The sequence below is a fragment of the Streptomyces sp. NPDC006624 genome, from assembly GCF_040611555.1.
GTDB lineage: Bacteria > Actinomycetota > Actinomycetes > Streptomycetales > Streptomycetaceae > Streptomyces.
This window is the reverse complement of the sequence record NZ_JBEXOM010000030.1, coordinates 1-57,338: the sequence shown is the minus strand read 5'-3', so window position 1 is coordinate 57,338 and position 57,338 is coordinate 1. Positions and strand designations below refer to the sequence as shown.

Below are 57,338 nucleotides of genomic sequence, written 5' to 3'. Positions count from 1 at the left end.
CACCCCGTCGGCGACGACCTTCATCAGGCCGACGTCGGAGCCGCCCCACACCAGGGTGTGACCGCCCTTGCCCAGCAGCGTCGCGAACTCCCGGGCGGGGCGGGTGTAGCGCTCGTCGAGTTCGGCGGCGGAGAGGAAGACGCAGATGTTCATGAGCCCACCGTACGGGCCCGGTCCGGGGCCGCGGTCAGGCGCATCTTGGACTGCCGGTGCGGCAGTTCCTCCCAGTCGTCCATGAACCGGGCGTGCAGGCCGTGCCGGGCGGCGAGTTCGGTCAGGGTCCGGGTCCGGTAGTAGAAGTCCTCGTGCAGGACCTGGTGCTCCTCGCCCTCGGTGCGGTCGAAGGTGAAGTCGAAGAAACCGCCGGGTGCGAGGATCCGGCCGACGTGCGCGAAGCACTCCTCGATGACGGGCAGCGGCGAGTGCGAGAAGACGCTGTGCGCGTGCACCACGTCGAAGTGCGCCTCGGGCAGGAAGGCGAAGGTGAGGTCGTCGGCGAGGGTCAGGTGCGGCAGCTTGGCCTGGAGCTTCTCGGCGACGAGGGTGTCCTGCGCGGCGAGCAGGATGTGCGGCGAGATGTCGATGCCGTAGTAGTGGCCGGTGTCGAGGTGGTCGATGAACAGCCGGCCGGCGCGCAGGTTGCCGCAGCCGATGTCCAGCATGCGGTGGTGCGGCCGCAGTCCGTGTCCCACCAGGTAGTCGAACTGCATGCGGCCGATGCGCGTCCACGACTCGCGCGAGGGGTTGTGCCCCACCGCCGCCCGGGCGCTGCGCGCCGTGTCGGAGGCCATCACGGCGCGGTAGTAGGCGATGTGGTCGCGGTAGCGCAGCCGCAGCAGGGCGTCCCGGGCCGCGCGCCGGGCGTGCGCGGGTATGCGTCCCGGGTTGCGCACGGCGTAGCGGACCTGGTGGAGCAGGCTGCTTCGGTTCCCGGTCGGTTCCGTGGCGCGCATGGGGCCTCCTGCGGCGGGGGAAGAACTCGGCTTCAGCCTGCGCTGTAACCGTGGAGTCGGCTACCCGAGGAGGGGCGATCGTGACGAGAGGGCATCGCATCACCGTCGAGCGGAGCGGGCGGCGCGTGCGCGTCGTGCGCGGCGAGCAGGTCCTGGCGGACAGCGACCGCTCGCTGCTGCTGCGCGAGACGGGCTGCCCGGAGCGGTACTACATCCCGCCCGAGGACGTGCGCCTGGACCTGCTGACACCGTCCGGCACACAGACGTACTGCCCCTTCAAGGGCACCGCGTCCTACTGGTCGCTGCCGGACGCGGCGGACCTCGTCTGGGCGTATCCGGACCCGAAGCCGGACGTCGCCGGGATCAAGGACCACCTGTGCTTCTACGAGGTGGAAGTGATGTGATCGGCTGACGCGCGGCCCGCCTCTTCGATGAATTCCGCCCGGTGCGGCAGTCTCCGTGAACATGGACAAGAAGACTCTTTCGCGCGACGGCACCCGCATCGCCTACGAGAGCACCGGCCGGGGCCCCGCGGTCGTCCTGGTGAGCGGCGCGATGTCGACGGGCGGCACGCTGGCGCCGCTGGCGGTGTCGCTGGCGGAGCGTTTCCAGGCCGTCGTGTACGACCGGCGGGGCCGCGGCGCCAGCGGGGACACGGCACCGTACGCCGTGGAGCGCGAGGTCGAGGACCTGGCCGCGGTGATCGAGGCGGTGGGCGGCGAGGCGTTCCTGTACGGCACCTCCTCGGGCGGCGCGCTCGCGCTGGAGGCGGCGGCCGGCGGGCTGCCGGTGCGGCGGGTCGCCGTGTACGAGACGCCGTTCGCGATGTCCGAGGAGGGCGCGAAGGAGCGCGCCGAGTACACCGAGCGGCTGACGGAGGCGCTCGGCGAGGGCCGGCGCGGGGACGCGGTCGAGCTGTTCCTGCGGCTGACCGGTCTGGGCGAGGGGGTGATCCAGGGCGCCCGCCAGTCCCCCATGTGGGCCGGCATGGAGGCGATCGCCCCGAGCCTCGCCTACGACGACGCCGTCATGCGCGACGGCCGGGTGCCCCGCGCCCGGCTGGGCTCGATCGGCGTGCCCGTCCTGGCGGTCGCGGGCGACGCGAGTCCGGCGTGGCTGCGCGAGGCGGCCCGGGCGATCGCGGACTGCGTCCCGCAGGGCGCGTACCGCACGCTCCAGGGGCAGACGCACATGGTCGAGCCGAACGTGCTGGCGCCGGTGCTGGCGGAGTTCTTCGGACGGGAGTGAGCGAGCGGCCGCCCCGCCCGGCGCGTGCCCCACTCGGCGGCCGCCCCCGCCCGGCGGCAGCGCCGGGCGCGGCGGGGCCGGGCGCGGCGGGGCCGGGCGCGGTCAGGCCACGCCCGCCGTCGCCCTCCTGGTCGACGCGATCGTCGCCGAGCCGACCACACGCGTGCCGTCGTACAGCACGATCGCCTGGCCGGGGGCGACGCCGCGGACCGGCTCGGTGAAGGTGACCCGCAGTTCGCCGTCGACGAGTTCGGCGGTGACCTCGGTCTCGCCGCCGTGGGCGCGCAGTTGGGCCGTGTAGGTGCCGGGGCCGGTGGGGGCGGCGCCGCACCAGCGCGGCTTGACCGCGGTGAGGGCGCTGACGTCCAGGGCGGAGGCCGGGCCGACGGTGACCGTGTTGTCCACCGGCGAGATGTCGAGGACGTAGCGCGGCTTGCCGTCGGGCGCCGGGGTGCCGATCCTGAGCCCCTTGCGCTGGCCGATGGTGAAGCCGTACGCGCCCTCGTGCGTGCCCAGCTTGGCGCCGGACTCGTCGACGATGTCGCCCTCGGAGCGGCCGAGCCGCTTGGCGAGGAAGCCCTGGGTGTCGCCGTCGGCGATGAAGCAGATGTCGTGCGAGTCGGGCTTCTTGGCGACGGCCAGGCCCCGGCGCTCGGCCTCCGCGCGGATCTCGTCCTTGGTGGTGACGGTGTCGCCGAGCGGGAACATCGCGTGGGCGAGCTGCCGGTCGTCCAGCACGCCGAGGACGTAGGACTGGTCCTTGGCCATGTCGGAGGCGCGGTGCAGCTCGCGCGTGCCGTCCTCGCGGACGATCACCTGGGCGTAGTGGCCGGTGCAGACCGCGTCGAAGCCCAGCGCGAGCGCCTTGTCCAGCAGCGCGGCGAACTTGATCTTCTCGTTGCAGCGCAGGCAGGGGTTGGGGGTGCGGCCGGCCTCGTACTCGGCGACGAAGTCCTCGACGACGTCCTCGCGGAAGCGGTCGGCGAGGTCCCACACGTAGAAGGGGATGCCGATGACGTCGGCGGCGCGGCGGGCGTCGCGCGAGTCCTCGATGGTGCAGCAGCCCCGCGCGCCCGTCCGGAAGGACTGGGGGTTGGCGGAGAGCGCGAGGTGGACACCGGTCACGTCGTGGCCCGCCTCGGCCGCGCGGGCGGCGGCCACGGCGGAGTCGACTCCGCCGGACATGGCGGCCAGGACGCGGAGGGGACGGGGGCGCTGCGGGGTTTCAGTCATAACCCCTCCAGGGTACGGGGGCGCGGGAACCAGGGCCCGTGGGTATCCGTTGACGATCACATGGGACAGCGGAAGGCTTCGAAGGACGGCGACCGGAAGGTCGGCCGACGCGCGCTGCTGATCGGCGGTGCGGCGGCAGCGGCGGGCACGGCCGTGCTGGCCCGGGACGAGCTGGCGCGGCTGTGGTGGCGTACGCCCGGCGTGGAGAAGCCGCGCAAGGAGGGCGAGGTGGACGACGCGGGGGCACGCTGGGTGGCGGCCTCGGAGGCGAACTGGCGCCGCGCGGACCGCCCCGACGACTACGGCATAGACATGGTGATCGTCCACGTCACCCAGGGCAGCTTCGACAGCGCGGTGAAGGCCTTCCAGGACCCGGGGCACAAGGCGGCCACGCACTACATCGTCCGCCAGGACGGGCACGTGACGCAGATGATCCGCGAGCTGGACGTGGCGTACCACGCGGGCAACCGCGACTACAACGAGCGCAGTGTCGGCATCGAGCACGAGGGCTTCGTGGACCGCCCCGAGGACCTGACGGACGAGATGTACGAGGCCTCGGCCCGCCTCACGGCCCGGATCTGCGCGCGCTACGGCATACCCGTGGACCGGGAGCACATCATCGGCCACGTGGAGGTGCCGGGCACGGACCACACGGACCCGGGGCCGCACTGGGACTGGGACCGCTACATGAGGCTGGTGCGCCGGGCGCCCGCGGCGCGGGCCTGACCTCCCCGGGTCAGGTCAGCCCGGCGGCCCTGGCCCGTTCCACCGCCGGGCCGATGGCCTTGGCCAGGGCTTCGACGTCGGCCTGGGTGGAGGTGTGGCCGAGGGAGAAGCGCAGGGTGCCGCGGGCCAGGTCGGGGTCGGTGCCGGTGGCGAGGAGGACGTGGCTGGGCTGGGCGACGCCGGCGGTGCAGGCGGAGCCGGTGGAGCACTCGATGCCCTGGGCGTCGAGCAGGAGCAGCAGGGAGTCGCCCTCGCAGCCGGGGAAGGTGAAGTGCGCGTTGGCCGGGAGCCGGCCCGCCGGGTCGGGGTCGCCGCCGAGGATCGCGTCGGGCACGGCCGAGCGGACGGCCTCGATCAGGGCGTCGCGCAGGGCGCCGATCTCGCGGGCGAACCAGCCGCGCTGCTCGGCGGCCAGCCGCCCGGCGACGGCGAAGGAGGCGATGGCGGGCACGTCGAGGGTGCCGGAGCGTACGTGCCGCTCCTGCCCGCCGCCGTGCAGGACGGGCACGGGGGTGTGTTCACGGCCGAGGAGGAGCGCGCCGATGCCGTAGGGGCCGCCGATCTTGTGGCCCGACACCGTCATCGCGGCGAGGCCGGAGGCGTCGAAGTCGACCGGGATCTGGCCGACGGCCTGGACGGCGTCCGAGTGCAGCGGGACGTCGAACTCGGCTGCCGCTTCGGCGAGTTCACGGATCGGCAGGATCGTGCCGATCTCGTTGTTCGCCCACATGACGGTGGCGAGGGCGACGTCGCCGGGGTCGCGGGCGATGGCCTCGCGCAGGGCGTCGGGGTGGACGCGGCCGTAGGTGTCGACCGGCAGGTACTCGACGGTGGCGCCCTCGTGTTCGCCGAGCCAGTGCACGGCGTCGAGGACCGCGTGGTGCTCGACGGGGCTGGCGAGGACGCGGGTGCGGGCCGGGTCGGCGTCCCGGCGTGACCAGTAAAGGCCCTTGACGGCGAGGTTGTCGGCCTCCGTGCCGCCCGAGGTGAAGACCACCTCGCTGGGGCGGGCGCCGAGGGCTTCGGCGAGGGTCTCGCGGGCCTCCTCGACGGTGCGGCGGGCCTGCCGGCCTGATGCGTGGAGGGAGGACGCGTTGCCGGTGACACCCAGCTGGGCGGTGAGTGCCTCCGCCGCCTCCGGGAGCATGGGGGTGGTCGCGGCGTGGTCGAGGTAAGCCATGGTGAGCCCGATTCTACGGCTCCCCTGGCACGGACCTCAGATCAAGCCCGGCCGAAGGCGCACCCCTCGGGCCGCGCGGCGGCGGCCCGTGCTCAGAAGCTCCAGGAGACGGTGCTGTCGGCCCCCATGAACGCCGCCAGGACGACCAGGTCGGCGATGCCCAGGCCCAGGCCGAGCAGGGCGCGGCCGCGGCGCTGGGTGCCGCGCCACAGGGCGACGCTCGCCAGCACGATGGCGGTCGGGCCGAGGAAGACGTTGAGGACGAGCAGGCCGATCAGGCCGAGGACGAAGGACGCGACGGCCATGCCGTCGGTGTCGCGGATGCCGGTGCGGCGCGAGGCCGGGGCGGTGAGCTGCATGGTGTTCGACTCCCGAGGTCGTTCCGTGGGCGGTTGCGGCCGGTGTCAGTGCGCCTGCGGGTGGCGCCGGCGGCTGCGCTCGCGCAGGGCGAAGATGCCGAGCCAGACGGCGATGACCGCGCCGGCGGCTACGGAGAAGCCGAGCGGCGCGTGGGCGACGGTGCCCAGGACGACGCCCAGCAGCAGGAGCGCGGCGACGATGAACAGCATGGGAAACAGCCCCCAGGTTTCGGTGAACGATTGTGGTTACAGTTGTTCACTGACTTCCCAGTCTAGCGGCTCTCATGACTTTTCAATTCCAGAGAACAGTTGTTAACTGCATGGTATGAGTCACACCCTCGGCATCCGGCAGGCCCAGAAGCAGAAGACCCGGCAGGCGCTCCTGGACGCGGCCCTCGCGCTGCTCGAGGGGCAGAGCCTGAGCAGCCTGGGGCTGCGCGAGGTCACCCGCGCCGTCGGTGTCGCCCCGACCGCCTTCTACCGCCACTTCCGCTCCACGGCGGACCTGGGCGTGGCCCTGGTCGAGGAGGCGCTGGGCAGCCTGCACCCGATGATCCGGACGACGGTGTCCGCGACGGGCGACGGCGAGGAACGCGTCGTGCGCACCATCGAGTTGATCGCCCGTCACGTCGACGGGTACCCCGCTCATGTCCGTTTCATCGCCCGAGAGCGACATGGCGGGGTTCAGCCGGTACGGGAGGCGATACGGGAGCAACTGACCCGGTTCGCGGGCGAGGTGAAGGACGAGCTGGCCAAGGACCCGGTCTCCACGGGCTGGAGCGACGACGACCTGCTGATGCTCGCCCAGCTCTACGTGGACCAGATGCTGATCACGGCGTCGCTCTTCCTGGAGGCGCTGGAGGGTCCCGAAGAGGGGCGCGAGGAGCGGAAGCGGCAGGTCGCGCAGGTGGCGGTCCGTCAGATGCGGCTGATCGGGCTGGGCCGCCACCACTGGCTGGATTGAACCGGCGGGCCGCCGCCCCCGCCGGTCGAGGACGAGGCCGGGTCACCCGCGCCGCAGGCCACCAGCGCCGAACGAGGGAGGCCTGAGGCAGGCACTGAACCGCAGGCACTGAACCAGCCCTGCTCAGGGCTCTCCTCGGACCGCCCTGTCAACGGCCCGTCGGCGCGGCCGGGTTCAGCCGAGCCGGACCCGCGCCAGCTGCCGGGACTGTGCCACCAGACGGTCCGCGCTGTCCCACACCTCGGCGTCCTCCTCCAGGAAGCCGCCGGCGAGGTTGCGCGTGGTGATCGACACGCGCAGCGGGCCCGGTGCCGGGCGGCAGCGCACGTGCACGGTCAGCTCGACCGTCGGGACCCAGCCCTTCAGCCCGATCTCGAAGGCCGTGGGCGGCAGGGCGTCGACCGCGAGCAGCAGGGAGAGCGGGTCGGGGTCGCGGCCGTCCTTGAGGCCGAACCAGGCCCGCATCTCGCCCTTGCCGGACGGCCGGCCGAGGGCCCAGCCCAGGGTCGAGGGGTCCAGCTTGAGCATCAGCCGGTCGGCGATCGCGGAGCTGCCGTCGACCGGGGCGGGGCCGTCCTCCGGGCCGAAACAGTGCTCCATCGGCGGGATCGCGGGCGGCTCGGCCGTCGTGCGGACGTCGTCGGGCAGGGCGTCCAGGTCGCCGTAGGAGGCGAGCACGCGGATGCGCTCGACCTCGCGTCCCTGGTCGTCGTACTGGAACAGCGAGGCCTGGCCGGTGGACAGGGTGCGGCCGGTGCGGACGACGTCCGTGCGGACGACCGCCGGGCCGGGCTGGGACGCGGTCAGGTAGTGCGCCGAGACGGTGAAGGGGTCGGCGTGCGGCAGGGCGTCCGCGAGCGCGCGGCCGAGGACGGCCAGCAGATAGCCGCCGTTGACGGCGCTGATGATCGTCCAGCCGGCGGAGAGGTCGATGTCGTAGACGCCGGGTGCGCGGCGGGTGAGCGCGGTGTCGCGGTCGAACTCGCTGTCGCCGATCGTGGCCCGCACGGCCGGGGCGGAGGCTGCTTCTGGCATGGCTGAACAGTACAAGAAGTTACTACTAAGCGGTAGCTTTTCCGGTGCACCGCACAGGCCCCTCACGGCAGCAGGGGCTGTTCCTCCTCGCTCACCGTCGAGCGCCGGTGCCACGCGCGCGGAGCCCGCCAGTGGTAGCGCATCGCCAGCAGGCGCAGCACGAACGCCGTGATCACCGCGAGGGCGCTGGTGAACGGGTTGAGCGCGTCGTAGCGGATGCACAGGGCGACCAGGGTGGCGCCGACGATCGCCGGGACCGCGTAGAGGTCGCGGTCCCAGCGCAGCAGGGAGGGCACCTCGTTGGCGAGGACGTCGCGCAGCACGCCGCCGCCCACGGCGGTGGTCAGGCCCAGGCCCGCCGAGGCGGTCAGGCCGAGCCCGTACTCGTAGGCCTTGGTCGTGCCGGCGACGCAGAACAGGCCCAGGCCCGCCGCGTCGAAGACGTTCACGGCGACCTGGATGCGCTCCACCTGCGGGTGCAGGAAGAAGACGAGGAGCGTGGCGAGCAGCGGGGTGAGGAAGTACCCGAGATCCGTGAACGCGGCGGGCGGCACGGCCCCGATGACCAGGTCCCGGAACAGCCCGCCGCCCAGCGCGGTGACCTCGGCGAGGACGGCCATGCCGAAGACGTCGAAGTTCTTGCGCACGGCCAGCAGGGCGCCGGAGATCGCGAAGACGAAGATGCCGATCAGGTCGAGCGTGTGCTGGACGGAAGGACTGAAGAGTTGCTGGAGCACCCTTACATTCTTACGCAGCGGCCGACCCTTGCCTTCCGTTGAAAGGCAAGGAATCGGCCCTGCTTACTTGCCCTCGCTCTTGTCCTCGCCCTTGGCGGTGTCCACGCCCTTGGCGGTGTCCACGGCCGTGGCGGTGTCCACGGCCGTGGCGGTGTCCTCGCCCTTGCCGGTGCCGGCGTCCTTGGCGACGCCGGCGCCGGCCCCGGGCTCCTCCGCCGCCGGCTCGGGCGTCCGCCCCGCCCCGGCGAGCACCTCGTCGGCCACCAGCTCGGCGGCCTCCTTGGCGGCGGTCAGCAGCACGGTGTCCTGCGGCTGCTGGTCGGCGAAGTTCTCCGGGTGGTGGCAGGCGGCCCGCTGGCCGGGGCGCAGTTCCAGCAGCGGCGGCTCGGTCGTCCTGCAGATCTCCGTCGCCTTCCAGCACCGGGTGTGGAAGCGGCAGCCGCTCGGCGGGGAGATCGGCGAGGGCACGTCGCCCTTGAGCAGGATGCGCTCGCTCTTGGCCGACTTGCGCCGCGGGTCCGGGATCGGCACCGCCGACAGCAGGGCCTTGGTGTACGGGTGCATCGGCGACTTGTAGAGCTGCTCGCGGTCGGCCAGCTCGACGATCTTGCCGAGGTACATCACCGCGATCCGGTCCGAGACGTGCCGGACGACCGACAGGTCGTGCGCGATGATCACGTACGTCAGGCCCAGCTCCTGCTGGAGGTCGTCCAGCAGGTTCACCACCTGCGCCTGGATCGACACGTCCAGCGCGGAGACCGGCTCGTCCGCCACCACCAGCTTGGGGTTGAGCGCGAGCGCGCGGGCGATGCCGATGCGCTGGCGCTGGCCGCCGGAGAACTCGTGCGGATACCGGTTGTAGTGCTCGGGGTTGAGGCCCACGACCTCCAGCAGCCGCTGCACCTCCTTCTTCACGCCGCCCTCGGGCGTGACGCCCTGGAGCCGGAAGGGGGCGCCGACGATCGTGCCGATGGTGTGGCGCGGGTTCAGCGACGAGTACGGGTCCTGGAAGATCATCTGCACATCGCGGCGCAGCGGGCGCATGCCGCCGACGCCGAGGTGCGTGATGTCGCGTCCCTCGAACTCGACCGTGCCCGCGGTGGGCTCCAGCAGCCGGGTGATCAGCCGGCCCATCGTCGACTTGCCGCAGCCGGACTCGCCCACGACACCGAGGGTCTCACCGGCCCTGACCTCGAAGTCGATGCCGTCGACCGCCCGTACGGCGCCGACCTGCCGCTGCAGCAGGCCCTTGCGGATCGGGAAGTGCTTCTGCAGGCCGGTCACCTTCAGCAGGATCTCGCCCTGGGCGGCGTCCTCGGTGAGGGTGGCCGCGCCCGCGGCGCTCGCCTCGGTGCCGTCGCTCTCGGCGGAAGTGGTCACGGCCGTGTCCTTGGAATTCTCGCTCACAGCTTCGGCGCAATCTCTTCGGTCCAGATACGCTCCCGCTGCTCCGCGGTCATGTGGCAGGCGGCCCAGTGCGAGCTGCCGACCTCGGTCAGCTCGGGGCGGACCGTGCGGGTGACGTCGCCCTTGGGCAGGTCGGCATACGGGCAGCGCGGGTTGAAGGCACAGCCGGACGGGACGTTGATCAGGGAGGGCGGGGACCCCTTGACCGGGATCAGGCGGTCCTGCTGCTCGCGGTCGAGGCGCGGCATCGAGCCGAGCAGGCCCCAGGTGTAGGGGTGCCGGGGCTCGTAGAACACCTTCTCGGCCGGGCCTCGTTCGACGCACCGGCCTCCGTACATCACCAGCAGGTCGTCGGCCAGCTCGGCGACGACGCCCAGGTCGTGGGTGATGACGATGACCGCGGACCCGAACTCCTTCTGCAGGTCCCGGATCAGGTCGAGGATCTGCGCCTGGACGGTCACGTCCAGGGCGGTCGTCGGCTCGTCCGCGATGAGCAGTTCGGGGTTGTTGACCAGCGACATCGCGATCATGGCGCGCTGGCGCATACCGCCCGAGAACTCGTGCGGGTAGCTGTCGACCCGCTTGTCGGGCTGCGGGATGCCCACCCGGTCGAGCATCTCGACCGCCCGGCGCCGGGCGGTCTTCTTGTCGACGTCGTGGTGGATCCGGTACGCCTCCACGATCTGCTGGCCGATCGTGTAGTACGGGTGCAGCGCGGACAGCGGGTCCTGGAAGATCATCGCCATCTCGCGGCCGCGCAGCCTGCGCACGTAGTCCGGGTCGGCGGACAGCAACTCGGTGCCGTCGAGCCAGATCTCGCCGGAGATCCGGGCCTTGCGCTTGCCGTACTGCCCGGCGGTGTGCAGGCCCATGATGCCGAGCGAGGTCACCGACTTGCCGGAGCCGGACTCGCCCACGATGCCGAGGGTCTTGCCCTTCTCCAGCTGGAAGCTCAGCCCGTCGACGGACTTGACCAGGCCGTCGTCGGTGGGGAAGTGCACCTTCAGGTCGCGCACTTCGAGGAAGGCGGTGGGCGCCGGGGAGTCGCCGGTGGGCTCGCCCACGGCTGCACCGGTCTTGCTGAGTTCGGTCATGCGAGCCTCACTCGGGGGTCGATCACGGCATACAGGACGTCCACCACGAGGTTGGCGACGAGCACGGCGAGAGAGGTGATCAGGGTGACGCCCAGGATGATGGGCAGGTCCTGGTTCTTGATCGCGTTGAGGACGGCCTGGCCCAGACCGGGCAGGCTGAACGTGGTCTCGGTCAGGATGGCACCGCCGATGAGGGCGCCGAGGTCCATGCCGAGCATGGTGAGGATGGGCGTCATCGTCGAGCGCATGGCGTGCTTGCGGATGACGACCTGTTCGCGCAGGCCCTTGGCGCGGGCCGTGCGGATGTAGTCCTCGCCGAGGATCTCCAGCATGGTGGCGCGGGTGATGCGGGCGTACATCGCGGCGTACAGGAACGCCAGGGTGACCCACGGCAGGATCATGCCGCCGAGCCAGCCGGTGACGCTCTCCTCCAGGGGCACGTACTCCGCGTTGATCCAGCCCAGCCCGTACGAGAAGATCGCGAGGCTCAGCAGGCCCGTGAAGTAGATGGGCAGGGAGACACCGGCGAGGGCGACGACCATCGCGCCGCGGTCCCACAGGCTGCCCCGCTTGAGCGCCGACAGGACACCCGCAGCGATACCGAACAGCAGCCACAGCACGGCGGCGCCGAGCGCGAGACCCAGGGTCACCGGGAAGCGGTCGGTCAGCACCGGCCAGATGGCCTGCTCACTGCGGAACGAATAGCCGAAGCACGGCGCGGCGCAGTCGGTGACGTCACCGCCGGCCGCGTACGTGCGGCCCACGAAGATGCCCTTGAAGAACTCCCAGACCTGGACGTAGATCGGTTCGCCCAGGCCCAGCTTCTGCCGCACGGCCTCGACGGCCGCCGGGTCGGCCTGCTTGCCCACGAAGCTGCTGGCGATGTCGACGCCCGCCCATTGGGGGACGAGGAAGAAGATGCCGAAGACCACCATGATGATGACCGCGAGCATCACTACGGCGGCGAACAGCCGCCTGATCAGGTAAGCGAGCACAGATCTCGGCCCACCGCGGACCGCGGGCCACCGGAGGTCTTCCGGTGGCCCGCGGTCACGCCGCGCCGGCCTTCACCTGCCTTTCGTGCCGTACGGCGGGTGTGCCGGTTACTTCGCGGACTTCAGACCGAGGTTGACGAAGTCGTACATGCCGCTGTAGGCGTCCGTCGTGTAGACGTTGGCCAGGCGGCTGGAGCGCCAGTTGATGAACTTCTCGAAGACGAAGGGCAGGTAGTAGCCGCCCTCCATGACCTTGTGGTTGATCTCCGTGGCGATCTTGGTCTTGCCGGCGTCGTCCAGGGTGGTGGTGTACTGGTCGAACAGGCCGTCGATCTTCTTGTCCTTGATCAGGGCGTAGTTGTTGTTGCCGCTCTCGAGGATGTAGCTGCTGCCCCACAGCGGCAGGCCGTAGCCCTGCACGGACGGGAAGTCAGGACCCCAGCCCATGATGATGATGCCGTAGCCCTTCTTCTTCACGTTCGAAGGGCTGCCGATGATGCCGGCCGTCTGCGAGCCGTCGTACTGGTCGATGTCGGCGGTGATGCCGACCTTCTTCAGCGACGCCTGGAGGGACTCGGCGGTGGCGACCTCGGCCGGCTTGTTGTTGCGGACCGCGATGGTGGTCTTGAAGCCGTTCGGCTGACCGCAGGCCTTCAGCGCCTCCTTGGCCTTCTCGACGTTGCCCTTCTTGTTGGCACCGGCGAGCTCGTACGGGTCGTACTTCTGGCCCTCGGCACCCGGGACGGCCGGCGGCAGCATGTTGGTGCCGATGTCGCCACCGGCGATGGGGCCGCCGCGGGCGGTCTGCAGCGACTCGTGGTCGGCGCCGTAGATGACGGCCTTGCGGCAGTCGATGTTGTCGAACGGCTTCACGCTCTGCGGGAAGACCGCGTAACGGATGTAGCCGGAGACCGGGTTGTCCAGGTTGCCCTTGTGCTGCTTCAGGGCGGTGGTGCGGCCCTGCGGCGACATGCCGGTCTGGTTGATGTCCAGGTCGTAGTCGCCCGCGATCAGGCGCGCGTCCATGTCGTTGGCGTTGGAGAAGAACTTGACCGTGATCTTGTCCGGGTACGCCTTGCGGATCGGGTCCGAGGCCTGCTTCCACTCGGTGTTGCGGACGAGCGTCAGGTCCTTGCCCGGGTTGTACGACTGGAACTTGTACGGGCCGGAGGAGAACGGGCGCAGGCCGTACTTGGACTTGGTGTCCTTGTCCTGGCGGACCGGGGACGCCGAGGTCAGGGCCAGCATCTCCTCGAAGTCCGAGTTGGGCTTCGGCAGCTTGAAGACGATGGTCTTGTCGTCCGGGGTCTCGATGGCCTTCAGACCCAGCTTGTCCGCGGACTTGTCCTTGTACGGACCGGGGTACTCGCCCTTGGGGTCGAGCACGTCCTTGAGGTAGACCGGGCCGCCGGACAGCACGTCCTGCGCCCAGACGCGCTGGATGCCGTACTTGATGTCCTTGGAGGTGACCGGCTTGCCGTCCTCCCAGGTGACGCCGTCACGCAGGGTGTACGTGTAGGTCTTGCCGTCGTCCGAGATCTTGGCCAGGCCGGTGGCGAGGTCCGGGGTCAGCTTGGTGCCGGCGCTGCCCGGTTCCGTCTTGCTCGTGACCAGCTGGCGGCTGTAGTAGCGGGAGAAGTTCCACATGAAGCCGTAGTAGCCGCGCGTGGTGTCCCACGAGTCGGCGTCCTGGGCACCGGCGAACTTCAGGGTGCCGCCCTTCTTGGCGAGCGAGGCCTGGGCGACCTTGTTGTTCGCGGCGTTGAAGCCGGCCGCGCCGTTCTTCGACCCCTCGTCGTCGTTGCCGCCGCCGCACGCCGCCGTGGTCAGCAGTGCGGCGACCACGGCCGCAGCGGCCATGGCCTGCTTGCGCCGCCCTGAGGTGCGTTGGGTAGTCACGATCTCGGATCCTCCGGATTTGGATGAGAGCCCCGGTGCCAAATGCCACGGGTCGCTGTAGTACGGCAGTTCAGCGGGAGCCCTTCGGGTCGAGCGCGTCACGCACGCCGTCACCGAAGAGATTGAAGGCAAGGACGGTGATGAAGATCGCCACGCCCGGGACCACCATGTACATGGGGTCCGAGTCGTAGTAGTCGATCGCGCTCGAGAGCATCTGCCCCCAGGAGGCCGTGGGCGGTTTGACGCCCACGCCCAGGAAGCTGAGCGCCGCCTCGGTGAGGATGTTGGTGGGGATCATCATCGTCGTGTACACGATGATGGGCGCGACCAGGTTGGGCAGCAGTTCCTTGAAGAGGATGTAGAACCGGCCGGCGCCGAGCGACCTGGCCGCCTCGACGTACTCCCGCTCGCGCAGCGAGAGCGTCTGGCCGCGCACCACGCGCCCGATGTAGGGCCAACCGAAGAAGCCGATGACCAGGATCATCACGAACAGGCGCACGCCGGTGCCGGTCAGCCCCAGCATCTCGCCCGGCATGACGGAGACCAGGGCGATGATGAACAGCAGCTGCGGGAAGGCCAGCAGACCGTCCATCACACGGCTGATGACGGCGTCGACCCAGCCGCCGAAGAAGCCGGCCAGGACGCCCAGGACGGTGCCGATCACGACGGCGACGATCGCGGAGAGGAAGCCCACGAGGAGCGAGATCTGGGCGCCGTAGATGATGCGGGCGAAGATGTCGCGGCCGCTCACCGGCTCGACGCCGAGCAGGTGCTCGCCGCTGATGCCGCCCAACGCCCCCGTGGGAGTGCCGAACAGCGGGTCGATCAGCTCCTCGTGGCGGGACTCGGGGTCCTGGCCCACCAGGCCCGTGATGACCGGCGCGAGGAGTGCTATCGCTATGAGCGCGAGGACCATGACGCCACCCGCCAGTGCGAGTTTGTCCCGTTTCAGGCGCTCCCAGGCGATCCGGCCCAGAGAACGACCCTGTACGGCTTTCGCACCGACGCCGGCAACTGCCGCTTCCTCGGCCGCACTCGGAGCCGCTTCCGCGGTCGGCTCGTGCAATGGTGCCGTCATCAGGCAGGGACCCCTCTTCTCAACCGGCGGTGGCCGGTCCGCGCATTCCGCTGTGGCGGCATGTCTGTCCGTCGTACACAGGGGCGAACAACCCCCGGTGCCGGGAGTCTTCAACGCTTCGGCGTTTTGCTGCCAGACTTGACGGTGAAAGGATGCGTAAACGTGATGCTGTCTGGGGGATTCCGTTATCCGGACAGCGGGTAACGACGACCGGTAACAGGCAAGTTGGGGCATCCCGGTCAGGGCAGGGCGTTCCACCCTCGTCTACGCGCGAAGAGGAGGCCCCGGGTCCCGTACGGCCGCGCGGGCGGGGGCGGTGGGGAGGCGCTCAGTACCTGCCCTGGGCGGGCGGGTAACCGTAGCCGGACGCGGGGGCCTGGACGGGGGCCGTGGCGTGGGCCTCGCGGTCGTAGAAGGGGCGGGCGGCGGCGCGCAGCCACATGGCGACCGGGTCGTGCTCGTCGGACATCGCGACGGTGGAGACGGGCAGTCCGTCCGGCACGGCGCCGAGGGACTGCTGCATCATCGCGCGCACGGAGTCCACGGCCTGCGGCGAGGTGTCGTACACGTCCAGGCCGATGGCGAGGTACGGAGCGCCGAGGGCGGGCTGCACCCAGGCGCGGCGCAGCGAGCGGACGGCCGGGGTGCGGTGGGCGTTCTGTGCGAGCAGGGCGTAGAACTGGGGGACCTCGATGGCCGGTTCGGACAGCCGGAGCGGTCCGGCGGGCTGGCGGTCCAGGCCCGTGGCGATTCTGCGCAGGTCGAGCCAGGGGATGCCGACGCCGCCGCCGGGGGCGTGCGGGTTGAGCCAGAGGCCGTAGTGGTCGGGGTAGAGGGCGCGGGCGACGTCGATGCCGTCGATCACCTCGTACGAGCGGTTCCAGCCGCTGGCGGAGAGCTCCTGAGCGGAGGTCACGCACGGGGCGTAGCCGTGGCCGTCGACGTCCATGTTTCCGTACTGGGCGTCCGGGGAGCCGGCCTGACCGTGCCACAGGAGCATCCAGATCTGCCCGGTGTGGGGGGTCGCGAGCGCGCGCAGGAGTGCCTCGTAGGCGTCGTAACGCCCGGGCGTGACCTGGCGCAGCATGTGCTCGACCTGTCCGGCCGCGGCCGTGCCGCTCGCGCTCACCTTTACCGCCCCTTCGTACAACGCCTCGACCGTGACCTAGCTTAAGCCCGCCCACCGACTCCGGACTCGTTCCCGTCCGGCGGGTGCGGGTCCGTCGGTGGCTCGCCGCGCGGTTCCCGCGCCCCCCGGGGGCCCGCTGCCCTACCGCTGGTAGAAGGGCCGGACCGTGGTGCGCATCCATTCCCCGACCGGGTCCTCCGCCACGTCCAGCAGGACCAGGTTGACCGGCCAGGGCGCCGGGGAGCTGGTGACAGCCCGGGTGAGGGCCTCCAGGGGCAGGGCCCGCAGGTCGCCCTCCCACTGGGACAACTCGACGCCCACGAACATCACGGGGTCGGCCGTCTCGATGGCGGCGAGGCAGCGGCGGGCGGTGAGGACGACGCCGGTCGCCTCGAACTCGGCGGAGGCGGCGGCGAGGAAGTCGACCGGGTCGTCCTTCCAGTCCGGCTCGAAGAGACGGACGCGGCCGCCGCTCGCGGGGCCGTCCAGCGGGGTGCGGCCGGCCCTGCACAGCTCGGCGACGGCGGGCGGCGGCAGGGGTATGCCGACCACGCCTCCGGGGTTGACGACGATGCCCGCGTGCGGGGGAAGCCCGCGGGCGAACTCCACGGCGGGGGCGATGGTGTACGACATGTGCGAGCCGACGACCTGCCGGAACTGCTCCTCGGAGCTGAACACCGGCACGAACGCCTGCCCCTCGATCTCGATGCCGGGGAGGTCGAGGGGGCCGCTGTGCGGGCCGCCGCCGCTGGGCAGCGGCACCCAGACGAAGCTCCGCCCGAGCACCTCGACGATCCGCCCTCCGGCCGCCGGACCGGCACCGAGCGAGGCCGAGAGCACCTCCTCCAGCTCGTTGCCTGGCCACCCGCCGTGCGGGTGGGTCTGCGTCTGCGCCGGGAAGTCCGCGGAGAAGTCCGCCGGGAAGTCCATCTGCCTACCTACCGCCTGCCTGAAACCACTGCTGAGGCTAAGAGGCTAACGGCTTGGGGGCGTGGGGGGATCGTTCGTGGGTGGGGGGTGGTGGTCGGGGGTGGTGGTTGCGGTCGGGGACCCCACGCCAGGACCCACACCCACGCGGCCCGGGCCCCAGAGGCGACCAGCCCGGACACCGGAAGGAGGAGCCGGCCGACCGCCCGCGTGGGCCCCGGCCCTGCCCCACCCCCGGAATGGGGCGCCACAGCCACTGCCCCGGCTGGATCGCCCCGTTCCGCCGCCGCCCGTCCGTCGGTCAGGCCGTGAAGACGATGTTGCGCAGCGCGTCCGCCGCCGCGCGGTCGGTCAGGATGGCCGAGGTGCAGCCGGTGGGGAGCTCGCCGTCCTCCACCGCGCGGAGCAGGCGCGTGGTGGCCGCGCGGTGGCGGCGGAACGCGTAGCTGGAGACGCCGCGGCCGCGGTCCCGCTGGCCGGCCAGGGCCTCCTCGGGGGTGACGTCCAGAAGGAGCAGGTGCAGGGTGCCGCCCCGGCGGCGGGCCTCGCGGGACAGCCAGCGGCGGACCCAGGCCTGGGCGCCGCAGTCGTGCACGACGACGCCCTCGCCGGTGCGCAGGGCGCGGCGCAGCCCGGCGTAGTGGGCGAGGCGGACCAGCGGCCGGTAGACGGCGTACGGCAGGAAGCCCGGCATACGGCGCTCCCAGCGGTCGCGGGTGTCCTGGGAGTCGATGCGCCGGCCCGGCACCGTGCGCCGCATCAGCGTGGACTTGCCGCTGCCGGGCAGGCCCGTGACCACGACGAGGTCGCGGGGGCCGAACAGCAGCGCGTGCGGGCCGCGCCCGGCGCGCTCGCGCAGATCGCGGACGACGGGCGCCGGCACCGGGCCGCACGCGGCCCGGGCCGGGGCCGCCGGCTGCTCGGGCAGCGCGATGCCCGTGGTCGTGGCGTACGCCGTGGTCCTGTTCACCGTGAACGTCCTCCCCTGAGGCCAGGTACGGAGTCCCATCCCCGCCGAGTGTAAAAAGAAGGTAATGCCCTAGGCCTCTCATTTCCGTACTCGTCCTGCAACAGGGCTGCTACAGATCGCTGTGTCCGGCGGGCGGGACGCTGTGCTCTCCCTGGGAAAGGTCCCCCTGCCGCGTGGGAAGGATGCGTGCAATGATGTGCGCGCCAACTGCATACCGGCCGTTTGAATCCGCGCGGGAGAGTCCCCAGCACCGCTGACGCTGGGGCGCCGAAGGAGCAAGTCCCTCCCTTGAATCTCTCAGGCCCCGTTACCGCGCGGGCGAGGCACATCTGAAAAGCGGGCCCTCCCCTGCCCCCGGCAGGCCGGCTCCACCCAAGGTGCAAGCCATGGACCAGCGCGGTCATGGCGAACCTCTCAGGTTCCGATGACAGATGGGGAGGAACGACCTCGCCCGTCATTGCCTTGGGAGACAACCGACCGTGAGCAGTACAGGAGAACTCCGTCACACCGCGCTCGATGCCCTGCATCGCTCGCTCGGCGCGACGATGACCGACTTCGCCGGCTGGGACATGCCCCTGCGCTACGGCTCCGAGCGCGACGAGCACCTGGCCGTGCGCACGAGGGCCGGCCTCTTCGACCTCTCCCACATGGGCGAGATCACCGTCACCGGCCCGCAGGCCGCCGCGCTCCTCGACCACGCCCTGGTGGGCAACATCGGCGGTGTGAAGCCCGGCCGCGCCCGCTACACCATGATCTGCCGCGCCGACGGCGGCATCCTCGACGACCTGATCGTCTACCGGCTGGGCGAGACCGAGTACATGGTCGTCGCCAACGCCTCCAACGCCCAGGTCGTGCTGGACGCGCTGACCGAGCGCGCCGCCGGTTTCGACGCCGAGGTGCGCGACGACCGGGACGCCTACGCGCTGATCGCCGTCCAGGGCCCTGAGTCCCCCGGCATCCTGAAGTCCCTCACGGACGCCGACCTCGACGGGCTGAAGTACTACGCCGGACTGCCCGGCACGGTCGCGGGCGTCCCGGCCCTGATCGCCCGCACCGGCTACACCGGTGAGGACGGCTTCGAGCTGTTCGTGAAGCCGGAGCACGCGGTCGAGCTGTGGCAGGCCCTGACCAAGGCGGGCGAGGGCGCCGGCCTGGTCCCGTGCGGGCTGTCCTGCCGCGACACGCTGCGCCTGGAGGCGGGCATGCCGCTGTACGGGCACGAGCTGACCACCTCGCTGACGCCCTTCGACGCCGGTCTCGGCCGGGTGGTGAAGTTCGAGAAGGAGGGCGACTTCGTGGGGCGCGAGGCGCTGCGCGAGGCCGCCGCCCGGGCCGAGCAGAACCCGCCGCGGGTGCTGGTCGGCCTGGTCGCCGAGGGCCGCCGGGTCCCGCGCGCCGGGTACGCGGTCGTCGCCGGCGGCAAGGTGATCGGCGAGGTCACCTCCGGCGCCCCCTCCCCCACGCTGGGCAAGCCCATCGCCATGGCCTACGTCGACGCCGCGCACGCCGCCCCCGGCACGAGCGGTGTGGGCGTGGACATCCGGGGCAGCCACGAGCCGTACGAGGTCGTGGCGCTGCCGTTCTACAAGCGCCAGAAGTAGACACTGGCCGGGAGGCCGCGGCACCGGCCTCGCGACCCGTCGTCCCAGCTCACCAGCAGTCCCCCCGTTCACAGCACTCCCGCGCGTACAGGAGAATCCAGGCCATGAGCAACCCCCAGCAGCTGCGTTACAGCAAGGAGCACGAGTGGCTGTCGGCCGCCGAGGACGGCGTCGCGACGGTCGGTATCACGGAGCACGCGGCCAACGCGCTCGGCGACGTGGTCTTCGTCCAGCTCCCCGAGGTGGGCGACACCGTCGCCGCGGGCGAGACCTGCGGCGAACTGGAGTCGACCAAGTCGGTGTCCGACCTGTACTCCCCGGTCTCCGGTGAGGTCACCGAGGTCAACGAGGACGTCGTCAACGACCCGTCGCTGGTCAACTCGGCCCCCTTCGAGGGCGGCTGGCTGTTCAAGGTGCGGGTCACCGACGAGCCGGGCGACCTGCTCTCCGCCGACGAGTACACCGCGTTCGCCGCCGGCTGAGGAGTCGTAGCCGTATGTCCGTCCTGAACACACCCCTGCACGAGCTCGACCCGGCCGTCGCCGCCGCGGTCGACGCCGAGCTGCACCGCCAGCAGTCCACGCTGGAGATGATCGCCTCGGAGAACTTCGCCCCGGTCGCCGTCATGGAGGCGCAGGGCTCGGTCCTCACCAACAAGTACGCCGAGGGCTACCCGGGCCGCCGCTACTACGGCGGCTGCGAGCACGTCGACGTGGTCGAGCAGATCGCGATCGACCGCATCAAGGAGCTGTTCGGCGCCGAGCACGCCAACGTGCAGCCGCACTCGGGCGCCCAGGCCAACGCGGCGGCGATGTTCGCGCTGCTCAAGCCGGGCGACACCATCATGGGCCTGAACCTCGCCCACGGCGGGCACCTGACCCACGGCATGAAGATCAACTTCTCCGGCAAGCTCTACGACGTCGTCGCCTACCACGTGGGCGAGGACGGCCGGGTCGACATGGCCGAGGTCGAGCGGCTGGCCAAGGAGTCCAAGCCGAAGCTGATCGTCGCCGGCTGGTCGGCGTACCCGCGGCAGCTGGACTTCGCGGAGTTCCGCCGGATCGCGGACGAGGTCGGCGCGTACCTGATGGTCGACATGGCCCACTTCGCCGGTCTCGTGGCCGCCGGGCTGCACCCCAACCCGGTGCCGCACGCGCACGTGGTCACCACCACGACCCACAAGACCCTCGGCGGCCCGCGCGGCGGTGTGATCCTCTCCACGGCCGAACTGGCCAAGAAGATCAACTCCGCCGTCTTCCCCGGTCAGCAGGGCGGTCCGCTGGAGCACGTGATCGCCGCCAAGGCCGTCGCCTTCAAGGTCGCCGCCTCGGAGGACTTCAAGGAGCGCCAGCGCCGTACGCTGGAGGGCGCCCGCATCCTGGCCGAGCGCCTGGTGAAGGACGACGTGCGGGCCGTGGGCGTGGACGTCCTGTCCGGCGGCACGGACGTGCACCTGGTCCTGGTCGACCTGCGCCACTCCGAACTGGACGGGCAGCAGGCCGAGGACCGCCTCCACGAGGTGGGCATCACCGTCAACCGGAACGCGATCCCGAACGACCCGCGCCCGCCGATGGTGACGTCCGGTCTGCGGATCGGCACGCCGGCCCTGGCCACCCGCGGGTTCCAGGCGGAGGACTTCGCGGAGGTCGCGGACGTCATCGCCGAGGCGCTGAAGCCGTCGTACGACGTGGAAGCCCTCAAGGCCCGGGTGAAGGCCCTGGCCGACAAGCACCCGCTGTACGCGGGTCTGAACAAGTAAAGACACCTCCCGGGTGCCGCGCCCGCCACAAGCGGGCGCGGCACCCACCCCCCTCGGCACCACCCTGTGCACCACCCCCGTAGTCAGGAGTCCCCCGTGGCCATCTCGGTCTTCGACCTGTTCTCGATCGGCATCGGCCCGTCCAGCTCCCACACCGTCGGCCCGATGCGCGCGGCCGGCCTGTTCGTCCGGCGGCTGCGCAACGAGGAGCTCCTGGGATCCGTCGCCTCGGTGCGCGCGGAGCTGTACGGCTCGCTCGGCGCGACCGGCCACGGCCACGGCACGCCCAAGGCGGTGCTGCTCGGGCTGGAGGGCGACTCGCCGCGCACGGTGGACGTGGAGACCGCCGACGAGCGGGTGGAGACGATCAAGGCCGGCGGCCGGCTGAACCTGCTCGGCGAGCACGAGATCGCGTTCTCCTTCGATGACGACATGGTCCTGCACCGCCGCAAGGCCCTCCCGTACCACGCCAACGGCATGACCCTGTGGGCGTACGACGCCTCGGGCGCGGAGCTGCTGACGAAGACGTACTACTCGGTCGGCGGCGGGTTCGTCGTCGACGAGGACGCGGTCGGCGCCGACCGCATCAAGCTCGACGACACCGTGCTGAAGTACCCCTTCCGCACCGGCGACGAGCTGCTGCGCCTCACCGAGGAGACCGGCCTGTCCATCTCCGCGCTGATGCTGGAGAACGAGCGGGCCTGGCGCACCGAGGAGGAGATCCGCGCGGGCCTGCTGGAGATCTGGCGGGTCATGCAGGCGTGCGTGGCGCGCGGCATGTCCCGCGAGGGCATCCTGCCGGGCGGCCTGAAGGTGCGCCGCCGGGCCGCCAACACCGCCCGCAAGCTCCGCTCCGAGGGCGACCCGCAGGCCCTCGCCATGGAGTGGATCACCCTCTACGCCATGGCCGTGAACGAGGAGAACGCGGCCGGCGGACGGGTGGTCACCGCCCCGACGAACGGCGCCGCCGGCATCATCCCGGCGGTCCTGCACTACTACATGAACTTCGTGCCCGGCGCCGACGAGGAGGGCGTGGTCCGCTTCCTGCTCGCCGCGGGCGCGATCGGCATGCTCTTCAAGGAGAACGCCTCCATCTCCGGCGCCGAGGTCGGCTGCCAGGGCGAGGTCGGCTCCGCCTGCTCCATGGCCGCGGGCGCGCTGGCCGAGGTCCTCGGCGGCTCCCCTGAGCAGGTCGAGAACGCCGCCGAGATCGGCATGGAGCACAACCTCGGCCTGACCTGCGACCCGGTCGGCGGCCTGGTCCAGATCCCCTGCATCGAGCGCAACGGCATGGCCGCGGTCAAGGCGGTCACCGCCGCCCGCATGGCGATGCGCGGCGACGGCTCCCACAAGGTGTCCCTGGACAAGGTCATCAAGACGATGAAGGAGACGGGGGCGGACATGTCGGTCAAGTACAAGGAGACGGCGCGGGGCGGACTGGCCGTCAACATCATCGAGTGCTGACCCCACTCCCGGCCGACCGCCTGACGACGGTGCCCGCCCTCTCCTAAGCTGGGCCCTTCCAGCACCCGGGGGTGGGCACAGTGGCGAGGCGGGCGGAGAGCGCCGAAGTCGTGGCGGCCGTACGGCGGGTCTTCCACGACGGGCTGACGAGCGGGAGGTCGGCGTTCGCGCCGGAGCTGCCGGCCTGGAGCGCGGCCACCGCCTCCGATCTGCGCGCCCGGTTCGTGGACCGGCCCGACGAGTCCTCCGACACCTTCCTGGTCAAGCTGCGCCGCCAGCTCGACGGCGCCCCCGACGCGACGATCGTGCTCGCGGCGGAGCTGCTGTTCGTCAACATGGCCCCGCTCGTGCCCGAGCAGATCGGAATGGCCAAGAAGCGGCAGATCCTGGGCGAGGTGCTGTCCTGGGCCGACCGCCCGGTGACCGTGCCGGCGGAGCTGGAGCCGGGCCTGAAGGGCTTCCTCCACGGCGGCCAAGGGTTCCTGAACTACCGGTGGGCGCAGTTCCAGATCCTGGTGCTGCTGGTGGAGCGGCTGGCCCGGACCGCGAGGGCGGAACGGGAGGCGACGCTCGAGGACCCCTTCGGCTTCAAGAGGCTGTGCCTGGACGTCCAGGAGTCGGTCGGGCACAAGAAGGGGCGTGCGCAGATCCACGTCCTGCTGTTCCTGCTCTTTCCCGAGACCTACCAGCCGATCGCGAGCGCGCAGCACAAGCAGGAGATCGTCAAGGCGTTCGCCGACGAGCTCCTCGAACCCAGCGGCGACGCCGACCGCGACCTGCTGGAGCTGTGCCGGACGCTCCAGCCGCGGACCGGGGAACCGGTCGACTTCTACGACGAGCCCTGGGTGGGCCGGTGGCGCAAGGGCGCCGTCGAGCACGAGCAGCGCGGCTGGCTGGTACGCGGGTACAACGTGGACGGCCACAACGTCATCCCGGACTGGCTCCGGCGCGGCTACTGCTCGCTGGCCTGGCGGGAGATACCCGGACTCCCCCCGGACCTGGCCAAGCAGGACGTGCAGCGGGCCGTCGCCGAGGCCATGCCGGAAGCGTCCGCGCAGCTGCGCGGACAGGCCGCGTACCAGCTGCACGCCTTCCTCACCCTCATGCGGCCGGGCGACCTGGTCGTCGCCGTCACACCGGACGAGGTGCACGTCGGCACGGTCCAGGGCCCGGCATGGTACGACGCCTCGGACGGCCTCGACACCGCCCGCCGCCGGCCGGTGAGCTGGGCCACCGCCGAGCGGCCGCTCGTCCGCGCGGAGCTGCCCGAGCGGGTGCAGGCCCGCCTGCCCCTGCCGCCGGCGCTCTACGACGTCAGCAGCGTCGCTGCCGAACTCGCCGAGCGGGCGGGCCTCGAGGACGCGGTCGCCGAGGAACTCGTCGACGTCGACGTCACCAAGCCGCTCGAACTGCCGCCCGTGACCGCGGAACTGGCCGCACGGCTGCTGATGCCGCAGGACTGGCTCCGGGAGACCGCCGAACAACTCCAGGAGCAGGGGCAGCTGGTCTTCCACGGCCCGCCCGGCACCGGCAAGACCTACCTGGCCCGTGCCCTGGCCCGGCACCTCGCCGGACCCGACCGGGTGGAGCTCGTGCAGTTCCACCCCTCGTACACCTACGAGGACTTCTTCGAGGGGTTCCGGCCGGTGCGGGGCGCGGACGGCTCGGTGGTGTTCGACGTCGTGCCCGGGCCGCTGAAGCTGCTCGCCGAGCGCGCCGCGAAGGACCCGTCCAACCCGTACGTGCTGATCGTCGACGAGATCAACCGGGCCAACCTGGCGAAGGTCTTCGGCGAGCTGTACTTCCTGCTGGAGTACCGCGAGGAGCCCGTCACCACCCAGTACAGCCCGCACGCCCCGTTCACCCTGCCGGGCAACCTCTTCCTCGTCGGCACGATGAACACCGCCGACCGCTCGATCGCCCTGGTCGACGCGGCGATGCGCCGCCGCTTCGCCTTCCGCCGCCTCTCCCCCGACAAACCGCCGGTGCGGGGCCTGCTGGACCGCTGGCTCGCCGGGCGCGGTCTGCCGGACACCGCGGCCCGGCTGCTCGACGCGCTCAACGACCGGCTCGGCGACGCGGACCGGGCGATCGGGCCGTCGTACCTGATGAAACCGGCCGCGGCCCGGCCGGAGGGGCTCGGCCTGATCTGGCGCACCCAGATCCTGCCCCTGCTGGAGGACCAGCTCTACGGCACCGGGATCGACGTGGAGGAGGAGTACGGCCTGCCCGCGCTGCGTGCGGCGACCGGGCACGGCTCGGGGGCGGAGTGACCGGCCCCGACCTCACCGTGCCGGAGACCGGCCCGGGCATCGTGCGGGAGCTGACCGGCGACCAGGTCGCCGCGCTGCTCGCCGTGCCCGACCTGGTCCGGCTGACCCCGGCGCCGGGCGGGCGCTGGCGCCTGAGAGGGAACCAGAAGGCCGGAACGGTCCGGTTGCGCACGCCCTCCGGCGCGGCCGTCCTGCTGCGGCTGCGCCCCAAACTCCCCGTCCGCGACCTGCTGTTCCTGCTCTCCTACGCCCCCGGCGACCCCTGGCGGCCCGACCCGGTCACGGCCGCCGAGTCGGACGAACTGCTCCCCGCCGTCGCGAGCCTCCTGGCCCGTACCGCGCGCCGCACCCTCGACGCCGGGGTGCTGCACGGCTACCGCACGGTCGAGGAGGACCTGCCCCTGGTCCGCGGGCGGATCCGCACGGCGGACCAACTGCGCCGCGTCGGACTGCCGCTGCCGGTGGCCGTGCGCTACGACGACCACACGCCGGACATCGCGGAGAACCGCGTCCTGCTCACCGCCCTGCGGCTGGCCGCCCGGCTGCCGGACGTCCCCGCGGGCACCCGCCGGAGCCTGCGCCACCTCTGCGACCACCTCACCGGAGTCCGGCCGCTGCGCGCCGGGGCACCCCTGCCCCGCTGGACACCGAGCCGCCTCAACGCCCGCTACGGCCCGGTGCTGCGGCTCGCCGAACTGGTGCTGTCCGCCCGCTCGGTCCAGCCGGACGGCGGCGCGCCCGCCACCGCGGACGGCTTCGTGCTCGACCTTCCGGAGGTGTTCGAGCGCTTCCTCACGGTGGCGCTCGGCGAGGTCCTCGCCCGCCGGGGGATCCGGTGCGCCGGGCAGGAGGCGCACCACCGCCTGGACGAGGCCCGTCTGGTGCGGCTGCGGCCGGACCTCGTGCTGTACCGGGCCGGCCGCCCCGTTTCCGTCGTCGACGCGAAGTACGTCCTCCTCGCACGCCCCGCCCCCTCCACCGGCCATCTCGGCCAGTTGCTGGGCTACTGCACCGCGCTCGGCCTGCCGCACGGCCACCTGGTCTACGCCTCCGGAGTGCAGGAGGGCCCCACGCACCACATCATCCGCCGCACCGGCATCACGGTCACCGCGCACACCCTCGGCCTCGCGCGCCCGCCGGCCGAACTCCTCGCCGCCGTCGCGGACCTGGCGGACCGGATCACCGCCACGGCGTCCGGCCCCGTCTCCGCGCCCGCAAGCGGAAGTTGACGTTTCCACATCCGCCCGCAGCAACCGCGTGCCATGGTGGTGGCCACCAACTCCCCTCCCCCACCAGCACTTCAGGGAGACCCCCATGCTGCGCGGAATCGATGTGAGCGCCTACCAGAGCTCCTCCTACGACACCGACGGCCTCTCCTTCGTCTTCGTCAAGGCGACCGAGGGCCGCTCCTACGTCAACCCCAAGCTGGCCGCCCAGACCAAGCGGGCGCGCGACGCCGGGCTGGTCGTCGGCTTCTACCACTTCCTGTGGCCGGGCAACCTCACCGCCCAGGCCGAGTACTTCGTCGGCAAGGCCCCGGACCGGGCGGGCGACATCCTCGCGGTCGACTGGGAGACGACGAGCAGCGGAACACGCGCGAGCAACGCGGAGAAGGACCTGTTCATCCGCAAGGTGAAGGACCTGCGGCCGGACAACCAGGTGGTGCTCTACTGCAACCGGCACTTCTGGCTGAACGTCGATACGACGTCCTACGCGGGCGACGGCCTGTGGATCGCCGACTACGTCTCCGCCGGCAAGCCCCGGATCAAGGCGAAGTGGCGGTTCCACCAGTACACCGACGACCCGGTGGACAAGAACGTGGCCGCGTTCGAGAGCAGGGCCGCCCTGCGCAGATGGGCCGAGAGCGCGTGAGCGCCGGGCGGCTCAGCCGCTGAAGTCCGCCGTACGCTCGGGAGAAGCCTCCGCCAGGGCCTTCCTGACCTCCTCGACACCGCCGCGCAGGCCGTACACCGGGGTGCCGGGCTGCTGGCGCCAGGAGTCGTCGAGGCCGCCCGCGTCCACCGTGTCGAAGCCGAGTTCACCGATCAGGTCCCGTACCTTCCGCTTGGCCGCCTCGTCGTCGCCGGCCACCGGGAGGGCCAGGCGGTCGGGGGCGCCGGCCGGGCGCGGGCGGTCCAGGATGTCCTGGGCGAAGGTGCCGTTGAAGGCCTTGATCACGGGATGGCCGAGCTGCCGTTCCGTCCAGCGGCTCTCGGTGAGGCCCTCGTCCTCGATCCCGGCGATCCTGCCGTCGCGCTGGCGGGGGTAGTAGTTGCCGGTGTCGATGACCGCGACGCCGTCCGCGGCGCCGTCGAGCACGCCGGACGGCAGGTCAGGGACCGCCTTCAGGGGGATGGTCACCACGACCACGTCCGCGTCCCGCGCGGCCTCCTCGACCCGGACGGGCGTCGCGCCGGTCTCCTCCGCCAGGGCCGTCAGCGTGTGCGGGCCCCTGGAGTTGGCGACGGACACGTCGTGGCCGAGGGCGGTGAGCCGCCGGGTCAGGTTGCCGCCGATGTTGCCCGCGCCGATGATGCCGATCTTCATGTCCTCGCCTCGCCCTTCGGGAGATGAACAGGCCGCGTGCGGCCCTCGTGGCCCAGGTCAACCTCGGGGGCGGGCGGGCTATTCCGGTTCGTTCCGGTATGTGGACGGGCAGTCCGGGCATGGCGAGGGGCCCGGTCCGTCGTGGGACGGGCCGGGCCCCTTCGTCCGGGCACCGCGGGTGGGCGGCTACTTGTTCAGGAAGGCCCAGAACTCGTCGAAGCTCAGCTGCTTGTCGCCGTCCAGGTCACGGGCCTTGATGACGACCTCGGCGACCGACTCGGTGACGTTCCAGTCGCCCGACCCCGCCAGGGCGCTCTTGAACTCGGCAGCGGTGATGTATCCGTCACCGTCCGTATCGATCCGCTCGAACTGCTTGCGCGCTTCCTCGATGTCCGCCACCGATCCGCCCCTCATCTCGTGCTGTGCGTCCCTTTGACGCAGGTCTGACGGAGGTCAGATTATCCGCCCGCCCGGGACCGCAGTGCGGCGACCACCCAGGCGCACTCCTCGCGCTGGACCGCCCTGGCCCGGTGCCCTTCACGACGGCGGGCCGTTCGCGGTGACGGACGCCCCGGGTGCCCCGGCGGGGGTGCCGGCGCCGTGGTCCGCGGCGTTGAACTCGGCGGCTTTGGGCGCCTCTCGGCCGGGGCCGGATGCGGGCGCCGGGCCGGCAGGCGCGGTGCGGGACCTCCGCGACCCGCCGCTGCGGGACCGTGACCGGCGGGCGGGCAGGACGGCCCCTGATCGCCGGCTTCTGTCAGGTCCTCCACGGCGGCGGGGCACCGATCCGCAGCGGCCGGGCGCCACTGACGATGCAGCCGGCGCAGCGTGCGCAGTCCCCGCCGTGACGGGTGATGAGTTCGCGAAGGATGCTCTGCACGTGCGGGTCCGTACGCACCGTGGGCGGAGCGACGCAGACCCGGTCCCCGGAGGTGGTGCGGGCCGTCCAGCCGTGGAAGGCGGGACCGTGGTCGGCGATGATCAGGGTGCCGCGCATGCCTTCCCCCCTGTCTCTGGGATGCCTGGGAGCATAGCGGGTCAATCGGTCGAACCCGTGCCGCAAGAGGCGATGCGACTCAGATCAGCTTCTTGTCACGCAGATCCTCGATGACGCGTTCGTTCATGCGTCGGATATCGCTGGCATGAAGGTCGGTGACGGCGATGGCCGCGCTCTCCAGGGCTTGGCGGATCGCGGTCTCGAGCGCCTGCCTGGGGAGGGAGACGAGCGTGACGCCGCTTACGGTCTCCGCCTCCTGGGCCACGACGGGCTCGTTTCCCTCGAGCACCTGGAGGCAGCTTCCCGGAGCCCAGCCCAGCGCTTGATCGATCTTGACGTAACTCGCCTCCCGTACCGACTGGCCGCGTTCGGTCCGTTTCCAGGTGTCCTTGCTGATTCCCGCTCTGCGCGCCGCCGGTTCGATACCCAGGCCCAGCTCCTGTCGGCGTCGGCGTACGCATGCGGACAGACGATCAAGGTCGAGGGTCATTCGTTCATCTTGGCAGAGCGGGAGGCCACCTTCCAGGACCGGACCAAGGCGCTGACCTGGGCAGACGCCTCAACTGTCCGAGAATGAGCACACAACATGCCCGGCATGCGGCGAATGCGCTGGACATCCCCCGCCAAGAGCCGCTAACTTAGCGTGAGTTGGCGGCTACCGAGGGCCGCCGAGGGCTCCATGCCTGGCCCTGACTCGCGCCGGGCGGGGCGCGTCCCAGCCGCCCTTGCCCCCTGCCCCGCCCGGGCGGCGCCACCTCATCCCCCACCGGCCCTGCGAAGACAGCGGCACGCGAGCCGGACGACCCTTCCGCACTGCTCCCGGATCGAGGCACGAACCGTGACCGACAGATCGGCCCCTCCCCAGGCCGCCGTCCCTCCCGCCCCACGCGAAGCCGAACTCGTCAGCCGGGCCAAGAAGGGAGACACCGAGGCCTTCGCCTGCCTCTACGCCGTCTACCGTCCGCAGGTCCACGCCTACGTCCGCCGCCGCGTCACGGACGGCGCCGCGGCCGAGGACTTCACGAGCGAAACCTTCCTGCGCGCGTTGCGGCGCTTAAGCACCTTCACCTGGAGCGGCACGCCTTTCGGGGCCTGGCTGGTGGTCATCGCCCGCAATCTCATCGCCGACCACTACAAGTCCCACCGGGCGCAGCGGGAGGTACTGGTCGGCGACATGCTCACCGACGGTGAACCGCTCCTCGGCACTCCCGAGGAAGCCCTCATCGCCGATCAGGAACGCAAGGCGCTGTGGAGTGCCGCGGCGCGGCTGAACGAGACGCAGCACCGCTGTCTCGTACTGCGCTTCCACCTCGGCCTGTCCGTCGCCGAGACCGCTGAGGCCCTGGGCAAACCGCCCGGCGCGGTCAAGACGCTCACCTACCGCAGTGTGCGGGCACTGGCCCGGTCGATCACGGACCCCGGCGGCGCGAGGGAGGCTCCCACGCCATGAAACCGCAGGTCCCCCGCGCCGCCGGCGCCGTCGGCCGGGGCCCGGCCGCGTCCGGCGGTGACGACGAACCGCTCACCGCGGCCGGCATGGACGCCGCGGGTATGCCGACCGGTCCGTTCACCGGCGCCACCGCCCGCCCCCTGCGGTGGCCGCGGCACGGTGTGGTCTTCACCCGCCGGCCGTCCCGGCCGGACGGGGAACTCCAGGAAGTCGCAGCCGCGTGGGACGCGCGCTGCGGCCGCGCCCAGGCCCTGTGCGACGACCTGCACGCCGATCACGGCCGACGCCCCGAGGTCACCGCGATCGAACGGGACGGCGAGCGCCTCGTGGTGTGCATCAAGGCCGTCACCCTGGCGGACTGGGAGCGGTGGCTGGCCCTCATCGGGGCCGACGTCTGCGTGGAGACCCGGCAGGCCGGGTACGCGCAGCTTGCCACCGGCCTGCGCCACGACGTCCCCGTCCACCTCGTCGCACACGGGGTCCCCCTGCTGCTGCAACGCGCGTTCGCGACCGCCGTGCAGCCCCACCTGCTGTGGGGCCGCGTCTACGACTTGTCCCTGCCGCTCGCCGAGAAGGGCGGTCGAGGTCCGTGCTGGTACTTCACGGGGGAGCGCACCAGGGACGGCATTCCGCTGCTGGCCCGGCACGGCCGCGGCGAACGCCGCACCCTGACCGGCGTCGTCCGCCACCTGGGGCCTCTCACTCCGGCCGGGCGACCGGCGTCGCTCTGAGGTTCCCGCGGCCCGGTCAGCGGAAGATGCCGGTGTGGCCGAGGGAGTAGCGGCCGGGCTGGGGGTAGACCGCGAGGCCGTGCGGGCCGCTGCCGACGGGGATGCGGGCGAGCTGGGTGCCGGTCCGGGTGTCGATGGCGTACACCTCGGCGTCGTAGCGGCCGGACAGCCACAGCACCTTGCCGTCGGCGGAGACGCCGCCCATGTCGGGGCTGCCGCCGTCGGGCAGCTTCCACTTCTTGGTCAGCTTGTCCTGGGTGAAGTCGAAGACGGAGACCGTGCCCTCGCCGCGGTTGGACACGTACATCTCGCGGGAGTCGCGGCTGACGTAGAGGCCGTGGCAGCCCTTGCCGGTGGGCATCAGGGTGGGCTCGGCGAAGGTGTCGCCGTCCAGGACCCACATTCCGTGGGCCATCATGTCGGCGATGTAGAACTTCTCGCCGTCGGGCGAGATCTTCACGTCCTGCGGCATGGCGCCCTCGAACGGCAGCCGCTGCTGTCCGACGACCTTCATCTTCTCGGTGTCGACCTTGAGCAGTTCGCCGCTGAACTCGCAGGAGACGATGAAGTAGCGGCCGTCGAGGGAGAAGTCGGCGTGGTTGACGCCGTAGCAGGAGACGGGGACCGTCTTCTTGATCTTCATGGTGTGCGGGTCGCGGAAGACCAGCTCGCGGTCGAGGGAGGCCATCACGACCGCGTAGCGGCCGTTGGGCGTGAAGTAGAGGTTGTACGGGTCGTGGACCTCGACCTCCTTGCCCGCCTTGCCGGTCTTCGGGTCGATCGGGGTGAGGGTGTGGCCGCGGTTGTTGTTGACCCAGAGCGTCTTGAGGTCCCAGGAGGGGACGACGTGCTGGGGCTGGCGGCCCACCGGGATGGTCTCGACGATCTCGTAGGTCTTCGGGTCGATGACGGACACGGTGTCGGACTCGGTGTTGGGGACGTAGACCCGGGAGGGGAAGTCCTTGACCACCGGGGACAGCTTGTTGGGGCGGTCGGCCGCGTAGACGTCCTCGGGATCGAGGACGGGCGGCATGCCGGGCAGGCCGTCGACGGGCTTCTTCTCGGGCGGGGCGGGCACGGCGGCCCTGGAAGCGCGTGCCTGGGAGGTCCGCTCCTCACCCGGGGCGCCGCAGGCGGCGAGGACGGCGAGGGCGGCACCCGCGACCAGGGTGCTCTTGGCGAGGTGTCGGTGCATTGCACCATTTAAGGTGCGTCTGACCTGGAAAGGCGCTATTCGCCCGTACGGCGGCCGGGTGAGCCACCGGGCGCGCAGCGCCGGGTCCGGGGCTCAGCGGTCGGCGACCCGCATCTCGAACCAGGTGGTCTTGCCGCGGGGCAGCAGGTCGACGCCCCAGCGGTCGGCGAGGGTGTCGACGAGGAACAGGCCCCGGCCGCTGGTGTCCAGCGGCTGGACCGGCATCAGGCACGGCAGCCCCCGGGAGGGGTCGCGGACCTCGACGCGGATCCAGCCGCGGCGCCGGTGCAGACGCAGCCCGAAGACGCGGGCGCCGGTGTGGCGCACGGCGTTGCCGACGAGTTCGGAGACGAGCAGGACCGCGTCCTCGGTGGTCTTGGGACCGAGGCCCCAGTGGCGCAGCACCACGACCTGGGTCAGGCGCCGGGCGGTGGCGGCGGACTCGGGGCGGGACGGCAGCGGAACTTCCGCCTCCGTCGGATTGCCGTACAACTCCAGCGCTTTGAGCGCGTGTTCGTCCTCGACGGTCGGCGACCAGCGCGCCGCGGCCGCATGAGCGTGTCCCCGCGGCTGTCCCGTACCCTCCAGCCCCGCCATGCCCCCCATCATGGCCGCCCGGAGCGCCCCACGGGGCCGTTCCCGGCGAATACGCCCCTGGGGAGGACCCGCACATCCGTGACCGTCCGTCATATGACGGTGGCACTTCGGAGTCGTCCATACCCGCACTGACCTGCTGGAACGACCTATTCCGGGGCAATCGGCCGGATCCCCCGGCCGGACGCGCTTAAGGGTGCCTTAAGGCTCCCATAAACCGCCCCAACGAGGGACCCGGATCAGACGCCGCGTCAATTGCAAGACGCCGGCGGGGATTTCCCCGGCCGGGCTCAGAGGAACTTCGCCTTGCCCGGCCCCTCCTCCACGAAGCTGCGCATCCCGCGCTCGCGGTCCTCGGTGGCGAACAGGCCCGCGAACCAGTTGCGTTCGATCGCCAGGCCGGTCTCGATGTCCGTCTCCAGGCCCGCGTCGACCGACTCCTTGGCGGCGCGCAGCGCGAGGGCCGGGCCCTGCGCCAGCTTCGCGGCCCAGGCGTGCGCCTGCGCGTACACCTCGTCGGCCGGCACGACCCGGTCCACCAGGCCGATCTCCCTCGCCTCGTCGGCCTTGACCATCCGGCCGGTGAAGATGAGGTCCTTGGCCTTGGACGGGCCGACCAGGCGGGCCAGACGCTGGGTGCCGCCGGCGCCGGGGATCAGGCCGAGCAGGATCTCCGGCTGGCCGAGCTTGGCGTTCTCCCCGGCGATGCGGTAGTCCGCGCACAGGGCGAGTTCGCAGCCGCCGCCCAGCGCGTAGCCCGTGACGGCCGCGACGACCGGCTTGGGGATCCGGGCGACCGCCGTGAAGGAGTCCTGCAGGGCGCGGGCGCGCAGGACCATCGCGGTGTGGTCCATCGCCTGCATCTCCTTGATGTCCGCGCCGGCCGCGAACACCTTCTCGCCGCCGTAGACCACCACGGCGCGCACGTCCTCGCGGCGCGCGGCCTCCTCGGCGAGTTCCTTCAGCCGGTCCTGCGTGGCGATGTCCAGCGCGTTCATGGGCGGGCGGTCGAGACGGAGCGTGCCGACGCCTTCAGCGACTTCGAGAGAGACGGTCATACGCAGCAGGTTAACGGGGACTAACGGCCGGGGCCCCGGTGCGCTGCGTCACACCGGGGCCCCTCCGTGTCGGTACCGGGCTACTTCTTCCACTTCTCCCACGGCATGTTCCAGCCGTTGAGCCCGTTGTCCGGGGCGACGGTGCGGTCCTCGGAGTTCTTGACGACGACCACGTCGCCGATCATCGAGTTGTCGAAGAACCAGGCGGCCGGCACCTTCTTGTCCCAGCCGCCGCGCACGTCGCGCAGGCCGATGCAGCCGTGGCTGGCGTTGTAGTTGCCGAAGGCGCCGCCGGCCCAGTAGTTGCCGTGCAGGAAGGTGCCGGAGGTGGTGAGGCGGACGGCGTGCGGGACGTCCTTGATGTCGTACTCGCCGCCGTAGCCCACCGTGTCGCCGTTCATGCGGGTGACGGTGAGCATCTCGCTGATGACCATCTGGCCGTTCCAGGTCTCCATGCCGGGCTTGCCGGTGGTGACCGGGATGGTCTTGACGACCTTGCCGTCGCGCATGACCTTCATCGTGAGCTTCTTGGCGTCGACGACGGAGACCTGGTTGCGGCCGATGGTGAAGTCGATCGTCTTGTCCTGCTCGCCGTAGACGCCGGGGCGTCCCTCGACGCCGTCGAGGTTGAGGTCGACGGTCACCTTGGTGCCGGGCTTCCAGTACTTCTCGGGGCGGAAGTCGAGGCGGTCGTTGCCGAACCAGTGGCCCTCGACCTCGACGGCCGGTTCCGTCCTGATGCGGACGGCCTTCTCGACCTGGTCCGGGTTGGTGATGCCCCGGGAGAAGCGGAGCGAGAACGGCATGCCCACCCCGACCTTGGAGCCGTCCTCGGGGGTGAAGGTGCCGATGAAGGTGTTCTTCGGGGTCAGCGTGGTGAACCCGGAGTCCTCGGCGGCCGTGCGGCCCTCGGAGTCCTTGGCGACCGCGTGGACGGTGTACTTGGTGGCACCGGCCAGGTGGGTGGACGGCGTCCAGGTGGCGCCGTCGCCGGATATCTTCCCCTCGACCTTGCTGCCCTTGGAGTCCTTGACCTCGACCTCGGTCAGCCGCCCCTTGGCGGCGGTCACCTTCAGCGCGCCGCTGGTGTCGACGGACTTGGCCCCGTCCTCGGGCGTGATGCCGACGACCGCCTCGGACTGCTTGCTCCGCGCGGCGCCCGAGTCCTCACCCTTGCCGCCGCTCGCGCCGGAGGAGCCGGATCCGGCACCCCCGCCGCACGCCGTGACGGCGAACAGCAGCGCGGTGACGGCCAGCGCGAGCCGTCCCTTCCCGCGCCCGATCGACGCCCCCGATATCGGTCGCCCGTTCACGTCGGCCATCCCCTCCCCAGGCCCGGTGAGGCCCACTCCCCGGCGCGTTTCCCCTGCGCACCGGCGAATAGTAACCACTGGTGACCCGGCCCCGGCGGGCCGCGAATGTCACTGTTCGGTCCCAACGGACGCCGCCCAACCCGCCCCCCTGCCGGGCTACTTCACCGCACTGCCCGCCTTCCACGCCTTCCAGCCCATATTCCACCCTCCGAGGCCGTTGTCGGGAGAGACCTTTTTGTCGTTGCTGTTGACGACCTCGACGACGTCCCCGACGAGGCTGCGGTCGAAGAACCAGCCGGCCGGGGTGGCCGCGCCGCCGCCCTTCACATCGCGCAGTCCGATGCAGCCGTGGCTGACGTTGGTGCGGCCGAAGACGCTGTGGTGCGCCCAGTAGTTGCCGTGCAGGAAGGTGCCGGAGTCGGTCAGGCGCATGGCGTGCGGGACGTCGGGGATGTCGTACTCGCCCTTGCCGTCGCGCTTCTTGAAGCCGACCGTGGCGCCGTTCATCCGGGTGACCTCCAGCATCTCGGTCACCACCATCTTGCCGTTGTACGTGGTGGTCCTGGGCGCGCCCGCCGTGACCGGCACGGTGGCGAGCGGCTCCCCGTCGCGCCGGACCTCCATGGAGTGCGCGGCGGCGTCGACCACGGAGACCTGGCTGCGGCCGACGGTGAAGGAGAACGTCTTGTGCTGCAGGCCGTAGACACCGGGGGCGCCCTCGACGTCCCGCAGGCGCAGGTCGACGGTGACCCGGGTGCCGGGTTTCCAGTAGTGCTCGGGGCGGAAGTCCAGCCGCGCCCGGCCGAACCAGTGGGGGCGGATCTCCACGGCCGGGCGGGCGGTGACCCGCACCGCGCGCTCGACGGCCGCCCGGTCGGTGATCTGCCGGTTGAACTCCAGGGAGACGATCATGCCGGTGCCGACCGTGGCGCGGTTCTCGGGGGTGACGTAGCCGATGAAGCGCTCCTCCGGGACGTACGTCGTGAAGGTGGTGTGCCGGGCGGAGCGGCGGCCGTCGTCGTCCACGGCGACCGCGTCGACCGTGTACTTGGCGGCCAGGGCCAGCCGCTCCTCGTCGGGCTGCCAGGTCAGGCCGTCGGCGGAGAGGTGCCCGGGCACCGGGGTCTCCTGCGCGTCCTGCGACCGGACGACCTTCACCGACTCCAGCCGGCCGTCGGGCACGCGCACCCGCAGCCTCTGGCCGGGGCGCACACCCCTGCTGCCGTCGCCGGGCGAGATCTTGATGACGTCCTCGGGCGCCGGGGGCGCGCCGAACGCACCGGCGAGCCCGCCCGCGTCGTCCGAGGTACAGCCCGTGGCCCCGGCCAGGAGCCCTGCCCATGTCACTACGGCGGCCAGCGCGGCCCTCGCGCGCCGCGCGCGCCCTTGTACGTGCCTCACGAGGTGCCCAACGACGGGCGGCGTCCCCGGGAAACGACCATGCCCGCCCCCGGGGAAACGTGAGTGCGACCCACGCTCTGGGCAGAACAGTGGGGAGGACGACGCGCAGGGGAGCCGCGACCCGGCCGCAGCACGGGGCCGCACCCCTCTGTCCCCCGTCGTTCCACGAGCCGCGGGAGGCTGACAGGTGTCCAGCGCAGCCGAGCAGGAGGCGGTGGCCGGTCCTCAGGCCACCGGGAACGGGCGCCGGGCCGCCGCCGTGAACAGCGCGCGGCCGGCCGCGCCGCCGCCCACGGTGCCCGCCCGGCCGGGCGCACCGACGCCGCTGGGTGCCCGGTTCCGGGTCGGCCCGGACGGGGTGGCCGGCACCAACTTCGCCCTGTGGGCGGGCGGGGCCGAGGGAGTGGAGCTGTGCCTCTTCGACGAGGCGGGCAAGGAGTCACGGGTCCGGCTCGCCGAGCTGACCCACGAGATCTGGCACGGTTTCGTCCCCGGCGTGCTGCCCGGGCAGCGCTACGGCTACCGGGTGCACGGCCGGTGGGACCCCTGGACGGGCGCCCGCTGGAACCCGGCGAAGCTGCTGCTCGACCCGTACGCCCGCGCGGTCGACGGCGACTTCGGGCTGCCGCCGGAGGTGTACGGGCACGTCCGGGACTGGCCCCAGCAGCACGTCGCCGACACCGTCCGCGACGACCGGGACTCGGCGCCGTACGTCCCCAAGGGCGTCGTCGTCCACGATGACGACGACTGGTCCGACGACCACCGCCCGAAGACGCCGTGGGCCGACTCGGTGATCTACGAACTGCACGTGAAGGGCTTCACCCGGCTGCACCCGGACATCCCCGGGGAACTGCGCGGCACCTACGCCGGCCTCGCGCACCCGGCCGCGATCGAGCACCTGGTGAGGCTGGGCGTGACGGCGGTGGAGCTGCTGCCGGTGCACCAGTTCGCCCACGAGGACCACCTGCTGCGCCGCGGCCTCAGGAACTACTGGGGCTACAACTCCGTCGGCTACTTCGCCCCGCACGCGGGCTACGCGGCCTCCGGCACGCGGGGCCAGCAGGTCGGCGAGTTCAAGCGGATGGTGCGCGCCCTGCACGCGGCCGGGATCGAGGTCATCCTGGACGTGGTCTACAACCACACCGCCGAGGCGGGCGAGCTCGGCCCGACCCTGTCGCTGAAGGGCATCGACAACCGCGGCTACTACCGCCTCCAGGACGACGCCCGCCGCTACGCCGACTACACCGGCTGCGGCAACACCCTGCACGTGGTCCAGCCGCAGGTGCTGCGCCTGATCACCGACTCGCTGCGCTACTGGGTGACGGAGATGGGCGTGGACGGCTTCCGTTTCGACCTGGCGGCGGCGCTGGCCCGCTCCATGCACGACGTCGACATGCTCTCCCCGTTCCTGGCGGTCATCGCCCAGGACCCGGTGCTGCGGCGGGTGAAGCTGATCGCCGAGCCGTGGGACGTCGGGTCGGGCGGCTACCAGGTGGGGGCCTTCCCGCCGCTGTGGACGGAGTGGAACGACCGGTACCGCGACGCGGTCCGGGACTTCTGGCGGCACGCGCTGCCGGACGTGCGGGAGATGGGCTACCGGCTGTCGGGCTCCAGCGACCTGTACGCCTGGGGCGGGCGCCGGCCGTACGCGTCCGTCAACTTCATCACCGCGCACGACGGCTTCACCCTGCGCGACCTGGTCAGTTACGAGCGCAAGCACAACGAGGCCAACGGCGAGGGCAACCGGGACGGCACGCACGACAACCGGGCCTGGAACTGCGGCGCCGAGGGCGAGACGGACGACGAGGGCGTCCGGGCGCTCCGGCGCCGCCAGCTGCGGAACCTGCTGACCACGCTGCTGCTGTCCACGGGCGTGCCCATGCTGGTCGCGGGCGACGAACTGGGCCGCACCCAGCGCGGCAACAACAACGCCTACTGCCAGGACAACGAGATCGGCTGGGTGGACTGGGGGCTGCTGCGGGAACCCGGCTGGAAGGCGCTGTCCGAGCTGACCTCGCGGCTGATCGCCCTGCGCCACCGGCACCCGGTGCTGCGCCGCCGGGCGTTCTTCTCGGGCCGGGCGCAGACCGCGGACGGGCTGCGCGACCTGGCCTGGTTCACCTCCCGGGGCACCGAGATGACGGAGCAGGACTGGTACGCGCCCGCCGCCACGCTCGGCATGTACCTGTCCGGCCGGGACATCCCGGGCCGGGACGAGCGCGGCGCGCCGATCGTCGACGACAGCTTCCTGGCGGTGCTGCACGCGGGCGAGGAGCCGGAGCGCTTCATGCTGCCGGGTCCGCCGTGGGCGGAGCGGTACGAGGTCGTGGTCGACACGAGCCTGGAGGAGCAGGCGCGGGCACCGGGTGTGGAGCATCCGGCGGGGGCGGAGATCACGATGCCGGCGCGGGCGGTGCTGCTGCTGCGGGTGGCGGGGTGAGGGCCGCGGGGCCGGCCGAGGGTTGGTGCTCCGACCGGGACGGTTCGCCGGGGCGGTTCGCCGGGACGGTTCGCCGGGGCGGTCGTCCAGGCGGTTGGACGCACGGTGACGTCCGCTCCGGCTCGGGGCGGCAGGCCCCTCCACGCCGCGGCCCGACCCAGCCGCCGGGGAAACCCATGCGGTGGCAGCCCTAGCCTCGGCTGCGCAGCATCGACATCAGCAGCCCGTGGGTGTCGTCGTCGGCCGCGACCACAAGCCCACGACCTGCCTCACCTGTCGGGGCACCGTCGATGCCGGTGACAACGCAGCCGGCAGCCCGGCACAGAGCGATACCGGCCGCGAAATGCACGCTCCCGGAGAGGTCGCCGCCATCAGTGACATACGCGGCGCGCTTACCGGCGGCCACCCAGGCCAGCGCCAGTGTCGTGGACACGACCCGAGGCCGGAAACGTTCGACGAACTCAGGGTGGGCCAGCAGATCCACGGCCCGGAATCCAGGCGCACTCGGAAACGGCGGGTCCAGGTTGACGTCCACCAATCGGGTAGAGGGTGTGGGCGTCAGCGGTGCGTCGTCGGCCCCGTCATGCCACGCCCAGGCGGTCTCCCCGTCGGTGAAGAAGACCTCGCCGCTGAAAGGGTCGGCCACGGCCGCCGGCCCACCGCGCAGGGCCACGTTGACGGCCACCAGCATGTTGCCGACGGCGTAGTTCAGCGTGCCGCACAGGGGATCCACCAACCACTGGCGCACAGCGTCGCCGGCGCCCCGCTGCCCGCCTTCCTCACCGAGCACCGCGTCATCGGGCCGTGCGGCACGGATGACGCCGAGGATCGTCTTCTCGGCCTCCACATCGGCGGCGGTGGCAAAGTCCCCGGCCCCCTTGTCGATGCGGCCGAGCCGCCGGCCGTACATGCTGCGGACCACGTCCGCGCCGGCCCGCGCCGCGGCTGTCGCGACTGCGGCATCGTCGGAGCTCGCGTATGAGTCGGCCATGCCGTGCAGACTATCGAGGCGAGGCCACCGCCCCGGCGGACCTTCCCGGTCAGAGCACTAGGCGAGGATTCCGCGCCGGTAGGCCGTCGCGACCGCCGCCGCGCGGTCGTTGACGCCCAGCTTGGCGTACAGGTGGGTGAGGTGGGTCTTGACGGTCGCCTCGCTGATGAACAGTTCGCGGGCGATCTCGCGGTTGGAGGTGCCCCGGGCGACCAGGGCGAGCACCTCGCGCTCCCGGGCGGAGAGCTGCTCGCCGCCCGGGGACCGGGGGGCGCGTACCGCCGAGACCAGCCGGGAGGCGACCGCCGGGGAGAGCACGGTACGGCCCTCGGCCGCGGCCCGGACGGCGGCGAGGAGTTCGTCGCGCGGGGCGTCCTTGAGCAGATAGCCCGTCGCCCCCGCCTCGATCGCGGGGAGCGTGTCCGTGTCCGTGTCGTACGTCGTCAGCACCAGGACCCTGGCCCGGGCGCCCCGGCGGCTCAGCTCGGCGATCGCGTCGATCCCGCCGCCGCCCGGCATCCGCAGGTCCATGAGGATCACGTCGGGGTCGAGGGCGCCGGCCCGCTCCAGTGCCCGCACGCCGTCGGCCGCCTCGCCCAGGACCCGGAAGCCCGGCGCGGACTCGAACATGCCGCGCAGGCCGTCCCGGACGACGGGATGGTCGTCGACGATCAGCAGCGAGATCTCGGCGTCAGTCATGGCGGGCCAACGGTACGCGAGCCGACAGGGCCGTGCCGTGCCCCGGCTCCGACTCCACCGTCAGCGAGCCCGCGACACGTGCGGCGCGGGCCCGCATGCCGTCGAGTCCGAAGCCGCCGGCGGGCGTCCCCGCATCCGGGCCCGGCAGGGTGCGGCCGGGCGGGGCGAGCGGGTCGAAGCCCCGGCCGTCGTCGCGGACGTCGAGGATCACCTCGTCGTCCAGATAGGACAGGGTGACGCCGACGCGGTCCGCCGCCGCGTGCCGGGCGGTGTTGGCCAGGGCCTCCTGGGCGATGCGCAGCAGGGTCGCCGCGACCGCGCCGGGCAGCGGCCGGACCGTGCCGGTGGCCGTGAACTCGACGCGGGCGCGGCTTCGTTGGGCCCACTCCGCGACGGTCTTGCGCAGCGCCTCCGGGAGCCCGGCGTGCTCCAGGGCGGCCGGGGCGAGGTCGTGCACCGAGCGGCGGGCCTCGTCGAGGCTGTGCCGGGCCAGGTCCGTGGCGCGGGCCACGTGCGCGCGGGCCCGGTCCGGGTCGGGGGTGTTCGCCACGACCTGGAGCTGGGCGATGATGCCGGTCAGCCCCTGGGCGAGGGTGTCGTGGATCTCGGCGGCCAGCCGCCGGCGCTCGTCGGCGACCCCGGCCTCCCTGGCCCGCGCCAGCAACTCGTCGTGCAGGGCGGCGTTCTCGTCGAGGGCGTGCCGCAACGCCGCGTTGGCGCGCTGCAGTTCGGCGATGGTGGCGCTCTGGACGCGGCTGCGCTCCTCCTCTCGCGCGGCCAGCCGGCCGAACACCGCCAGCAGCGCCACGTGGACGCAGAGCAGCCCGCCGAACAGCGCCCAGTCCAGCCGCCCGCGCAGGGGCATGCCGCCGGCCTGGGAACCGGCGATGACGACCGCCGTGGCCACCAGCCCGGCCGGCAACGCGGCGCCGCGCAGCAGCCGGTGGGGGCCGAGGTACCCGGCGGCGGCGTAGAACGCGAAGAACGGGTTGCACCAGCTGAGCGCGAAGCCCAGCGCCCAGCGCGCGAAGTAGTAGCAGGCGCCCGGGGCCGACGGGGTCAGGACCCGGCCCCGGGACCAGTGCCCGAACCACAGCTGCAGGACGACCGCGGCGCCGGTCAGGGCGGCGGCCGTGTGGCGCTGCGCCGTCGTCATGCCGACCGCGTCCGCCGTCGCCAGCGACAGCGCCGTGCCGGCCGCCAGCATCCCGTACGGCCCCAGGCGGAGGGACGCGGTCCACCGCCGCTCGACCCCCGCCACGTCCGCCATGCCACCAGTGTCGGCCACGGTCGCGCCCCGCCCCGGACCCCGGCTCATTCCCAGCGGAACCAGCGGGCGGCCGACACCGAGAGCACAGCCGTCCACGCGGCGAGCACGCCCAGCAGCCCCCAGTCCGGCCACCGGCCCGCCGCGGCCTGGTCCAGGGCGCGCGCGGCGGCGCCGAACGGGGTGCCCACCACGACTCGGGCCAGCACGTCGGGCATGGCCGGCACCGGCACCCACACCCCGGCGCAGAACAGCATGGGGAAGACCGCCGCGGTCCCGGTCGCGGCCGCGCTCTTCGTGGTGCGGGCCCGGGCCGCGATCAACGCGCCGAGGGCGAGGGCGGCCGCCACGGCGAGGAGCAGCGCGAGCAGGTATCCGGCGGGCTGCCCGGGCAGCCGTACGCCGTGGGCCAGCCGTCCGGCCGCGAGCGTGATCAGCGCCGAGGCCAGGGCCGCGACCCCGTTCACCAGCATCTGGGCGGCCAGCAGGGAGGCGGGCCGGACGGGGGTGACGGACAGCCGCCGCAGGATGCCGAGTTCGCGGTAGCCGGTGAGGGCCGGCGGCATCGCCTGCACCCCGGCCATGACCAGGGCGACCAGGACGCACACGGGCACGTAGACGTCGACCGTCCGCAGTCCGCCGAGCCCGTCCTGAGCCTGGCGGAAGGACGGCAGCGAGCCGAGGACGCCCAGCAGGAGGGCGGGGAAGAGCAGGATCCAGAAGACGCTGCCCGGTTCGCGGCGGAAGAGCCGGAACTCCGTGCGCACGACGGCCGGGTGGAACAGGGCGGTGCTCATGCCGGGTCCTCCGTCAGCTCCAGGAACGCGTCGTCCAGCGTGGCGTCGGTGACCCGCAGCCGACGGGCGGTGAGGTGGCGGCGCGCCAGCAGGGACAGCACCGCGTCGAGGGTGTCGTCGGTGCCGGACAGCGTGATCCGGCCGTCGCGGCGGGCGATCCCGGCCAGGCCGGGCAGGTCGCGCAGCGCACGGTCGTCCAGCGGGGCGGACGGGGTGAAGCCGATGACGGTGGCGCCCGCCGCGCGGCGGATCAGCCCGGCCGGGGTGTCCAGGGCGGCGACCCGGCCCCGGTCGATCACCGCGATCCGGTCGCACAGCCGCCGCGCCTCCTCCATGACGTGGGTGACGAGCAGGACGGTGACGCCCCGGGCGCGCACCTCCTCGACGAGCTGCCAGGTCTCACGGCGGGCGCGCGGGTCGAGGCCGGTGGTGAGTTCGTCCAGGACGACGATCCGGGGGTCGCCGACCAGGGCGAGCGCGATGGACAGCCGCTGCTGCTGTCCGCCGGAGAGCCCGGCGAACCGCGTGTCCAACCGCTCCCGCAGGCCGAGCCGTTCGGCCAGCGGGCGCCAGTCGGCGGGGTGCGGATACAGCGCGCTGTACAGCTCCAGCGCCTCGCGGACGGTGAGCTTGGGCTGGAGCCGGCTCTCCTGGAGCTGCGCGCCCAGGACGCGGACGACCCGCTCGCGGTCGGCGACGGGGTCGAGGCCGGTCACGCGGACCCGGCCGGAGTCGGGGACGCGCAGGCCCGCCACGCACTCGACGGTGGTGGTCTTCCCGGCGCCGTTGGGGCCGAGGATCCCGAAGATCTCCCCTTCCTCCACGGCGAAGGAGACGCCGTCGACGGCGGGACGGCCGGCGTAGCTCTTGCGCAGCTCGGCGACTTCGATGACGGGTGCGGTGGGCATAGGGCGAGGGTCCCGGTGAGCGCGCGCCCGGCACATCGGCCGTTCCGCTCGAACAGCCCTCAGCCGATCGGCCGATAAGGCCGTACGACCCGCCCGGTGCCGCCGTGTCCTGCCGGGGGTCACCGTCGTACGGCCCGTCGAACACGCAGGTCGTAGGACTCAGGGCCGGCGCGGGGTCGGTCGAAAACCCGGTGGGCAGTGTCAGTGGTGAACCGTAGGCTCGCCGCTGATGGCCACCACCACCGCACCCGCCGAAAGCCGTTCCGCCGTGCGCACGTTGCTGCGCCTGTGGCCGTACGTCCGGCCCGTGCGGACCCGGCTGTTCACGGCCGCGTTCGTCGCGATCGTCGCCTCCTGCACGGGGCTGGTGATCCCGCTCGTGCTGAAGTGGATGGTGGACGGGCCGGTCGCCGGCCGGGACCCGGCCGGGGTGTGGCTCGGGGCGCTGCTCCTGCTGCTGCTCGGCTTCGCGGAGGCGCTGCTGTTCGGGCTGCGGCGCTGGCTGGTGGCGCGTCCGCTGTCGCACGTCGAGGCGTCGATGCGGGCGGAGCTGTACCGGCACCTCCAGCGGCTGCCGGTGTCCTTCCACGACCGCTGGGCCTCGGGGCAGTTGCTGTCCCGGGGGACGACGGACCTGATGCTGCTGCGCATGTTCCTCGCCTTCCCGCTGACGTTCCTGCTGGTCAACGGGGTGACGATCCTCGTCGGCGTGGTCATCATGCTGCTGCAGGACTGGACGCTGGGGCTGGTCATCTTGGGGCCCGCCGTGCCGTTGCTGCTCACCTGCGTGGTCTTCGAGAAGCGGTACGCCGCGGCGGCCCGGCGCGCCCAGGACCAGGTCGGCGACCTGACGACGGTGGTCGAGGAGAGCGTCCTCGGCATCCGCGTCATCAAGGGCTTCGGCCGCCACCGCAGCCAGGCGCGGGCCTTCCGCGAGCTGGCGCGGACCCTGCGCGGCACGGAGCTGCGCAAGGCGCGGCTGCTGGCGACGATCTGGGGCGTCATCGTGTCGCTGCCGGAGGTGGCCATCGGGGCGGCGCTGGTGGTGGGGGCCGTGCAGGTGGCCGACGGGAGCCTGTCGGCGGGCACGCTGGTGGCGTTCCTGTCCACGGCGCTGGCGTTGCGCTGGCCGGTGGAGTCGATCGGTTTCCTGCTGGCGATGAGCCAGGAGGCCGCCACGGCGACGGAGCGGTACTTCGAGGTGATGGACGAGCAGGCCGAGGAGACGGCCGCAGGACGGGGCCGCGGCGCGGCCGTCGCCGGGGACCGGGGGCTGCGCTTCCACGGCGTCACCTTCCGCTACCCCGACGCCGCCCCCGGCACCCCGCCCACCCTCCGCGACATCGACCTGCACATCCGGCCGGGCGAGTCCATGGCCCTGGTCGGAGCGACCGGCAGCGGCAAGACGACGCTCACCGCGCTCGTCCCCCGCCTGTACGAGGTGACCTCGGGCCGCATCACCCTGGACGGCACCGACATCGCGGGCCTGTCCCGCGAGGCCCTGCGCGCCAAGGTCGCCGTCGCCTTCGAGGAGCCCACGCTGTTCTCGGCCACGGTCGGCGAGAACGTCCTCATGGGCGCCGGCGCCGCCGCGGGCCGGGCCGAGCTGGAGCGCGCGCTGGCCGTGGCCCAGGCCGACTTCGTCCACGCCCTGCCGCAGGGCACCGGCACCCAGGTCGGCGAGCAGGGCCTCAGTCTCTCCGGCGGCCAGCGCCAGCGTCTCGCCCTGGCCCGGGCCGTCGTCGGGCAGCCGGAGTTCCTGGTGCTCGACGACCCGCTGTCCGCCCTGGACGTGCACACCGAGGCCGCCGTGGAGGCCGCCCTGCGGCAGGTGCTCGCGGACACGACCGCCCTGATCGTGGCGCACCGCCCGTCCACCGTGCTGCTCGCCGACCGCGTCGCGCTGCTGTCCGGCGGCCGGATCGCCGCGGTCGGCACCCACCAGGAACTGCTGCGCACCCACCCGGAGTACCGGCACCTGATGTCCGGAGCGGAGCCGGGGGAAGAGGAGGAAGCCCCATGACGGCGGCCACCACCGCACCGGCCGGCGGCGCGCCCGGCGACCCGGCGGCCCCTGCCCCGGGCGACTCCTTCGACCGGGACGTCCTGCCCACACCGCCGGGCGCGACCGCGGCCCTGCTGCGGTCCCTGCTCGCGCCCCTGAAGGCGCGGGTGGCGGTGACGACGCTGTTGCTGCTGCTCCAGCAGGCGGTCGTGCAGGCGGGCCCGCTGCTCGTGGCGTACGCCATCGACCGTGCCGTGCCGGCGTTCCGGGCGCGTGACCACGGGCCGCTGATCGCGGTGGGGGCCGGCTATCTGGCGTGCGCCCTGGCCGCGGGGGCGCTGCAGTTCGCCTTCATCGCCGCGGCGGCCCGCGTCAACCAGGACGTGCTGCTGGACCTCCGGGGCCGTATCTTCCGCCACGCGCAGGCGCTGAGCGTCGACTTCCACGAGCGCTACACGTCGGGCCGGCTCATCTCCCGCTCCACGACGGACGTGGAGTCGCTGCGCGAGCTGCTGGACGAGGGTCTGCAGGAGCTCGTGACGGTGGTCCTGTCCTTCGTCTACATCTCGCTGATGCTGCTCTGGCTGGATCCGGGTCTCGGGAGCGTGGCGGTGGCGTCCCTGGTGCCGCTGTACGGGCTCGTGCGGGTGTACCAGCGGCGGGCCGGGCGGGTGTACCGGGCGCGGTCGACCGCCATCGCGGCGGTCATCGTCAAGTTCGTCGAGACCATGAACGGCATCCGGCCGGTGCGCGCCTTCCGCCGGGAGGCGGCCAACGACGCCGACTTCGGCGCGCTCAACCGGCGGCACGAGCGGGCCAACGGCGACGCGCTGCTGGAGATGGCCCGCTACGTCACCGGCTCGCGGCTGATCGCGAACACGGCGGTCGCGGGGATCGTGCTGTGGGGCGCCCACCGGGTCGCGGACGGCACGCTGGCGCTGGGCGTGCTGGCGGCGGCCGTGCTGTACCTGCGGCGGCTGTACGACCCGATCGACCGGCTCGGGATGTTCCTCAACTCCTACCAGTCGGCGGCGGCCTCGCTGGAGAAGATCGCCGGGCTGCTGGCCCAGGTCCCGTCCGTGCCCGAGCCGGTGAGCCCCCGCCAGCTCCCGCCGCCGCGCAGCGAGCACCCGGGCCGGGAGGTCGTCTTCGACGGCGTCCGCTTCGGCTACCGCACCGGCGGCGAGGTGCTGCCCCGTTTCGACCTGACGATCCCGGCCGGGCAGACGGTCGCGGTCGTCGGCTCCACGGGCGCGGGCAAGTCGACGCTGGCGAAGCTGCTGGCCCGCCTCTACGACCCCTCCGGGGGCCGGGTGCTGCTGGACGGCGTCGACCTGCGCGACCTCGCCGTGCCCGAACTGCGGCGCGGGGTGGTCATGGTGACGCAGGAGGCGTTCCTCTTCTCCGGCACGGTCGCCGAGAACATCGCGATCGGCAGGCCGGACGCCTCGCGCGAGGAGATCGAGCAGGCCGCGAAGGAGATCGGCGCGCACGACTTCATCAGCGCCCTGCCGGACGGCTACGACACCGACGTACGCAAGCGGGGTGGCCGTATCTCGGCGGGCCAGCGCCAACTGGTGGCGTTCGCACGGGCGTTGCTCGCCGACCCCGCGGTGCTGATCCTCGACGAGGCGACCAGCTCGCTGGACGTCCCGGGCGAGCGAGCGGTGCAGCGGGCGATGGCGACGGTGCTGAAGGGCCGTACGGCCGTGGTCATCGCGCACCGGCTGTCGACGGTCGCGATCGCGGGCCGGGTGCTGGTGATGGAGCGGGGCCGGATCGTGGAGGACGGCCGTCCGGACGAACTCATCGGCGGGACGGGCAGGTTCGCGGACCTGCACCGGGCCTGGCGGGACAGTCTGGCCTGAGGCCCCGGCCGGGGGATGGCGGCGGGCGGGGTGACGTGGCGTACGGAGGCATACGGGGCGCGCCCGCCCGACCCGCAGGTGACGCGTCCGTATAGCGAACATGAACTTCCGGTCAACGAACCGTTTCCGGCCATTGTGTTGACGCGCTCCTGACAGAAAGCGCGGTCCCCTGCCACGCTTCCCACGACTGCTGCACAGCAACCCCACGGCAACACCTCCACATCTCCCCAGGCCGGGCGATCCCCGGTCCCGCAGAAGGAGTCAGTGTTGAGAAGCAGTTCCTCGCGAAGAGGCACCTCCCACAGACGCACTCCCCACACCCCCCGCCATACCGCGGCCGTGGCCCTCGCCGGCGTCGCCGCGCTGATCGCCGCCGCCGTGCAGAGCGGCACCGCCACCGCGGCCCCGGAGAAGGCACCGTCGGCCGCGAGCAAGGCGAACCCCGGCTCCGAGTCGGTCAGGCTCACCCCCGCCCAGCGCGCCGCGCTGCTCCGGGAAGCCGACGCGGACAAGGCGGAGACGGCCCGGGACCTGGGTCTGGGCGCCAAGGAGAAGCTGGTCGTCCGCGACGTCCTGAAGGCCCGCGACGGCACCCTGCACACGCGCTACGAGCGCACCTACGACGGCCTGCCCGTCCTCGGCGGCGACCTGGTCGTCCAGAGCACGGCGGCGGACCCCACCGCCTCCGTCGTGAAGGCCACCCGCGCCGCCGTCACGCCCGCCACGACGAAGGCCGCCCTGCCCGCGGCCAAGGCGCGGCAGCAGGCCCTGGCCGCGGGGAAGGCCGAGGAGGCAAAGGACGCGGGCATCAACCGCGCGCCGCGCAAGGTGATCTGGGCCGCGAAGGGCACGCCGGTCGTCGCCTACGAGACGGTCGTCGGAGGCTTCCAGCACGACGGCACCCCGCAGGAACTGCACGTGATCACCGACGCCACCACCGGCGAGAAGCTGTACGAGTGGGAGGCCATCGAGACCGGCACCGGCAACACGGTGTACTCCGGCACGGTGAACCTGACCACCACCCAGTCCGGGTCGGCGTACAACCTCACCGACGGCGCCCGCGGCAACCACAAGACGTACAACCTCAACCGCGGCACCTCCGGCACCGGCACGCTCTTCTCCGGCCCGGACGACGTCTGGGGCAACGGCAGCCCGTCCGACCTGGAGTCCGCGGGCGCCGACGCGCACTACGGCGCCGCGCTCACCTGGGACTACTACAAGAACGTGCACGGCCGCAGCGGTATCCGCGGGGACGGCGTGGGCGCGTACTCGCGCGTCCACTACGGCAACAACTACGTCAACGCCTTCTGGTCGGACAGCTGCTTCTGCATGACCTACGGCGACGGCTCGGGCAACGCCAACCCGCTGACGTCGATCGACGTGGCCGCCCACGAGATGACCCACGGGCTCACCTCGAACACGGCCGGGCTGAACTACTCCGGCGAGTCGGGCGGCCTGAACGAGGCCACCAGCGACATCTTCGGCGCGACCGTCGAGTTCTTCGCCGGCAACTCCTCCGACGTGGGCGACTACCTCATCGGCGAGGAGATCGACATCAACGGCGACGGCACGCCGCTGCGCTACATGGACAAGCCCAGCAAGGACGGCTCGTCCAAGGACGCCTGGTACTCGGGCATCGGCTCGATCGACGTGCACTACTCGTCCGGTCCGGCCAACCACTTCTTCTACCTGCTGAGCGAGGGCAGCGGCACCAAGACCATCAACGGTGTCACCTACGACTCGCCCACCTCGGACGGCCTTCCGGTCACCGGCATCGGCCGGGCGAAGGCGGAGAAGATCTGGTTCCGCGCGCTGACCACGAAGTTCACCTCGACCACCAACTACGCGGGCGCCCGCACCGGCACCCTCGCGGCCACCGGTGAGCTGTACGGCACCGACAGCGCCGAGTACAAGGCGGTCCAGGACGCGTGGGCGGGCGTGAACGTCGGCGCCCGCTCCGGCGGCGGAGGCGGCGGGGGCACGTCCTTCGAGAACACCGCCGACGTGGCGATCCCGGACCGGGGCGCCGCGGTCACGAGTTCGGTCACGGTCTCCGGCCGGACGGGCAACGCGCCCTCGAACCTCCAGGTCGCGGTCGACATCGTCCACACCTACATCGGTGACCTCAAGGTGGAGCTCGTCGCCCCCGACGGCACGGCGTACACGCTGAAGGGGTACGGCACCGGCGGCAGCGCGGACAACCTCGCCACCACGTACACGGTGAACGCGTCCTCCGAGGCGGCCAACGGGGTCTGGAAGCTGAGGGTGCAGGACAACGCGTCCTACGACACCGGCTACATCAACAGCTGGAAACTGACCTTCCCGTAAAGCCCGTTCGCCCGGCAGGGCCCCGCGTCAGGACGTCGCCCCGGTGGGTTCGAATCCCCCGGGGCGGCGTCCGCTTCCCGTGCGCCGGACGGTCGCCCCCACGTCGATTTCCGGCCAACATCACGGCCGACTCATGACATGTACGCGTCGCGAGTGCCACTCTTCCCCCACCCGCCGCACAGCACCGCAGTACCTCCCCCACACCTAGGAGCTTGTGTGAACTCCCCTGTCTACACGCGTCACAAGCGCACCACGCTCGCCGTCGCCACCGCCGTCGCGGCCGGCGCGCTGCTCACCACCGGTCTGACCTCCGGCAGCAGCGCCGCCGCCGACTCCGCGGGCAAGCCGGTGCTCGCCGCCGCCCCCGTGCTGCTCTCCGCGCCCGCCCGCACGGCCCTGATCCAGGAGCAGCAGGCGGACGCCTCGCGGACCGCCGACGAGATAGGCCTCGGCGAGCAGGAGAAGCTGGTCGTCAGGGACGTCGTGAAGGACCGCGACGGCACGGTCCACACCCGCTACGAGCGCACCTACGCCGGCCTGCCGGTCCTCGGCGGCGACCTCGTCGTGCACGAGTCGGCGTCCGGCGCGGCCAAGGGCGTCACCCGAGCGACGAAGGCCGCGATCAAGGTCGCCTCGCTCAAGCCGGCCGTCACCGCCGCCACGGCGAAGAAGCAGGCCGTGACCCTCGCCGAGGCCGCCGGCTCGGAGCGGACCGAGGCCGATGCCGCGCCGCGCAAGGTGATCTGGGCCGCCGCCGGCAAGCCCGTCCTCGCCTACGAGACCGTCGTCGGCGGCCTCCAGGAGGACGGCACCCCGAACGAGCTGCACGTCATCACCGACGCCGCCACCGGCAAGAGGCTCTACGAGTACCAGGGCATCGAGACCGGCACCGGAAACACCGCCTACAGCGGCACGGTGACCCTCACGACCACCAAGTCCGGTACCTCGTACACCCTCACGGACGGCACCCGCGGCGGGCACAAGACGTACAACCTCAACCGCGGCACCTCCGGCACCGGCACCCTCTTCTCCGGCCCGGACGACATCTGGGGCAACGGCAGCCCGTCCAACCTGGAGACCGCCGGCGCCGACGCCCACTACGGCGCCCAGGTGACCTGGGACTTCTACAAGAGCACCTTCGGCCGCAGCGGCATCCGCAACGACGGCAAGGCCGCGTACTCGCGCGTCCACTACGGCAACAACTACGTCAACGCCTTCTGGTCGGACAGCTGCTTCTGCATGACCTACGGCGACGGCTCGGGCAACGCCAACCCGCTGACCTCGCTCGACGTGGCCGCCCACGAGATGAGCCACGGCCTGACCTCGGCGACGGCCGGCCTCAACTACAGCGGCGAGTCCGGCGGCCTGAACGAGGCGACCAGCGACATCTTCGGCGCGGGCGCGGAGTTCTTCGCCAACAACTCCTCCGACGTCGGCGACTACCTCATCGGCGAGGAGATCGACATCAACGGCGACGGCACGCCGCTGCGCTACATGGACAAGCCCAGCAAGGACGGCTCGTCCAAGGACGCCTGGTACGCCGGCCTGGGCAGTGTGGACGTGCACTACTCGTCCGGCCCCGCCAACCACTTCTTCTACCTGCTGGCCGAGGGCAGCGGCGCGAAGACCATCAACGGCGTGCGCTACGACTCGCCCACGTCCAACGGCTCCACGGTCACCGGCATCGGCCGGACCAAGGCGCTGCAGATCTGGTACAAGGCGCTGACGACGTACATGACGTCGACGACCAAGTACGCGCAGGCCCGTACGGCGACGCTGAACGCGGCCTCGGCGCTGTACGGCGCGAGCAGCACCGAGTACAAGGCGGTCGCGGCCGCCTGGTCCGCCGTCAACGTCGGCTGACCTGGGCACGGCCCTGGGGGCGGCACCCGGAGCGGCAACGGCTCCGGGTGCCGCCCTACTCTTGGGGACCATGTCTTCGCAGGACTTCACCTACGCCGATGTCGGCGCCACCCGCGACGAGGGCTTCTGCCCCCCGGGCTTCCGTCCCATGACCGTGCGCACCCGTCTCGGCGAGGGCGAGGGCGTCTTCCGCCGCGCCGCGGAGGCGGTCCTGACCTGGGAGATGCACCGGGCCATGGGCGTGGGCATCGACACGAGCGCGGACCGCGCCGCCCCCGGGGTGGACGTCACCGTCACCCTGGCCGGCATGATCAAGGCCCCCTGCCGTGTGGTGTGGACGGTCGGGGAACCCCGCCGCGCCGGGTGGGCCTACGGCACGCTGCCCGGCCACCCGGAGAGCGGCGAGGAGTCCTTCGTCGTCGACCGCACGGGGGACGGCACGGTCTGGCTGACCGTGCACGCCTTCAGCCGGCCCGCCAAGTGGTACGCGAAGGCCGGCGGCCCGGCGACCCGGGGCTTCCAGCACGCCTACGCCCGCAGGTGCGGCAGTGTGCTGCGCGACCTCGCGACGCAGGGCGGCGCGCAGGACTGAGGGGCGCGGGGCTGTGCCGATGTGCGGCTCCGCCGCGTGCGCGGGACCAGGCCCCACGCCCCCCGGACGGCGAACTCACCGCATCAACAGCCCCGCGGCCGCCACCAGTTCCTCGGAGGGCCCGGCCACCAGGCCCAGCTCCGCACTCGACGCCAGCAACCGATGCGCGGGAAGGATCCGCACCGTGTACCCGAAGGGGCCGGTGCGGTCCAGGGACAACGGCCCCTCGTACACCCAGCGCCCGTCCTGGCCGGGACCCACGGCCTTCAGCGGCACGGCCGTCGCGTCCGCGATGCGGTCCTCCTCGTCCACCCGCCCCGAGACGACCTGCACCTCCACGTCGTCGGGCCCGAGGTCGCCGAGACCGACCAGGACCCGGAGCCCCAGCGTCGTCCCCAGCTCGGCGAGCGCCGCCACCGCGGACGTCTCGACGTGGTCGACCGTGACCCCCGGCCAGGCCGCCCGCACCCTGCCCTTCCACTCGGCGAGGTCCCGTGCCGCGTCCGGTCCCATGGACCGGTGGGAGAGCGCCGCCGGCGCGTAGAGCCGCTCGACGTACTCCCGGACCATCCGCCCGGCCAGCACCTTCGGCCCCAGCAGGCTCAGGGTGTGGCGGACCATCTCGATCCACCGGTCGGGCAGTCCGCTCTGCCCGCGCTCGTAGAAGCCGGGCGCCACCCGCTGCTCCAGCAGGTCGTACAGGGCCGCGGCCTCTATGTCGTCGCGGTGGTCCGGGTCGGTCCCCGCTCCGTCGGCGGTGGGGATGGCCCAGCCGAAGTCCGGCTGGAACCACTCGTCCCACCAGCCGTCCAGGACCGAGAGGTTGAGGCAGCCGTTGAGCGCCGCCTTCATACCGGAGGTGCCGCAGGCCTCCAGCGGCCGGAGCGGGTTGTTCAGCCAGATGTCGCAGCCCGGGTAGAGCTTCTGCGCCATGGCCATGCCGTAGTCGGGCAGGAACACGATCCGGTGCCGCACCCGGGGGTCGTCCGCGAACCGCACCAGTTCCCGCACCAGCCGCTTGCCGCCGTCGTCGGCCGGGTGCGCCTTGCCCGCGACGACGATCTGCACCGGCCGCTCGGGATGCAGCAGCAGGTCCATCAGCCGGTCGCGGTCGCGCAGCATCAGCGTCAGGCGCTTGTACGACGGGACGCGCCGGGCGAACCCGATCGTGAGCACGTCCGGGTCGAGCACGCCGTCGATCCAGCCCAGCTCGGCCGTGTGCGCCCCGCGCTGCCGCCAGGAGGCCCGCAGCCGCTCGCGCACCTCGGTCACCAGCTGCTCGCGCAGCACCCGCCGCAGGTCCCAGATCTCCTGGTCGGGGATGTCGGCGACGCTGTCCCAGCGGTCCGAGCCGCCGACGGTCAGCGCGTCCTCGGCGCGCTGGACGCCGATCTGCCGGGCGCCGAGCCGGAACACCTCGGGGGCCACCCAGGTGGGGGCGTGCACCCCGTTCGTCACGGACGTGATGGGCACCTCGTCGGCGTCGAAACCGGGCCACAGCCCGGCGAACATCTCCCGGCTGACCTGGCCGTGCAGCAGGGACACCCCGTTGGCCCGCTGGGCCAGGCGCAGGCCCATCACGGCCATGTTGAACAGGTTGGGCTCCCCGCCGGGGTAGGTCTCCATGCCGAGCCGGAGGATCCGCTCGACGTCGATGCCGGGCAGCTCGGCGTCCGGGCCGAAGTGGCGGGCGACCAGCTCGCGGTCGAAGCGGTCGATGCCGGCCGGGACGGGCGTGTGGGTGGTGAAGACCGTGCCCGCGCGGACCGCCTCCAGCGCGGAGTCGAAGTCCAGGCCCCCGGCGCACAGTTCGGCGATGCGCTCCAGGCCGAGGAACCCGGCGTGCCCCTCGTTGGTGTGGAACACCTCCGGCTCGGGGTGGCCGGTCAGCCGGCAGTACGTGCGGACCGCCCGGACCCCTCCTATGCCGAGCAGCATCTCCTGCAGCAGCCGGTGCTCGCTGCCGCCGCCGTAGAGCCGGTCGGTGACGCCGCGCTCGCCGAGGTCGTTCTCCTCGACGTCGGAGTCCAGCATCAGCAGCGGGACCCGGCCGACCTGCGCCAGCCAGATCCGGGCGTGCAGCCGTTTGCCGCCGGGCAGGGCGAGGGAGACCTGGGCGGGGGTGCCGTCGGGCTCCTCGAGCTGGGCGACGGGCAGCTCGTTGGGGTCGAGGACGGGGTAGTGCTCCTGCTGCCAGCCGTCGCGGGACAGGGACTGGCGGAAGTAGCCGTGGCGGTAGAGCAGGCCGACGCCGATCAGCGGGACGCCGAGGTCGCTGGCCGACTTGAGGTGGTCGCCGGCCAGGATGCCGAGGCCGCCGGAGTACTGCGGCAGGGCGGCCGTGACGCCGAACTCGGGTGAGAAGTAGGCGACGGCGGCCGGCAGGTCCTCGGGCTGGGTCTGGTACCAGCGGTCGCCGGTCATGTAGTCGTGCAGGTCGCCCGCGACCGCGGCGAGGCGGCGCAGGAACCGGCGGTCCCCGGACAGGTCGGCCAGGCGCGCGGGCGGCACGCTGCCCAGCAGCCGGACCGGGTCGCCGCCCGAGGCGGCCCACCGTTCGGGATCGACGGACTGGAACAGGTCACGGGTCTCCGCGTGCCAGGACCAGCGCAGATTGCGGGCCAGGTCGCTGAGCGGCCTGAGGGGTTCGGGGAGAACGGGCCGGACGGTGAATCGACGGATCGCCTTCACTTTCCACCTCGTCGCTGGATGACGCAGGGCTTTGACGCTGGGCTTCATCGACGTCACCTACGACAGTACCGGCGTGCGTGCCGCCCATGCCGACGCTCCGCCGCCCGGCCCTCGATCGGCCGGAACGGCACCATCGGCGTGATATGGCCGATTCCACCCCCATAGGCGTCCTTGTGGGGCTTCACGCGTCACGAGAGGCTGCCCCTGGCGTACCGCCCCGCGGCCGGCGCACGCGGCCCGCGCGGCAGCCGTACGCCGAGTCGAGGAGGGGAACGCGGACATGGCCCGGACGCGCATACGGCGTCTGCGCCGGCCGGGGGGCCTGGCCGCGGCGCTCTGCGCCGCGGCGTTGTCGGCCGTCACCCTGCCCGCGCACGCCGTACCGCAGGGGCGGCCGTCCGGCGCCGGAGGACCCGGCGCCGTGCACGGCGGCTATCTGGTGACACTGAAGGAGAGCCTGCGGGCCCCGTCGGCGGCCGGGCGCCGCCTCGCGGCGGAGCACGGGGTGCGGATCAGCCACACCTACGGCACGGTCCTGAACGGCTTCGCGGTCCGGGCCGACGCGGCACAGGCCAGACGGCTCGCCTCCGACCCCCGGGTCGCCTCGGTCGTCCCGGACACCCGCGTACGGCTGGAGCACACCCGGCGCGACCCGCCCCCGTGGGGGCTGGACCGCGTCGACCAGCGGGACCCGCCACTGGACCGGAGCTACACCGCGCCCAGAGCGGCGGGCGCGGGGGTGACCGTATACGTGATCGACACCGGAGTGCGGACCACCCACCGGGACTTCGGCGGCCGGGCGGGCCACGGCTGGGACTTCGTCGGGAACGACAGGACCGCCTCGGACGCCAACGGCCACGGCACGCACGTCGCCGGCACGGTCGCCGGGCGCACGCACGGCGTCGCCGGGAGGGCCCGGATCGTGTCCGTGCGCGTGCTCGACGCGGCCGGCCGGGGCACCACGGCCCGGGTGATCGCCGGGATCGAGTGGGTGACCCGGCACGCGAGGAAGCCCGCGGTCGCCAACCTGAGCCTGGGCGGTCCGCGCAACGAGCGGCTGGACGCCGCCGTGCGCGCCTCCATCGCCTCCGGCGTCGTCTACACGGTGGCCGCGGGCAACGGCGGCACGTCCGCCGGTCTCTCCTCGCCCGGCGGCGTCCGGCAGGCGATCACGGTCGGCGCGACCGACCGGAGGGATGCGAAACCGGCCTTCTCCAACCACGGTCCGGCGCTCGATCTGTTCGCCCCGGGCGTCGCGATCACGTCCGCGTCCGCCGCGAGCGACACCGCGCGGGCGACCTTCTCGGGTACCTCGATGGCGTCCCCGCACGCAGCGGGCGCCGCGGCGCTGTATCTGGCCGATCACCGACGAGCGACTCCGGCGCAGGTCAGCAGGGCTCTGACCGCGGCGGCGACGACCGGAAGGGTCTCCGGCCGGGGACTTGGTTCACCGGACAAGTTACTGCGGGTGCCGCGCGGGTAGGGGAAGCGGCAGTCACGTCTTGGGGCCGGCCTCGTCCGTCGCGGACGAGGCCGGTCTTGTGTGTCGACGTACGCGTGAGTAGTTAACAAAGTGCCGGATTGCCCACCCGAATAGGGTGGGAAGGCTCCTGCGGGTACCCCTCTCAGGAGCACCACGCAGGACCCACCTCCCCACAGTCATCCGCCCACCCACGTTGACGCGGACAGGAGCGGTCATGCCCGCCAAGCACCACTCGCCAGCACCCCCCAACCGCCGCACCACCGGGGCGCGCGCACCCGGCGGCGAAGCACGCCCCGCGCGCCCTGCCGACGCCGGACCGCCGTCCCCGCCACCCTCCCCGGCGCCGGAGGCGACGGCCGTCGGGCGCATACCCGTCCTCGACGTCCGGCCGGTCGTCCAGCACGGACGCCGGCCGGCCAAGGCCGTCACCGGCGAGACCTTCGAGATCTCGGCGACCGTGTTCCGGGAGGGGCACGACGCGGTGGCCGCCAACGTCGTGCTGAGGGATCCCGAGGGCCGACCCGGTCCGTGGACGCCGATGCGGGAGCTGGCGCCGGGGACGGACCGCTGGGGCGCCACGGTCACCGCCGGTGAGCCCGGTCTGTGGACGTTCACCGTGGAGGCGTGGGGCGACCCCGTCGGCACCTGGCGTCACCACGCGCAGATCAAGATCCCGGCGGGCATGGACACGGAGGTCGTCCTGGAGGAGGGCGCGCGGCTGTACGAGCGGGCGGCCGAGGGCGTGCCCGCGGAGGACGGCCTGCGGGACGTGGTCCTGGCCGCCGTCGACGCCCTGCGCGACGACGGCCGTCCGCCGGCCGCGCGGCTCGCGGCGGCGCTGACACCCGAGGTGGGCGAGGTCCTGGACCGCCATCCGCTGCGTGATCCGGTGAGCAGCAGCGAGCCCCTGCGGCTCCTCGTCGAGCGGGAGCGGGCACTGTACGGCTCCTGGTACGAGTTCTTTCCCCGTTCCGAGGGCACTAGGGAAGAGCCGCACGGCACCTTTCGCACGGCGGCCCGGCGGTTGCCGGCGATCGCGGCGATGGGGTTCGACGTGGTGTACCTGCCGCCGATCCACCCGATCGGCAC

General features: G+C 72.3%; 51 protein-coding genes, 1 pseudogene and 1 riboswitch (1 of these 53 running past the window's edge). Of the genes and pseudogenes, 21 read left to right on the top strand and 31 right to left on the bottom strand.

Going from position 1 to position 57,338, the window contains the following annotated elements:
* Positions 1-153, bottom strand: the 5' portion of a protein-coding gene (locus ABZY20_RS34320; RefSeq protein ID WP_356446975.1) for a TIGR00730 family Rossman fold protein. The gene continues 387 nt to the left of window position 1, outside the view; the window shows 153 of its 540 coding nt (coding positions 1-153); its start codon is at positions 151-153; the stop codon falls past the left edge of the window.
* Positions 150-953, bottom strand: a complete 804-nt coding sequence (locus ABZY20_RS34315) for a class I SAM-dependent methyltransferase (protein ID WP_356446973.1) — start codon at positions 951-953, stop codon at positions 150-152. Before ABZY20_RS34315 ends, ABZY20_RS34320 begins: the two co-directional genes overlap by 4 nt.
* An 80-nt stretch (positions 954-1,033) precedes the next feature.
* Here ABZY20_RS34315 and ABZY20_RS34310 point away from each other — a divergent pair, with 80 nt between their 5' ends.
* On the top strand, positions 1,034-1,357 hold the full coding sequence (locus ABZY20_RS34310; RefSeq protein WP_356446972.1) for a DUF427 domain-containing protein: 324 nt from the start codon (positions 1,034-1,036) through the stop codon (positions 1,355-1,357).
* A 61-nt stretch (positions 1,358-1,418) separates the two neighbouring features.
* Positions 1,419-2,201: an alpha/beta fold hydrolase gene (locus ABZY20_RS34305; protein WP_356446970.1), complete on the top strand. Its 783-nt coding sequence runs from the start codon at positions 1,419-1,421 to the stop codon at positions 2,199-2,201.
* Between the two features lie 102 nt (positions 2,202-2,303).
* Here ABZY20_RS34305 and mnmA read toward each other — a convergent pair whose 3' ends face one another.
* Entirely contained in the window at positions 2,304-3,434 is a 1,131-nt protein-coding gene (gene mnmA, locus ABZY20_RS34300; protein ID WP_356446969.1) for a tRNA 2-thiouridine(34) synthase MnmA, read from the bottom strand.
* Positions 3,435-3,494: 60 nt separating this feature from the next.
* On the opposite strand from mnmA, the gene ABZY20_RS34295 reads away from it, so the two are divergent.
* Positions 3,495-4,160: a peptidoglycan recognition family protein gene (locus ABZY20_RS34295; RefSeq protein WP_356446967.1), complete on the top strand. Its 666-nt coding sequence runs from the start codon at positions 3,495-3,497 to the stop codon at positions 4,158-4,160.
* 10 nt (positions 4,161-4,170) lie between these two features.
* Here ABZY20_RS34295 and ABZY20_RS34290 read toward each other — a convergent pair whose 3' ends face one another.
* The 3 genes from ABZY20_RS34290 to ABZY20_RS34280 all read right to left on the bottom strand — a co-directional run bounded on the left by ABZY20_RS34290 (position 4,171) and on the right by ABZY20_RS34280 (position 5,909).
* Positions 4,171-5,340 carry a cysteine desulfurase family protein gene (locus tag ABZY20_RS34290; RefSeq protein WP_356446965.1) on the bottom strand — a complete coding sequence of 390 codons (1,170 nt, stop codon included), beginning with the start codon at positions 5,338-5,340 and terminating at the stop codon, positions 4,171-4,173.
* Between the two features lie 92 nt (positions 5,341-5,432).
* Positions 5,433-5,699 carry a DUF4190 domain-containing protein gene (locus tag ABZY20_RS34285; protein WP_356446963.1) on the bottom strand — a complete coding sequence of 89 codons (267 nt, stop codon included), beginning with the start codon at positions 5,697-5,699 and terminating at the stop codon, positions 5,433-5,435.
* A gap of 45 nt (positions 5,700-5,744) precedes the next feature.
* Positions 5,745-5,909 carry a hypothetical protein gene (locus ABZY20_RS34280; protein WP_356446962.1) on the bottom strand — a complete coding sequence of 55 codons (165 nt, stop codon included), beginning with the start codon at positions 5,907-5,909 and terminating at the stop codon, positions 5,745-5,747.
* Between the two features lie 115 nt (positions 5,910-6,024).
* Here ABZY20_RS34280 and ABZY20_RS34275 point away from each other — a divergent pair, with 115 nt between their 5' ends.
* Positions 6,025-6,663, top strand: coding sequence for a TetR family transcriptional regulator (locus ABZY20_RS34275; RefSeq protein ID WP_356446960.1), 639 nt, complete (start codon positions 6,025-6,027; stop codon positions 6,661-6,663).
* 174 nt (positions 6,664-6,837) lie between these two features.
* On the opposite strand, the gene ABZY20_RS34270 is transcribed toward ABZY20_RS34275, so the two are convergent.
* The 10 genes from ABZY20_RS34270 to ABZY20_RS34225 form a co-directional block, all read right to left on the bottom strand.
* The gene (locus tag ABZY20_RS34270) at positions 6,838-7,698 is read right to left on the bottom strand and encodes a thioesterase family protein (RefSeq protein ID WP_356446958.1); all 861 of its coding nucleotides are present in this window, start codon (positions 7,696-7,698) and stop codon (positions 6,838-6,840) included.
* A 62-nt stretch (positions 7,699-7,760) separates the two neighbouring features.
* Entirely contained in the window at positions 7,761-8,435 is a 675-nt protein-coding gene (locus ABZY20_RS34265; RefSeq protein WP_356446956.1) for a trimeric intracellular cation channel family protein, read from the bottom strand.
* A gap of 63 nt (positions 8,436-8,498) precedes the next feature.
* The gene (locus ABZY20_RS34260) at positions 8,499-9,815 is read right to left on the bottom strand and encodes a dipeptide ABC transporter ATP-binding protein (protein ID WP_356446955.1); all 1,317 of its coding nucleotides are present in this window, start codon (positions 9,813-9,815) and stop codon (positions 8,499-8,501) included.
* 23 nt (positions 9,816-9,838) lie between these two features.
* Positions 9,839-10,936 (bottom strand): ABC transporter ATP-binding protein, encoded by a 1,098-nt coding sequence (locus ABZY20_RS34255; protein ID WP_356446953.1) that lies wholly within the window; start codon positions 10,934-10,936, stop codon positions 9,839-9,841.
* Positions 10,933-11,931, bottom strand: a complete 999-nt coding sequence (locus tag ABZY20_RS34250) for an ABC transporter permease (protein ID WP_356446951.1) — start codon at positions 11,929-11,931, stop codon at positions 10,933-10,935. The genes ABZY20_RS34255 and ABZY20_RS34250 overlap by 4 nt, the downstream gene beginning before the upstream one ends.
* A gap of 108 nt (positions 11,932-12,039) precedes the next feature.
* Positions 12,040-13,830, bottom strand: coding sequence for an ABC transporter substrate-binding protein (locus tag ABZY20_RS34245; RefSeq protein ID WP_356446949.1), 1,791 nt, complete (start codon positions 13,828-13,830; stop codon positions 12,040-12,042).
* A gap of 70 nt (positions 13,831-13,900) precedes the next feature.
* Positions 13,901-14,908, bottom strand: a complete 1,008-nt coding sequence (locus ABZY20_RS34240) for an ABC transporter permease (RefSeq protein ID WP_356446947.1) — start codon at positions 14,906-14,908, stop codon at positions 13,901-13,903.
* A gap of 328 nt (positions 14,909-15,236) precedes the next feature.
* Positions 15,237-16,037, bottom strand: a complete 801-nt coding sequence (locus ABZY20_RS34235) for an enhanced serine sensitivity protein SseB C-terminal domain-containing protein (protein ID WP_356446945.1) — start codon at positions 16,035-16,037, stop codon at positions 15,237-15,239.
* A gap of 141 nt (positions 16,038-16,178) precedes the next feature.
* Entirely contained in the window at positions 16,179-16,967 is a 789-nt protein-coding gene (locus tag ABZY20_RS34230; RefSeq protein WP_356446943.1) for an enhanced serine sensitivity protein SseB, read from the bottom strand.
* A gap of 298 nt (positions 16,968-17,265) precedes the next feature.
* On the bottom strand, positions 17,266-17,934 hold the full coding sequence (locus ABZY20_RS34225; RefSeq protein ID WP_356446941.1) for an AAA family ATPase: 669 nt from the start codon (positions 17,932-17,934) through the stop codon (positions 17,266-17,268).
* Positions 17,935-18,157: 223 nt separating this feature from the next.
* Positions 18,158-18,257: riboswitch (glycine riboswitch) on the top strand.
* Positions 18,258-18,413: 156 nt separating this feature from the next.
* Here ABZY20_RS34225 and gcvT point away from each other — a divergent pair.
* The 7 genes from gcvT to ABZY20_RS34190 all read left to right on the top strand — a co-directional run bounded on the left by gcvT (position 18,414) and on the right by ABZY20_RS34190 (position 26,903).
* Positions 18,414-19,535 carry a glycine cleavage system aminomethyltransferase GcvT gene (gene gcvT, locus ABZY20_RS34220; protein ID WP_356446939.1) on the top strand — a complete coding sequence of 374 codons (1,122 nt, stop codon included), beginning with the start codon at positions 18,414-18,416 and terminating at the stop codon, positions 19,533-19,535.
* A 104-nt stretch (positions 19,536-19,639) separates the two neighbouring features.
* On the top strand, positions 19,640-20,017 hold the full coding sequence (gcvH, locus tag ABZY20_RS34215; RefSeq protein ID WP_356446937.1) for a glycine cleavage system protein GcvH: 378 nt from the start codon (positions 19,640-19,642) through the stop codon (positions 20,015-20,017).
* 14 nt (positions 20,018-20,031) lie between these two features.
* Entirely contained in the window at positions 20,032-21,294 is a 1,263-nt protein-coding gene (gene glyA, locus ABZY20_RS34210; RefSeq protein ID WP_356446935.1) for a serine hydroxymethyltransferase, read from the top strand.
* Positions 21,295-21,390: 96 nt separating this feature from the next.
* Entirely contained in the window at positions 21,391-22,758 is a 1,368-nt protein-coding gene (locus ABZY20_RS34205) for an L-serine ammonia-lyase (RefSeq protein WP_356446933.1), read from the top strand.
* An 80-nt stretch (positions 22,759-22,838) separates the two neighbouring features.
* Complete coding sequence (locus tag ABZY20_RS34200; RefSeq protein ID WP_356446931.1) at positions 22,839-25,031, top strand: AAA family ATPase; 2,193 nt, start codon at positions 22,839-22,841, stop codon at positions 25,029-25,031.
* Positions 25,028-26,260: a restriction endonuclease gene (locus tag ABZY20_RS34195; RefSeq protein WP_356446929.1), complete on the top strand. Its 1,233-nt coding sequence runs from the start codon at positions 25,028-25,030 to the stop codon at positions 26,258-26,260. Before ABZY20_RS34200 ends, ABZY20_RS34195 begins: the two co-directional genes overlap by 4 nt.
* A gap of 85 nt (positions 26,261-26,345) precedes the next feature.
* Entirely contained in the window at positions 26,346-26,903 is a 558-nt protein-coding gene (locus ABZY20_RS34190) for a glycoside hydrolase family 25 protein (RefSeq protein WP_356446927.1), read from the top strand.
* 12 nt (positions 26,904-26,915) lie between these two features.
* Here the strand turns inward: ABZY20_RS34190 and ABZY20_RS34185 are convergent.
* The 4 genes and pseudogenes from ABZY20_RS34185 to ABZY20_RS34170 all read right to left on the bottom strand — a co-directional run.
* A pseudogene (locus ABZY20_RS34185) lies at positions 26,916-27,590 on the bottom strand (NAD(P)-binding domain-containing protein); the annotation flags it as partial.
* 174 nt (positions 27,591-27,764) lie between these two features.
* On the bottom strand, positions 27,765-27,977 hold the full coding sequence (locus ABZY20_RS34180; protein ID WP_356446925.1) for an EF-hand domain-containing protein: 213 nt from the start codon (positions 27,975-27,977) through the stop codon (positions 27,765-27,767).
* Positions 27,978-28,335: 358 nt separating this feature from the next.
* The gene (locus ABZY20_RS34175) at positions 28,336-28,575 is read right to left on the bottom strand and encodes a hypothetical protein (RefSeq protein ID WP_356446923.1); all 240 of its coding nucleotides are present in this window, start codon (positions 28,573-28,575) and stop codon (positions 28,336-28,338) included.
* Positions 28,576-28,654: 79 nt separating this feature from the next.
* On the bottom strand, positions 28,655-29,065 hold the full coding sequence (locus tag ABZY20_RS34170) for a helix-turn-helix transcriptional regulator (protein ID WP_356446922.1): 411 nt from the start codon (positions 29,063-29,065) through the stop codon (positions 28,655-28,657).
* Positions 29,066-29,413: 348 nt separating this feature from the next.
* On the opposite strand from ABZY20_RS34170, the gene ABZY20_RS34165 reads away from it, so the two are divergent.
* The gene (locus ABZY20_RS34165; protein ID WP_356446921.1) at positions 29,414-30,025 is read left to right on the top strand and encodes a sigma-70 family RNA polymerase sigma factor; all 612 of its coding nucleotides are present in this window, start codon (positions 29,414-29,416) and stop codon (positions 30,023-30,025) included.
* Positions 30,022-30,756: a BN159_2729 family protein gene (locus tag ABZY20_RS34160; RefSeq protein ID WP_356446920.1), complete on the top strand. Its 735-nt coding sequence runs from the start codon at positions 30,022-30,024 to the stop codon at positions 30,754-30,756. Before ABZY20_RS34165 ends, ABZY20_RS34160 begins: the two co-directional genes overlap by 4 nt.
* A 16-nt stretch (positions 30,757-30,772) precedes the next feature.
* Here the strand turns inward: ABZY20_RS34160 and ABZY20_RS34155 are convergent, their stop codons facing one another.
* The 5 genes from ABZY20_RS34155 to ABZY20_RS34135 form a co-directional block, all read right to left on the bottom strand.
* A complete protein-coding gene (locus ABZY20_RS34155) occupies positions 30,773-31,951 on the bottom strand; it encodes a hypothetical protein (RefSeq protein ID WP_356446919.1) in 1,179 nt (392 codons plus the stop codon).
* A gap of 93 nt (positions 31,952-32,044) precedes the next feature.
* Positions 32,045-32,548 carry an ATP-binding protein gene (locus ABZY20_RS34150; RefSeq protein ID WP_356446917.1) on the bottom strand — a complete coding sequence of 168 codons (504 nt, stop codon included), beginning with the start codon at positions 32,546-32,548 and terminating at the stop codon, positions 32,045-32,047.
* 287 nt (positions 32,549-32,835) lie between these two features.
* Positions 32,836-33,603 (bottom strand): enoyl-CoA hydratase-related protein, encoded by a 768-nt coding sequence (locus ABZY20_RS34145; protein ID WP_356446915.1) that lies wholly within the window; start codon positions 33,601-33,603, stop codon positions 32,836-32,838.
* 80 nt (positions 33,604-33,683) lie between these two features.
* Positions 33,684-34,916: an Ig-like domain-containing protein gene (locus ABZY20_RS34140; protein WP_356446913.1), complete on the bottom strand. Its 1,233-nt coding sequence runs from the start codon at positions 34,914-34,916 to the stop codon at positions 33,684-33,686.
* Positions 34,917-35,072: 156 nt separating this feature from the next.
* A complete protein-coding gene (locus ABZY20_RS34135) occupies positions 35,073-36,317 on the bottom strand; it encodes an Ig-like domain-containing protein (RefSeq protein ID WP_356446911.1) in 1,245 nt (414 codons plus the stop codon).
* A 187-nt stretch (positions 36,318-36,504) separates the two neighbouring features.
* Between ABZY20_RS34135 and glgX the strand changes: the two genes are divergently transcribed.
* On the top strand, positions 36,505-38,757 hold the full coding sequence (gene glgX, locus ABZY20_RS34130) for a glycogen debranching protein GlgX (protein WP_356446909.1): 2,253 nt from the start codon (positions 36,505-36,507) through the stop codon (positions 38,755-38,757).
* A 190-nt stretch (positions 38,758-38,947) separates the two neighbouring features.
* On the opposite strand, the gene ABZY20_RS34125 is transcribed toward glgX, so the two are convergent.
* The 5 genes from ABZY20_RS34125 to ABZY20_RS34105 are packed head-to-tail and all read right to left on the bottom strand — an operon-like array spanning position 38,948 to position 43,419.
* Positions 38,948-39,748, bottom strand: coding sequence for an inositol monophosphatase family protein (locus ABZY20_RS34125; protein WP_356446907.1), 801 nt, complete (start codon positions 39,746-39,748; stop codon positions 38,948-38,950).
* A gap of 57 nt (positions 39,749-39,805) precedes the next feature.
* Positions 39,806-40,447, bottom strand: coding sequence for a response regulator transcription factor (locus tag ABZY20_RS34120; protein ID WP_356446906.1), 642 nt, complete (start codon positions 40,445-40,447; stop codon positions 39,806-39,808).
* The gene (locus tag ABZY20_RS34115; protein ID WP_356446904.1) at positions 40,440-41,717 is read right to left on the bottom strand and encodes a sensor histidine kinase; all 1,278 of its coding nucleotides are present in this window, start codon (positions 41,715-41,717) and stop codon (positions 40,440-40,442) included. The genes ABZY20_RS34120 and ABZY20_RS34115 overlap by 8 nt, the downstream gene beginning before the upstream one ends.
* A gap of 44 nt (positions 41,718-41,761) precedes the next feature.
* Positions 41,762-42,511, bottom strand: a complete 750-nt coding sequence (locus ABZY20_RS34110) for an ABC transporter permease (RefSeq protein WP_356446902.1) — start codon at positions 42,509-42,511, stop codon at positions 41,762-41,764.
* Positions 42,508-43,419: an ABC transporter ATP-binding protein gene (locus tag ABZY20_RS34105; protein WP_356446900.1), complete on the bottom strand. Its 912-nt coding sequence runs from the start codon at positions 43,417-43,419 to the stop codon at positions 42,508-42,510. Before ABZY20_RS34105 ends, ABZY20_RS34110 begins: the two co-directional genes overlap by 4 nt.
* Positions 43,420-43,648: 229 nt before the next feature.
* Here ABZY20_RS34105 and ABZY20_RS34100 point away from each other — a divergent pair, with 229 nt between their 5' ends.
* The 5 genes from ABZY20_RS34100 to ABZY20_RS34080 all read left to right on the top strand — a co-directional run bounded on the left by ABZY20_RS34100 (position 43,649) and on the right by ABZY20_RS34080 (position 52,075).
* Positions 43,649-45,442, top strand: coding sequence for an ABC transporter ATP-binding protein (locus ABZY20_RS34100; RefSeq protein WP_356446898.1), 1,794 nt, complete (start codon positions 43,649-43,651; stop codon positions 45,440-45,442).
* On the top strand, positions 45,439-47,292 hold the full coding sequence (locus ABZY20_RS34095; RefSeq protein ID WP_356446897.1) for an ABC transporter ATP-binding protein: 1,854 nt from the start codon (positions 45,439-45,441) through the stop codon (positions 47,290-47,292). The genes ABZY20_RS34100 and ABZY20_RS34095 overlap by 4 nt, the downstream gene beginning before the upstream one ends.
* A gap of 267 nt (positions 47,293-47,559) precedes the next feature.
* Complete coding sequence (locus ABZY20_RS34090) at positions 47,560-49,620, top strand: M4 family metallopeptidase (RefSeq protein WP_356446895.1); 2,061 nt, start codon at positions 47,560-47,562, stop codon at positions 49,618-49,620.
* Between the two features lie 216 nt (positions 49,621-49,836).
* Positions 49,837-51,483 carry a M4 family metallopeptidase gene (locus ABZY20_RS34085; RefSeq protein ID WP_356446893.1) on the top strand — a complete coding sequence of 549 codons (1,647 nt, stop codon included), beginning with the start codon at positions 49,837-49,839 and terminating at the stop codon, positions 51,481-51,483.
* 70 nt (positions 51,484-51,553) lie between these two features.
* Entirely contained in the window at positions 51,554-52,075 is a 522-nt protein-coding gene (locus ABZY20_RS34080) for a DUF1990 domain-containing protein (protein WP_356446891.1), read from the top strand.
* A gap of 75 nt (positions 52,076-52,150) precedes the next feature.
* On the opposite strand, the gene ABZY20_RS34075 is transcribed toward ABZY20_RS34080, so the two are convergent.
* On the bottom strand, positions 52,151-54,766 hold the full coding sequence (locus ABZY20_RS34075) for a glycosyltransferase family 1 protein (protein ID WP_356446890.1): 2,616 nt from the start codon (positions 54,764-54,766) through the stop codon (positions 52,151-52,153).
* A gap of 280 nt (positions 54,767-55,046) precedes the next feature.
* On the opposite strand from ABZY20_RS34075, the gene ABZY20_RS34070 reads away from it, so the two are divergent.
* Together ABZY20_RS34070 and ABZY20_RS34065 are read left to right on the top strand one after the other, a co-directional pair.
* Entirely contained in the window at positions 55,047-56,249 is a 1,203-nt protein-coding gene (locus tag ABZY20_RS34070; protein WP_356446889.1) for a S8 family peptidase, read from the top strand.
* A 214-nt stretch (positions 56,250-56,463) separates the two neighbouring features.
* The coding region (locus tag ABZY20_RS34065) for a maltotransferase domain-containing protein (protein ID WP_356446887.1) at positions 56,464-57,338 on the top strand (875 nt) is incomplete at its 3' end.

Coding starts and splice junctions, on each gene's coding strand:
- ABZY20_RS34315 (WP_356446973.1), bottom strand. CDS start 953: ATGCGCGCCACGGAACCGACCGGGAACCGAAGCAGCCTGCTCCACCAG.
- ABZY20_RS34305 (WP_356446970.1), top strand. CDS start 1,419: ATGGACAAGAAGACTCTTTCGCGCGACGGCACCCGCATCGCCTACGAG.
- mnmA (WP_356446969.1), bottom strand. CDS start 3,434: ATGACTGAAACCCCGCAGCGCCCCCGTCCCCTCCGCGTCCTGGCCGCC.
- ABZY20_RS34295 (WP_356446967.1), top strand. CDS start 3,495: ATGGGACAGCGGAAGGCTTCGAAGGACGGCGACCGGAAGGTCGGCCGA.
- ABZY20_RS34290 (WP_356446965.1), bottom strand. CDS start 5,340: ATGGCTTACCTCGACCACGCCGCGACCACCCCCATGCTCCCGGAGGCG.
- ABZY20_RS34285 (WP_356446963.1), bottom strand. CDS start 5,699: ATGCAGCTCACCGCCCCGGCCTCGCGCCGCACCGGCATCCGCGACACC.
- ABZY20_RS34280 (WP_356446962.1), bottom strand. CDS start 5,909: ATGCTGTTCATCGTCGCCGCGCTCCTGCTGCTGGGCGTCGTCCTGGGC.
- ABZY20_RS34275 (WP_356446960.1), top strand. CDS start 6,025: ATGAGTCACACCCTCGGCATCCGGCAGGCCCAGAAGCAGAAGACCCGG.
- ABZY20_RS34270 (WP_356446958.1), bottom strand. CDS start 7,698: ATGCCAGAAGCAGCCTCCGCCCCGGCCGTGCGGGCCACGATCGGCGAC.
- ABZY20_RS34255 (WP_356446953.1), bottom strand. CDS start 10,936: ATGACCGAACTCAGCAAGACCGGTGCAGCCGTGGGCGAGCCCACCGGC.
- ABZY20_RS34240 (WP_356446947.1), bottom strand. CDS start 14,908: ATGACGGCACCATTGCACGAGCCGACCGCGGAAGCGGCTCCGAGTGCG.
- ABZY20_RS34230 (WP_356446943.1), bottom strand. CDS start 16,967: ATGGACTTCCCGGCGGACTTCTCCGCGGACTTCCCGGCGCAGACGCAG.
- gcvH (WP_356446937.1), top strand. CDS start 19,640: ATGAGCAACCCCCAGCAGCTGCGTTACAGCAAGGAGCACGAGTGGCTG.
- glyA (WP_356446935.1), top strand. CDS start 20,032: ATGTCCGTCCTGAACACACCCCTGCACGAGCTCGACCCGGCCGTCGCC.
- ABZY20_RS34190 (WP_356446927.1), top strand. CDS start 26,346: ATGCTGCGCGGAATCGATGTGAGCGCCTACCAGAGCTCCTCCTACGAC.
- ABZY20_RS34175 (WP_356446923.1), bottom strand. CDS start 28,575: ATGCGCGGCACCCTGATCATCGCCGACCACGGTCCCGCCTTCCACGGC.
- ABZY20_RS34170 (WP_356446922.1), bottom strand. CDS start 29,065: ATGACCCTCGACCTTGATCGTCTGTCCGCATGCGTACGCCGACGCCGA.
- ABZY20_RS34160 (WP_356446920.1), top strand. CDS start 30,022: ATGAAACCGCAGGTCCCCCGCGCCGCCGGCGCCGTCGGCCGGGGCCCG.
- ABZY20_RS34155 (WP_356446919.1), bottom strand. CDS start 31,951: ATGCACCGACACCTCGCCAAGAGCACCCTGGTCGCGGGTGCCGCCCTC.
- ABZY20_RS34150 (WP_356446917.1), bottom strand. CDS start 32,548: ATGGCGGGGCTGGAGGGTACGGGACAGCCGCGGGGACACGCTCATGCG.
- ABZY20_RS34145 (WP_356446915.1), bottom strand. CDS start 33,603: ATGACCGTCTCTCTCGAAGTCGCTGAAGGCGTCGGCACGCTCCGTCTC.
- ABZY20_RS34125 (WP_356446907.1), bottom strand. CDS start 39,748: ATGGCCGACTCATACGCGAGCTCCGACGATGCCGCAGTCGCGACAGCC.
- ABZY20_RS34120 (WP_356446906.1), bottom strand. CDS start 40,447: ATGACTGACGCCGAGATCTCGCTGCTGATCGTCGACGACCATCCCGTC.
- ABZY20_RS34115 (WP_356446904.1), bottom strand. CDS start 41,717: ATGGCGGACGTGGCGGGGGTCGAGCGGCGGTGGACCGCGTCCCTCCGC.
- ABZY20_RS34110 (WP_356446902.1), bottom strand. CDS start 42,511: ATGAGCACCGCCCTGTTCCACCCGGCCGTCGTGCGCACGGAGTTCCGG.
- ABZY20_RS34105 (WP_356446900.1), bottom strand. CDS start 43,419: ATGCCCACCGCACCCGTCATCGAAGTCGCCGAGCTGCGCAAGAGCTAC.
- ABZY20_RS34100 (WP_356446898.1), top strand. CDS start 43,649: ATGGCCACCACCACCGCACCCGCCGAAAGCCGTTCCGCCGTGCGCACG.
- ABZY20_RS34095 (WP_356446897.1), top strand. CDS start 45,439: ATGACGGCGGCCACCACCGCACCGGCCGGCGGCGCGCCCGGCGACCCG.
- ABZY20_RS34080 (WP_356446891.1), top strand. CDS start 51,554: ATGTCTTCGCAGGACTTCACCTACGCCGATGTCGGCGCCACCCGCGAC.
- ABZY20_RS34070 (WP_356446889.1), top strand. CDS start 55,047: ATGGCCCGGACGCGCATACGGCGTCTGCGCCGGCCGGGGGGCCTGGCC.